The organism is Brevibacterium sp. H602, from assembly GCF_051172395.1.
Taxonomy (GTDB): Bacteria; Actinomycetota; Actinomycetes; order Actinomycetales; family Brevibacteriaceae; genus Brevibacterium.
Window position 1 is genome coordinate 1 of record NZ_JBPIZD010000022.1, and the last position, 57,671, is coordinate 57,671.

Below are 57,671 nucleotides of genomic sequence, written 5' to 3' on the forward strand. Positions count from 1 at the left end.
GATCTTGTGGGGCCTCAGCTCCAGTCCATGCCCTCGGGCGGCCACGGTTCGCCGTCCGCCTGAGCGTTGAGCTGGTAGGCGATCGCGCCGTCGATCGATTCGCGGATGATGTCAGCGTGGCCGGCGTGGCGGGCGATCTCGGTGCCCAGGTGCCACAGGATCCAGCGCACGGTCATAGTGAAATCGTTGGGCATCCACGGGTTGTACGGCATCGGAACTTCGGTGCCGAGGTCGGTCCCTGCGTCGTCGACTGCGGCCCTCGCCTCCTCGATCCCGTCGATGACCTTGTCGAAGATTGCGACCGCCTCGGTGATGTCGAGGTCGGGGAGAGCGGACCCGTCGAACATCGCCGTCAGCCCCAACTTCTCGTTGACCGTCCGGTAGTCGTCCTCGCCGACTTCTCGCGTCGGGTCCTTGACTTGGATGAGCCAGTTATTGACCACCTGGGCTCCGTGAACGATGAGGCCGGCGATACTCAAACCACTGGCAGTCGGCGTGCTGCGGGCCTGCTCATCGGTCAGACCCTGCGCCGTGAGCTTGAGCTGGGTGCACTGCTGGGTGAGGTAGGTGAACGCGGCGTCGGCTTCGCTCGTGACGGAAGGGGTGAAGAACGGCATGATCTCTCCTTTGCGATGTCCGCCGCGGCCGGATGGCTGAAGCGGTGAACCTATCGTCAGGTGTGATGCGGACATATACTGTCCGCATCAATAAGTCCGGCGAAAGTTTCTCATTCGGGGGTGGAATGCAGTCGGAGACGCGGCTCTTGAGTCTGCTCGGTCTGTTCGCGTCCGGCAGGAGCTGCACTGCCGTCGAGCTCGCCTCCCGCTTCGACGTCACCCCACGTACCATCCGTCGAGATATCGCCGCGTTGCGCGATCTCGGCTACATCATCTCCTCGGCACCGGGCCTGACCGGGGGCTATCGCGCCGAATCGCGGACGGTGCTGCCGCCGCTGCAGCTCGAGGCAGGCGAGGCGCTGGCCACGGCGGTCGGTCTGGCGCTCCTGCGTGGGGCCGGCCTGGACACCGAACACGCGGAATCGGCGACGACGAAGTTGCAGACGATGCTGCCGGCGGCCATGCGCGCGACCGTCGCCGATATCTCGACGGCTGTGTCCGTGTCCGAAGGTCACGCACCCGGAGTCGACATCAGCGCGGTCATCACGCTCGCCTCGGCGATCAATGCGTCGACGATCGCGACCTTCGACTACCGGAAGATGCAACGCCCTGACGTCGACGACCCCACTGTTACCGGCCCGACCGGCGACCCGACTGTCGACACATCCCGTACGGCGACTGCCGCTCCGACCGGCGACCACCCCTCGACACCCCGTCGCGTTGAACCGATCCGTCTCGTCGTCTTCGGTGCGCACTGGTACCTCTTCGCCTTCGACCTCGATCGCGACGACCATCGGGTCTTCCGCCTCGACCGCATGAACCGGGTTCACGCGACGACATTGAGCATCACCCCACGTGAGCACCCCGAGCCCGAGGCGGCTGTGTCCGCAGCCGTGACCACCACCGCGTATCCGCACACCGTCGTTCTGCGCACGGCCGCCTCGGCGCGGGAAGCGAAGGAATGGTTCCCCACCCGCAGTGCCACCATCACCGAGGCGGCCGATGGTGTGCGCATCACCTGCGGATTCTGGGACCTCAGGTGGGTCGCAGCCACCCTTGCGTCCATCCCTGCCGAGATCGAAGTGATCCACCCACCCGAGCTCATCGACGCCCTCCGCGACCACGCAGAGAGAGCGCAGGCGGTCGTCGAAGCATCAATTACTACCTGACGGCGGCCCAGCAACCTCGCGCGAGGTTGCTGGGCCGCCGTCAGGTAGTAATTGGGGCAATGGGGGTTGCGGGGTGCTGACCGAAACGTGATCCCGAAGTGAACGAACCATGGATGAGTCCATATACTGGGGGCCATGACGATTCTCATTGGCTACCTACCCGCTCCCGAGGGTGAGGCTGCTCTGCGCGCGGGATTCGCAGAGGCCAAACTGCGGTCGAGTGCTGCCGTCGTGATCAACTCACAGCGACGAGGTGCCAGTGGAGCTCCGACCGAGATCGGGGACGACGAGATCAAGCGGATCGTCGACCTCGGCAAGGAATCGGACGTCGACGTCGAGGTGCTCCAGCCCGATCACGAAGACGATCTGCCCGGCACGCTCAACGACCTGGCCGAGGAATACGAAGCCCAGCTCATCGTCATCGGCCTGCGCAAACGCTCAGCGATCGGGAAGTTCATCCTCGGCTCGCAGGCACAGCGCATCCTCCTCGAAGCCGAGGTCCCGGTGCTGACGGCCAAGGCCTGAAACCTCGCCGAGGCGGCCCTGACCTCGGCATCATCGCCGCGGTTGGAGCCCCCATCCCCAGGCGAGGAGCTCGGCCAACGACACGCCCTCGGTGTCGCTGAGATCCGTGATCTGCGTGCGGCATGAATACCCGTCGGCAAGAACGACCTGCAACCGGTCGTCCGCACCCGTATCCGTCGCCTGATTCGGCGACACATCTGTACCGGACTCAGTCGCACGATTCGGCGACGCACCTGTACCGGAGCTGGTCCGAGGCTCCGCGCCGGCGGCCCGTCCCCGCTTGCGCAGCGCCGGCAGCAGAGCCACCTCGGCGACGGCGACCGAGGTCTCGAAATGGCCGTCTTCGACGCCGAAGTTCCCGGCCAGACCGCAGCACCCGCCGAGGAACTCCGTGTCCGCTCCCGCCCTGGCCAGCAGCTCCTTATCGGCCGCGTTGCCGAAGATCGCCGACTGGTGACAATGCGGCTGCACGAGCGCCTCGACGCCGGACAGGTCCGGCAGCTCGGCGCCGATGCTCAGCAGATACTGGGCCAGCGTCTGCACCCGGTCGGCCACTCGGTGCGACGCCTCATCGGCGACGAGTTTGAGCGAATCGTCCTTGAGCGTCGCCAAGCACGAGGGTTCGACGCCGATGATCGGCACATCGTCGGTGGCGTCGAGAGCCGTGACCGTCTCCGAGAGATTCGCCTTCGCAGCATCGAGCTGACCGGTGGAGATGAGCGGCAGCCCGCAGCACACGGTCTGATCGATCACCCGCACACGCACACCGGCCTGCTCGAGCACCGCGACGGCCGCGGCGAGGATGCGCGGAGCGAAATGATTCGACCAGGAATCGGCGAACAGCACGACTTCTGCATTCGGCCGCAGCGAAGCCGCGGCCGGTGACTCGGCATTCGCACGCGACTTCGGTGCCGCCTCGGCGGTGGTGGTCCACCATTTCCTGAACGTCGTGGACGCGAACTGCGGGATCGAGCGACGGACGTCGATGCCGGCCATCTTCTTCGCCAGGGCGGTCAGCCCAGGCAGCCCCGACACCCGGTTGACGACAGGTGCGAGCGGAGTGACCAGGCGGGCGAGCTGCGGGAGGAACCCGAGCGAATAGTGCTTCATCGGCCGCAGCTTGCTCTTATACGACTGGTGCAGGACCTCGGCCTTGTAGGTGGACATGTCCGTGCCGGTCGGGCACTCGGTCCCGCAGGCCTTGCACGACAGGCACAGGTCGAGGGCTTCGTGCACCTCGGGGGAGTCCCAGCGCGGCTCGAGCAGATCCCCGGACACCATCTCCTGCAGCACGCGTGCGCGCCCTCGAGTCGAATGCCGCTCGTCCCGGGTGGCCTGATACGACGGGCACATGATGCCGCCGCCGGCCGCCGAATCCGCGCGGCACTTGCCGACTCCGGTGCACCGGTGCACCGCCGAGGCGAAACCGGCGGACTCTCCTTCATAGGCCATCGCCAGGGTGGCGGGCAGCTCCTGACGCAGAGGCAGCTGAGTCAGGCGGATCGATTCGTCGAGGGCGTCGGGGTCGACGATGACCCCCGGATTGAGCAGATGTTGAGGATCGAAGAGACGCTTGACCTGGGCAAACAGGTCGAGTGCCGCCGGAGTGTACATGAGGCGGAGCAGTTCGGAGCGGGCCCGACCGTCCCCGTGCTCCCCGGAGACCGACCCGCCGTAGCGGGCGACGAGCTTCGTGGCCGCGACCATGAAATCGCGCATCACCTGCCCGCCGTTCGGATCCTCGAGCGGGAAGTCCACGCGCATGTGCAGGCACCCATCACCGAAGTGCCCATAGGGAATGGCCCACAGCCCGTGCTCCTCGAGCAGCTCCATGAGATCGTGCAGATAGTCGCCGAGGTGGTCCACCGGAACCGCTGAATCCTCCCACCCAGCGTGGGCGTCGCGGCCATCGGGGGTGCGTGAGACCAGTCCGGCGCCATCGGCGCGGATGGCCCACACCTCGGCGGCCGCCCGGGCGTTCAGGACCGCGGAGTCGAGTGACTTCGACTCGGAGATGAGGCGCTGAGTCTCGGTCTTGAGCGCGGACTCGTCCTCACCGGTGAGTTCGACGACGAGCCAGCCCGCGCCCTCCGGTAGGGCGGGGACCGCCTCGGCGCCCTTGGTGTCGATGACCCGGTCGAGCATGCGCGAATCGAGGCCCTCGCAGGCGGCGACGGGGAAGTCCTTCAGCAACGGCGCATCGTGGGCGGCAGCGACCATGTCCGCATAGCCGAGGACGACCGCCGAGGTGAAGCTCGGATCCTTGACCAGGCGCATCTTCGCCGCAAGGATGACGCCCCAGGTGCCTTCGGTGCCGGCGAATGCCTGGCGGACGTCGAAGCCGTTCTCCGGGAGGAGGGACTCGAGCCCGTACCCGGAGACCTGGCGGGAGAATGTGCCGAAGTTCGTGCGGATGGTGCCGAGGTTCTGTGCCACGAGTTCATGCAGCCGCGGGAACGTCGTCGAGGCGTCCGAGTCATCGAGGGTGACGACGGTGCCGTCGATGAGCATGATCTTCAGCGCCAGGATGTTGTCGCCCGTGCGGCCGTAGCCCAAAGCCCGTGGTCCACAGGCATTGTTGCCGATCATCCCGCCGATCGTGCAGCGGGTGTGGGTGGACGGGTCCGGGCCGAAGCGCAGACCGTGTGGTTTGGCCTGCTTCTGCAGGTGGGCGTGGACGCAGCCGGACTGCACCCAGGCCGACTGCTCCTCCGGATCGAGATCGAGGACCGCATTCATATGGAGCGAGAAGTCGAGGACGATGCCACTGCCGATGGCATTGCCGGCGATCGATGTGCCGGCGCCACGGCTGGTGATCGGCACACCGAGGCGGCGAGCGACGGAGAGGACCCGCGCCACCTCGTCATCGTCGTGAGGGAAGACGATGGCGGCTGGGACGAGTCGGAAGAGCGAAGCGTCGGAGGAGTACGCGGCACGATCGGTGTCGTCGATGCTGAAATCGCGGATGCCTGCGGTGCGGAACTGTTCGGCGAGTGCGGTGGGAAGCGCTGTCCGGGACTCGTCTTCGTCGACGGTCGCCCGATTCGCTCCGGTGGGATGGGCCATAGTCGTCATGTCCGCATTGTGCCACTTGGGTTGCCGGAACATCGATACCTTCCACGGCGGGGAGTGGCGAGCGAGAGTCATCGTCCAGACCCGGGGAAAGTTATGCTTTCGTTATCATACGTGCTCAGAACGGTGCTACTCAGTAGCCTGAGTTCCTATATCCGGGAATTCTTGGCGTCTTGACATATTCGTGGTATCTAATGGGACTACACCAATTCGTGGCAACGGGCCACTACATGAATGCAAGGGAAGAAACCATGTCTCGTCGAGCTCGTGAATTGACAGTTGATCAGACTGCATTAGTCGGCGTCGTCCGAAAGGTCGCACGGCAGCGTTCGAAAATCAACACCGACTATGTGATGGCGATTCTGCGCGCCCGCGAAGAAGGCGCGACCTTCGGTGCCATCGCCGAGGCGGCCGGCACCTCCTCGCAGGCCGTTCAGGAGATCGTGCGCCGGCACGGGCCGGTCAAGCGCAGCGAGCCGAAGGCCGGAGTCGCGGACCCGGCCTGACCCCAGAGAACACAGGGGCAGAACGACATTTGCCGGTCCCCTCTGTGCTCGCACTTCCCTCGCAGATGCCAGGGCGGTGATCCATACTCGATATGGATCACCGCCCTTGTGCGATTCATGGACGTTTTCTGACGATTCCGTGACCGAATCTTCGCGGCACCGGAAGCAGAAATTCCTCGAACGGAGACAACTGGGCTGATGAGTGAAGAAAGCCGTCAGGAAAATTCCGCTCGGCGCGCGGAAATCGCTTCAGGATTCGATTGATCGACTGTTTGAGAAATGTGCGATGCTGAAGTGTCCTGTCGACAACCTCAGGTGCGTTTCCAGCTCCCAGGGAAAGCCTCGCAATCGGAGTTCCCGATCCCCGTGGGCGGCTTAGATACAAGAAGTACATATTTGCCGGTGTATTGCAGTCTTGTTACACGCGAGGCGGATCTGGGCGGTTCCCGGACGGTTGCGGACACTCGGGCGAGAAGCGCAGAGGGTTGTCTAGAGTGGCCGTATGAACTCCGAGCTCGAATCGCTGCCCGCTGAGATCGTCGACCACTCTCTGATCCGCATCGCCTCCGACCTCTCACTCATGGCGTGGGAGCAGATGCTCGCCTGGAGGCCGCTGCTCGGCGCGAGCCTCGACGCCAGTGTCGTCGACACGAAGACGTCGCCGAATGACCTCGTCACTCGCGCCGACGCGCAGATCGAGGCGCTTGTGCGCGGCTACCTCAACCGAGTCAGGCCTCATGACCTCATGGTCGGCGAAGAGGGTTCGGAAGCCCTCGACCCGGTCGAATTCTTCCCGGCGGACTTCCTGTTCAAGCTCAACACCTTCGATCCGGAGGCCGGCGCACTCAACGAGGTCGCTGACGACGGCCCGCGTCTGGAATGGCATGTCGACCCGATCGACGGCACCGTCAACTATGTCCGCAACATCGAACACCATGCGTTCTCTGTCGGAGTCTGCGCAGTCGCAGATGGGGCTGACGCCGGCCTCGGTCTCGGCGACTGGCAGATCGGACTCGTCGCCTCGCCGGGATTGGATGCCACCTGGTTGGCGGCTGCCGGTCGCGGCGCCTTTCGGATCGACGGGCGCTTGGCCGACCACCGCGAAAGCGACTCCGCCATTCCGGCGCGACGACTGCGCGGGACGCCGCCCGGACTGTCCGGCAGGCTCCTGGCCACCGGATTCGCCTATGCACTGAGGAACCGCGGCGCCCAGCTGGCCAAGCTCGAAGACCTCATGACCGGCTACGACGACATCCGCCGCTGCGGATCGGCGGCACTCGACCTGTGCATGGTCGCCGAAGGGCGGGTCAACGGCTACGCCGAACGCGGACTGGGCATCTACGACTACGCCGGCGGGGCGGTCATCGTCGAAGAGGCCGGACTGGGTGTCAGTCGCGGAGGATCCGGCGGACCGACTGCCGCTGCCGATACTCAGGAAGAGGTCGACCGCCTCATCGCCGCTATCTGATCCGGGGGTCCACCGCACGCCCACCCGACCGCAAGCCTCCCGACCTCACTTCAAATGTGATGCAGATAACGTCATATTTCTTTGACTTTATTTTCAAAGCATAGGCTAAGCTTACTTTCAGTGTGCGCACACGCTTTTCTTATACGTTCATTCCTGAAAGTGGGACCCCATGGTTTCGACTCGCCTTCAACTGAGCGCCCTGGCAGGCGTTGTCGCTCTCACTCTGGCCGGCTGCGGATCGGCAGACTCCGACTCGGCTCAGGCCGATGACTCCGGATCCACGATCGAGGTCGAGGACAACAACGGCAAGCAGACCGTCGCCTCCCCGCCGAAGTCGGTCGTCGCCACCGACAACCGCACATTCCAGACCCTCAGCGACTGGGGCATCGAACTCAGCGGCGGCGCCGTCTCCCTGATGAGCGAGGACCTGGACTACACCAAGGACGATTCGATCCTCGACCTCGGCAGCCACCGCGAACCCGACCTCGAAAAGGTCGTCGAGGCCAAGCCCGATCTCATCGTCAACGGTCAGCGATTCGCCCAGTTCCATGACGACCTGGCCAAGCTGGCCCCCGAAGCAACCGTGCTCGAGCTCGATCCCCGCGACGAAGAGGACTTCGACGCCGAGCTGCGCCGTCAGACCGAGGTCCTCGGCGAGGTCTTCGGAAAGCAGGATGAAGCGAAGAAGCTCGTCGACGACTTCGACGCCTCCATCGAACGCGCCAAGAACGCCTACGACGACAGCGACAAGGCCATGGGGCTGATCACCTCGGCCGGCGACATCGGCTACGCCGCACCAACGGTCGGCCGCACCGTCGGACCGGTCTTCGACATCCTCGACCTCGACCCGGCCCTCGAGGTCGAAGAAGGCAGCGAAGACCACCAGGGCGACGACGTCTCCGTCGAAGCCATCGCGAAGTCGAACCCCGACCTCATGATCGTCCTCGACCGCGACGCCTCCTTCGCCCCTGAAGAACGCGACGAAGGTTCGGCCCCGGCTGCCGAAGTCCTCGAAGACTCCGAAGCACTCAAGGATGTTCCTGCGATCAAGGACGACAAGATCGTCTACTTCCCTGAGGACACTTACCTCAACGAAGGCATCCAGACGTACACCGAGTTCTTCAACGACTTCGCCGACAAGCTCGAAGCTCAGAAGTGAAGACCCTCGCCGAGGCGGCCCGACGTCGGAACGAAGCCCGACGCAACCGGACGGCTGAGTCCCCGAACGGGACGTCGGAACCGTCCTCACGGGGGACCGCCTCGGCGAAGGCACCTCTTTTCGGATGGCCCCTGCTGTTGGGAATCGTCGGGGTCGTCATCCTCCTCGCGCTGTCGCTGCTCACCGGCGTCTATGACATCTTCGGCGGTGACGGCGGGGCCGAGATGTTCCAGATCACGCGGATCCCGCGCACGATCGCCCTCGTCCTGGCCGGCGCCGCCATGGCGATGTGCGGACTGGTCATGCAGCTGCTGACTCAGAACCGCTTCGTCGAGCCGACGACGACCGGCACCACCGAATGGGCCGGACTCGGCCTCATGCTCACCGTCATCGTCTACCCCGACGCCTCGATCGTCGCGCGGATGGTCGGCGCGATCATCGCCGCCTTCATCGGCACCCTCGTCTTCTTCGTCTTCCTGCGCCGCGTCTCTCTGAAATCCTCGCTCATCGTGCCCATCGTCGGCATCATGCTCGGCGCCGTCGTCGGCGCCGTCTCGACATTCATCGCCGTGCAGACGGACATGCTGCAGTCCCTGGGCATCTGGTTCGCCGGCAGCTTCACGTCGATCCTGCGCGGCCAGTACGAGACCCTGTGGATCGTCGCGGCCGTCGTCGTCGCCATCTTCGTCCTCGCCGACCGCTTCACCGTGGCAGGGCTCGGCAAGGAGATCGCCACCAACGTCGGCCTCAACTACAACCAGATCCTGCTGCTGGGCACCGTGTTCGTGGCGATTGCGACCGGAGTGGTCACCGTGGTCGTCGGCAACCTGCCGTTCCTCGGCCTCATCGTGCCGAACATCGTCTCCCTCATCCGCGGCGACGACCTGCGCTCGAACCTGCCCTGGGTGTGTCTGCTCGGCATCGCGATCGTCACCGTCTGCGACCTCATCGGCAGGATCATCGTCATGCCCTTCGAAGTGCCCGTCTCCCTCATCCTCGGCGTGGTCGGCGCGGCCGTGTTCGTCGCCCTGCTGCTGCGTCAGCGAAAGGTCGGGTGAACTCGGATGCGCGCAAACGATGAAACCGAATCGACCGGGACCGGCACCGAGGCGGCCCACCCGACCGCGGCCACCGTCGTGAACGGCGGGGATCGGTCCGGTGCGGGCGCACGGTACGGTCGGCCGCCTCGGCGAGGGTCCGCGACTGCTCAGCGGTCGTCGGGACCGCTTCCGACGAAACGGTCGCAGCGTCGCTACTGGGCGATGATCATCGTGCTGGCGGTCGCCTCGGCGGGGATCGCTCTGGGCATCCTGGCCTGGGACAATCCGATGCCGATCACCGACCCGGGGTTCTGGCTGATCGCGGAGCTGCGGCTGACGAACCTCGTCGTCATCGCGATGGTGGCGCTGTGCCAGTCGTTCGGCACGGTCGCCTTCCAGACGGTCACGAACAACCGGATCATCACCCCCTCGATCATGGGATTCGAATCCCTCTACGTGGCGATCCAGACCTCGGCGATGTACTTCTTCGGCGTCACGGCGATCGTCGAACTCAAGGGGCTCGTGCCCTTCGTCGTCCAGTTGGTGCTCATGGTCGGACTGTCCCTGGCGCTCTACGGATGGCTGCTGTCCGGACGGCATTCCTCGGTGGCGCTCATGCTGCTCATCGGCGTGGTCATCGGCGGCGGACTCGGATCGGTGGCGACATTCATGCAGCGGACGCTGACGCCGAGCGAGTTCGACGTCCTCTCCGCCCGACTGTTCGGGTCGATCTCGAATTCGGATTCGAGCTACCTGCCGGTGTCGATCCCGCTGTGCGTGTTGGCCTGCCTCGGGCTCTACCTCTGTTCCTCACGCCTGAATGTGATGGCGCTGGGCCGGGACATGACGAGCAACCTCGGGCTCAATTACAAAGGCGAGCTGCTCAAGGTCCTCTTCTTCGTCTCCATCCTCATGGCGGTGTCCGTATCGATGATCGGACCGATGGTCTTCCTCGGCTTCCTCGTCGCGATGCTCGCCTACCAGTTCGCCGACACCTATGACCACAAACGCCTCTTCCCGATGGCCGCGCTCCTCGGCTTCGTCGTCCTGGGTGGGGCGTACTTCGTCATGAAGAACATCTTCTACGCCGAGGGGGTCGTGTCGATCATCATCGAGATCGTCGGCGGCGGCGCCTTCCTGCTCGTCATCCTGAGAAAGGGGCGCCTGTGATCACGCTCGAATCGGTTCGCAAATCCTACGACGACGAAGTCTCGATCGGACCCGTCGATCTGCAGATCCCTGCCGGGGGAGTCACGGCCCTGGTCGGACCGAACGGCGCTGGGAAGTCGACGCTGCTGACGATGATCGGGCGGCTGCTCGGGATGGATTCCGGTGCGATCTCGGTGGCAGGTTTCGACGTCAGCTCGACGAAGTCGAAGGATCTCGCGAAGATCGTGTCCATCCTGCGGCAGGAGAACCACTTCATCACCCGGCTGACGATCCGGCAGCTCGTCGGCTTCGGACGGTTCCCCCATTCGAAAGGTCGACTGACGACCGCCGATGAGGAAGTGATCTCGCAGGCGATCGACTTCCTCGAGCTCGGTGAGCTGGAGAATCGGTTCATCGACGAGCTCTCCGGCGGGCAGCGGCAACGGGCCTATGTGGCGATGGTGCTGGCGCAGGACACCGACTACGTGCTGCTCGATGAGCCGCTGAACAACCTCGATATGAAGCGATCGGTGCAGATGATGCAGCACTTGCGTCGTGCCGCCGCCGAGATGGGACGGACCATCGTCATCGTCCTCCATGACATCAACTTCGCCGGTCACTACGCAGACCACATCTGTGCGGTCAAAGACGGTGCCGTCATCGAATTCGGTGCGCCCGAGGAGATCATGACCGGCGAGGTGCTCTCACGTGTCTTCGACACTCCAGTCGACGTCATCGACGGACCTCGTGGTCCGCTGGCGGTGTACTTCTGAGTCCGGTTGCGGCCACCTGGCCTCAGTCTGCGCGTGAGTTTTGCCTTTGCGCTGATTTCATGCCGCCGGCGGGGCCGGCGGAGGGTACGTTCCGGGAAGCATGGGGATGGTGAGGAGCCACTTGAGGCGACTCTCGGGCGCTCATCGCCTTTTGACCGAACCATCGGGTTCGAACCAGATGCATCGATCAGAAGGCGATGACAGATGCCCCGTAAGTCGATGACGGATGGTGCAAAAGCCGATCACCAGACTTGGGCTCCAGTGGACTGAGCGCTCACTTGCGCACCAGACACTGTGGAGTACCTTCTCATTCGGCACCTTTAGAGAATCCAGACAGTCGGCGCGTTCATAGGTTCAAATGGGCTAAACCGTCTCAGCGGTGCCCAGCATCTGCGAGTTCTCAGGGATTCGTGTGCAGAGACGTTCATCAGTGGCCTGTGGAGAATATCTCGACTCGACCGTCGTTGACTTGTGGACGACGAAACGTTGTCCACAACCTCAGCGCAAGGGGTACTAACGGCAGTTCGCTGATGCCGATACTCGCCAGATGAAGAATACGATCTATCGTGAAGAGTTCTCCGCCGCCGGCATCTCTTCCAAAACGATCAAGAGCGCGCTGGATTGTTGTCTGATTCGTCTCTGCCGCGGGGTGTACTCGGTGATCCGTGAGTGCGGAGTGAAAGACCACAGTCGGATTGCGGCATTTATCAGAGACGTCGACTGGATCAGTTTCCACGTCGGCAAAACTCCAGCCGACCTGAAGCGCGATTTCAGGTATCAGACCCAGCTCCGAGCGCTGCGCATTCAGAGTTACCGCTGGTACCGGCCAGAGGACGTGATCGTTGGCAAATCGGCGGCTGTCCTCCACGGAATACCTTTGTACAAGGACGCATCGCAAGCGATCACGGTCAGACACCCAAGGAGCAATTCGCACACTAAGGAGATTATCCGTGTGCGGGATGAGGTACCCGCAGAGGATCAGGTCCGATTCGGTCACCTTGCGGCCACCTCGGCGATCAGGACGGCCTTGGACCTCATTCGGATTTCGGGTCAACACGAAGCTTTTGCAGCACTGGAATGGGTACTGCGTCAGGCGACGGCCGATCATTTCCCTGGCTTCAATCCGAGGTCCGGGTATACAGAAAAGTTTCAGTCCGAGGCACGTCGGATCATCAAGACGGCGTTCTATCCTGCGGTTGCTCGCATGCGATCGGGCCAGGTCACCGCGCAGCGGATGGTTGATGCGATCGGGCCGTTCTCTGAGAGCCCCGCCGAGAGCAAATGCCGACTCAACCTCATCGCTTTGAACCTGACGGGGTTCGAACAGCAGATCGAAGTCCGAGACAGCCGAGGCTTCATTGCTCGAGTCGATTTTCTCAATGAACAGGCACGAACGATCCTCGCGGTCGACGGAAGTGAGAAATACGCTCTGGTGGGTCCCTCGCTGATCCGGAGGGAAGGCGAACAGCACAATCGGCTTCTCAGCTTGGGCTATAAGGTCATCCATCTGAGTTTCGACGACGTGCTCAGACTCAACGACTTTCGGGACAAGATCTTCACACAGGTGCCGGAGCTGAAGCAGATGGTCGGGAGCCCGGACGAATGATGTAAGGTTCGCGCATCGACTTTTGTGCCGGTAACCATCGGGTTTTGTACAGTCGGGTATCGAGTTTTGTGTGGCGCATCGAGTTTTATCCCGATGACCTGATCAGAAGGCGATTGTTCGCCGAAGAGGCCGCTGAGTTGCCATGGCTCGGTGCTCGGTGCTCGGTGCTCGGTGCTCGGTGCTCGGTGAAGGCGCGGCCCAGCACCAATCGCTGCGGCGGCCTCGAGTGGCACCTGGAGGAGAACGGCGCCGATGTCCGTGACCGTCGGATCCTCTTCTCAGCTTTCCTCGATCAGGTGAGGGCGCGGAAGGCGGCTGCGGTTTCGGTCTGAGCCGACCCAGCGGCCTCCTCTATCTGTCGTCTGCCGCGACGGCCGGGCGGATCAATACCCAACGGCGCACTGCCATCACGAGTGCGGCAACCAGCCCCACGATGAGCAGTCCGTCGGCGGCAATATAGAGCAGATGCAGGGACGACCCACCCTCGGCGACACCTGCGAGCACGGCATCCGTGCGCTGATTGAGCAGCGGCCGAATGACGACGACCTTGATGATGAGCACTCCGATGAGCCCGCATGCCACACTGCGGTAGACGCGATCGACACCCGACTTCAGCAGCGCCCACAGCAGGATCACGGCGATGACGAGCTCGACCCAGGTCATCACTCCGAACACCAGCCGACCGATGCCCAGCCCCAGCGGGATCGTGATGCCGGGGGCGGTGAACTTCAGCGGTGCCTCGATGAGCGAGATGCCGATGATGAGTCCGAGCCAGATGGCGGGCAGGATGATCCGAGCGCTCGCCGCCAGCCGCGAGTCATCGGTGCTGAAGAAGTGAGTCATGCCTTCGATTCTACTCCTCGTAGAAATTCGTCTGCCGCGCCCTCACCGTCCCCCACCAATTACTACCTGACGGCGGCGCAGCAACCTCGCGCGAGGTATCTGGGCCGCCGTCAGGTAGCAAGAAGGGGTGGTGGTCGGGACGCTCAGCGCCTTCGCCGGACCCGCTCTAGACTGGTGTCCATGCGTCTGTTCTCCAACGCCGTGGTGCGCACTTTCGCACCCCAAGCCGCCTCGAGTGCCCCCGACTCGAACACCCCTGCGTCGATCGCATCCGACCCGATCGGATCGAACGCAGAAACGGCCCCTGAAACGGCCCCCGATTCCGACCCCTCGCCCACCTCCGACCCCTCGCGGCCGGCTCCCGACGCGATCCTCGTCGATGGGGAGACCATCGTGGCCGTCGGCACCCGGGCCGAACTGCTCGACATCGCCGCCGCGCGGTCGTCGACGACGGCGGCGCTCGCCTCGGCGGGTGGGGTCGGTGCGACCACGGTCATCCCCGGACTCGAGATCGACGAAATCGACTGCGGCGGACAGGTCATCCTGCCCGGTTTCGTCGACGGCCACATCCATTCGATCATGTACGCCGACTCCCTGACCGACCTCGATCTGTCCCAGACGAAATCCCTCGCCGAGGCGGTCGCACTCATCCGCGAACGCGCCGATTCCCTCCCGGTGGGCACCTGGGTGGTCGGCTCCGGGTGGGACCTCAACAAGTGGGAGGACCCGAGCTACCCTGACCGTGAGCTCCTCGACGCCGAGGTCCCCGACCATCCAGTGGCGATGTGGTCACTCGATCTGCACACCTTGTGGGTCAACGCCCACGCTCTCGAGATCGCCGGCATCGACGAGGCGACCCCCGACCCTTCCGGCGGCAGCTTCGTCCGCGACGAGAACGGTCAGCTCACAGGTCTCGTACGTGAAGACGCCACCGATCTCGTCGCCCGCTTCATCCCCGAACCCAGCCGCGAGGACCAAGTCGAACGCCTCGCCACCACCCAGGAGCTCTTCCTGTCACAGGGCCTGACGGGGATCCATGACTTCGACGGCATCGCCTCGACCTTGGGCTGGAACGACCTGCACGCGGCCGGTCGCCAGGACATGCGCGTGACCTTGTTCCTGCGTTCACCCGAAGTGCCGTGGGCGATCGAAACCGCCTGGCACACCGGTGACGGCGATGATTGGCTGCAGTGCGGCGGGCTGAAGCTGTTCTCGGACGGGGCGCTCGGCTCGCATACCTCGCACATGTCCTCAGCGTTTCCCGCAGTCGACGGTGAGGACGAGAACTTCGGTGTCGTGCAGATGACCGAAGACGAGCTCTTCGACCAGGCACATATCGCCACCGAGGCGGGAATCTCCGTGGCCATCCACGCCATCGGCGATCAGGCGAACCATCATGTGCTCGCTGTCTACGACCGCTTGCAGGAGACGACGAAGGCCGCGGAGGAGAAGTTCGGCCGACCCATGCGTCACCGCGTCGAACATGCCCAGTTCATCCAACCCGCCGACGTCGCCCGGTTCGCCGAGCTCGAGGTGCTCGCGTCGATGCAGCCGCGCCACTGCATCTCCGACCTGCACCTGCTCCACCTCATCGACGAGTCCGCGCAGCTGGCCGCCTATGCCTGGCCGGACCTGCTCGATGCGGGGGCGCACGTGGTCTTCGGCTCCGACGGTCCTGTCGAGCATGCGAACCCGTTCGTTGCGATCTATGCGGCGATGACCAGGGCGAACATCTCCGGTGAGGCGTCGACGACCTTCCAGCCGCACCGTCGCCTGAGCGCCGTCGAGGCCATTCGCCTGCACACTCAGGGACCGGCCTTCGCCGCCGGGCTCGAGGACCGGCGCGGATATCTGGCGCCGGGCATGGACGCCGACTTCATCATCGTCGACACCGACCCGTGCGCAGCCGAAGGGCTCGATCCCGAGGTCGCCGCGGCAGAGCGCGACGGCCTCCTCGGCTACGATTCCGAAGAAGCCCTGTTCGCCCACGCCGAGGCGATCCGCGATACCCGAGTCGCGCTCACCGTCGTCGGCGGCGAGGTGAAATACCGCGCCTGACCACGCCGAGGCGGTCGACCACCTCGGCGATGGGCGGGACCCGCACTGCCCGCTCCCTCGACCAACTGCTCCCTCGACCAACTGCTCCCTCGACCAACCGACAAGGACGTCCCCGCATGCCCCGCTCGTTTCTGGCCCAGGCCCGCAAGGTCGATGAGGCGACCCCGGACTCTCGCAGTCGCGAGGTCGACTTCCTGCGCGCCGCGGCGATCACTGTGGTCGTGCTCGGCCATTGGACGATCATCGCCGTCAGCGCCACCGGCGGCATCGAACCGCATGGTCTGCTCGACCAGGCCAGGTGGACGCACCCGCTGACCTGGGTGTTCCAGGTGATGCCGATCTTCTTCCTCGTCGGCGGCTACTCCAACGCACTGTCCTGGCGTTCGGCCAGGCGGCGGCAGACCGGCTACGCCGAATGGCTGCGGGCACGCCTGCGCCGCCTCGGCCTCCCGCTCATTCCGCTGCTGCTCGTCTGGCTGGCCACCTGCGTCATCGCCCTGGCCGCCGGCGCCGAACCCGCCGCGGTCCAACTGGCCTCCCAGATGGCACTCGTGCCGACGTGGTTCCTCGCCGCGTATCTGCTCGTCGTCATCGTCGCACCGCCGTGTCTGATCCTGTGGGAGCGATGGGGCTGGTGGTCGATCATCGCCGGCATCGGCTTGGCCGGCATCATCGACCTCATCAGCATCGTCACCGAGAGCACGCTCGCCGGCTATCCGAACTACCTGCTCGTCTGGGCGAGCTTCCATCAGTTCGGCTATGCGTGGCTCGACGGCCGACTCTCCAGCATCAGACGCTGCCTGCTGCTCTTCGTCATCGGCGCCGTCGGGCTCGGGCTCCTCGTCGGCTTCGGCCCTTACCCGGTGTCGATGATCACCGCAGGCACCGACACAATCTCGAATTCTGCCCCGACCCGCGTGACGATGGCTTTCCTCGGCATGGCTCAGGCCGGAATCGTGCTCATGCTCCAGCGCCCGCTGGCCGCTCTCCTGCGCAGCCCCGGACTGTGGTTCCTCACAGTGCTCGTCAACCAGCGCATCATGACCTGGTTCCTCTGGCATCTGACCGCGCTGACTGCCCTGGCCAACGTCCTCATCGGCCTCGACGCCGATGCCCTGCTGCCGACTCCGCTGACCGGAATCTGGTGGCTCACCCGTCCGCTGTGGGCATTCGTTCTGCTGGCGATCACCGGGGTGCTCGTGGCGATCTTCGGCCGGTTCGAAACTCCGTCCCTCGACGACCGTCCCGCCCCTCCCATGTGGATGCCGATCGCGGCCTCGGCGGCCATCTGCGCGGGCCTGGCCATTATGGCCGACACCGGAATGGTCGACGGCAACGGCGTGACCTGGATCTGGCCGCTGCTGCCGCTCATCGGCATGGTCGCCTTCGGCGTCGTCCGCCTGCCCGGCAGGCGAACCGCGAAAAGCTGACTCTCGCCGAGGCGGCCCGACCGTCAGGCTGAAACGTCCCCGCGGGGACGCAGAAAGCCAGGTGAGACACCGAGCCCACCGAGCGACAACGGCCCGACGTCCCCGCGGGGACGTCGGGCCGTTTCTCACGGTGATCGGGTGATCCACCTCGGCAAAGGTGCGACGGGAACGTCGGGCCGCCTCGGCGAGGTTCTACACAGACGTCGCCCCTCCTCGGCGAGGGTGAACGCGAGCAGATGTTCCGACCTCCGGAGATCTCGGTGACGGTGCCGGTGAGGTAGCTCGACAGTCCGGAGGCGAGGAACAGCACGACGGAGGCGACTTCCTCGGGTTCGCCGGGACGGCCGAGCGGGATCTCGGCGAGCTTCGAATCGATCGCGTGCTGCGGCATGGCCGCGGTCATAGCGGTGTTGATGAAGCCGGGCTGGATCGCGTTGATGCGGATGTTCTTGAACGCGACCTCCTTGGCCACGGCCTTCGTCATGCCGACGATGCCCGCCTTCGCCGCGGAGTAGTTCGACTGTCCGGGGTTGCCGACCTTGCCGCTGATCGAAGACACGTTGATGATCGAGCCGCCGCGGTCCTGTTCGCGCATGAGTGCGGTGGCGACCTTGAGGCCGTTCCACGTGCCGCGCAGATGCACGGAGATGACGTCGTCGAACTGCTGCTCGGTCATCTTCCGGATCGTCGCATCGCGGGTGATGCCGGCGTTGTTGACCCAGATGTCGATGCCGCCGAATGCGGTCGTGGCCGCCTCGGCGAGCTTTTCGACGGCCTCGAGGTCGGACACATTGCACACCGCGCCCGTGGCGACGCCGTCGCCGCCGAGTTCGGTCACAGCAGCCTGCAGACTCTCTTCATTCATATCGGCGAGGACGACCTTCGCGCCGGAGTCGACGAGGCTGCGCGCCATCGCCAGGCCGAGGCCCTGTCCGCCGCCGGTGACGACGGCGACCTTGCCGCTCAGCAGGCCGGGGATGGCGGTGACTCCGCCGAGTTCGTTGATGGTGATGTCGGAGTTCGCGGGTGTGGATTCAGTCATGGGATGCCTTTCGTGCGGTGATGATCAGATGGAGCCGGACCTCGCCGAGGCGGCCCGCCGTTGTGATGATGCGTGGAGGATGCTGCCGCCGGGATCAGAGGTTGAACTGCGGTTTGTGTGCGCCACCCAGCAGCTGCTTGGCGACGACGACGCGCTGGACCTCGGAGGTGCCTTCGTAGATGCGGAAGAGGCGGGCGTGGCGGTAGAAGCGTTCGACCGCTGACTCGCGCATGTAGCCCATTCCACCCTGGATCTGCACGCCCTTGTCGGCGATGCGGGCGAGTGCTTCGGAGGCGAAGAGCTTCGCCGAGGAGGGGCCGAGCTTGCGATCGGTCTCGGCGTCCCAGCGCTGTGCGGCCGAGAGGACGAGGGCCTTGGCGGCGGCGACGTCGGTGTAGATATCGGCGAGCATCGCCTGGACGAGCTGGAACCGGGCGATCGGTTCCCCGCCCTGCTTCGCCTCGGCGGCGAAGCGCACGGATTCGTCGAGGATGCGGATCGACTGACCGACGCAGATCGCGGCGATGTGCAGGCGACCCTTGTTGAGTGAGGCCATCGCGGCGTAGAAGCCCTTCTCCTCCTCACCGCCGATGAGGTTGGCGGCAGGCACGCGCACGTCGTCGAAGAAGATCTCCGAGGTCCAGGCGCCGGCCTGACCCATCTTGTGATCGTGCGGGCCGACGGTCACACCTTCGGACTTCGTGGGCACGAGGAAGACAGAGATGCCCTTGGACCCCGTGGCATTCGGGTCGGTGCGGGCGAAGACCATGAGGACGTCGGAGGACTCGGCGTTGGTGATGAACCGCTTGGAGCCGTTGATGATGTAGTCATCGCCGTCGCGGGTGGCCTTCGTCCGCAGGCCCGAGGGGTCGGAACCGGCTTCGGATTCGGTGAGGGCGAAGGAGGCGACGACCTCTCCGGAGGTCAGACTGGGCAGCCATTCGGACTTCTGCTCATCGGTGCCGTAGTTGACGAGCACCTGTCCGGCGATGCCGTTGTTCGTGCCGAAGAGAGACCGGAACGACGGGGTGGTGTAGCCGAGCTCCATGGCGAGCAGTGCGTCCTGCTCGGCATTGAGGCCGAGACCGCCGTACTCCTCGGGCAGAGCCCAGCCGAAGAGTCCCATTTCTGTGGATTCCTTGATGATCGCCTCGGGGAAGGCGTCCTCGTCCTCGACCTGGGTCTCGAGGGGGACGACCTTCTCGCGGACGAATTCTCGGACGGCGGTGAGGATGTCGTCGAGTTCTGAGTTGTCCATTGCTGTGTCTCCTTCAGATGGATGCTGTGCAGAAGTCTGCGTGCAAGTGTCGGGATTGCGGTTCGGTCGGGATGAGTCCGAAACGGTACGATCTAGAGGCTGTCGAGCCAGGCGCGGACCTGATCGGAGTCGGCTCCGAGCTCCGGGGGAGCGAGGTCGTAGGAGACCTGCGACTTCGACAGGGTGATCGGATTGCGGACCGTCGGGATGACGCGGTCGCCGCTGCCGGTGTCCACGACCGGTTCCAGGCCGAGGCTCTTGGCGTGTTCGACGCCTTCGGCGATCGTGTTGATCGGGGCGCAGGGCAGGCCCGCCGCCGAGAGTTTGTCGAACCAAACTTGCGCGGTGTGAGCCTGCAGGGCCTCGAGAAGTTCGGGCTCAAGGGCGTCGCGGTTGGCGTTGCGGTTCTTCGCCTGGGCGAATCGTTCGTCGTCGCACCAATCGGGTCGGCCGACCACCTCGGCGAGGATCCGGAACTGGCCGTCATTGGCCGCGGCGACGATGATCTCACCGGACTTCGCGGCCATCGGCTGGTAAGGGTAGAGGCTCGGGTGGGCGTTGCCCATCCGCGTCGGATTCACCCCTGCGGCCGCGTAGGCACCGGACTGGTTGGCCAGGCCGGACATCGCCGAGGACATGAGGTTGGTTTCGACGAGCTGGCCCTCGCCGGTGAGCGTGCGGTGCTGGATCGCGGCGAGGACGCCGATCGTCGTGTGCAGACCCGTCATGACGTCGAAGACGGCGACACCGGCGCGGTACGGCGAGCCGTCGGGGCTGCCGGTGACCGACATGAAACCGGACAGCGCCTGCATGAGGAGGTCGTATCCGGGCAGTGGGTTCTGCGGCCCGAAGCCGGTCACCGAGGCATAGATGACCGTCGGGTTGGCAGCGGAGACGCTGTCGTAGTCGAGTCCGTACTTCGCCAGCCCGCCCGGTTTGAAGTTCTCGACGACGATATCGGCTTCGGCCGCGAGCTTCTGTGCGGTGGCGAGGTCATCGGGATCGGTGAAGTCGAGGACGATGTCGTACTTGTTTCGGTTGATCGACAGATAGTAGGTGGCATCCTCGTCGCGCACCGGCGGCGCCCAGTGCCGGGTGTCATCGCCTTTGGGTCCTTCGACCTTGATGACGGTGGCGCCGAGGTCGGCGAGCATCATCGTCGAGTACGGTCCGGCCAGCACGCGGGAGAAGTCGACGACGATCTGTCCCGACAGGGGACCCGAGCCGGCGCGGGGGAGGAACTCCTCGATGCGGTCGTGGGCAGGTGACCGATGGTGGTCGTGGGCAGAGCCGCTGTCGTGGGGCTCAGAAGTGGTCGACTGCTTCATCGTCGAATGTCTTCCTCTCGTCGGGCCGGCGGCGCTGCTGTGTGCTGACAGTGCTGTCAGTGGAGTCGAGCTCGGCATCCCGGGCCCGTGCTTGGGCAGTGGGCGCGTGGTCTGTCCCACTATATAGCAGGATCGGCAATAATGTACATGGATTATTATCGGAACAGGTATTGGCTGGGAAGTCGGTCGGGGTAACGGCACGGGCTCCAGCACGGATTCGGAAATGAGGCAGTCGATGGAGATTCAGCAGGTCAAAGCGTTCCTCGCCGTCGCCGAAGAGCTGCACTTCGGTCGTGCGGCCGAGCGGCTCGGAATGCTGCAGCCGCCGCTCAGCCGCACGATCCGCGCGCTCGAGGACCACCTCGGCGTCGATCTGTTCCGACGCACGACCCGCAATGTGGCGCTGACCGCAGCGGGGGAGGCGCTGGTGGAGCCGGCGCGGAAGATGATCGAGTATCGAACCTTGGCCACCGAGGCGGTGCGCCGGGCCGCCGACGGGCAGACCGGGCACATCGAATTCGGATTCGCCCACTCCTCATCGCGCAGACTGGCCGCGGCGCTCGTGACTGCATCCACCGCGCACAAGCCGGGGGTCAGCTTCGGGCTTCACTCCGACGTCTACGCCGAGGAGGGAATCACCCGCCTCGTCGACGGCTCGCTCGACCTCGCCCTCGTGAGGTGGGCGAAGCAGCCACCCGGAGTCACAGGTCGGCCGGTGATGGTCGAGCGTCTCTCGGCAGCCCTGCCGGTGGGCCATCGTCTGGCGGGACGCGCCTCGGTGCGGGTGGACGAGCTTGCCGACGAGGATTTCATCGCTCTTCCCGAGCATCCTTCCTCGACGTTGCGGGAAGCGACGCTGCGTCTGTGCCACGAAGCGGGATTCGCACCGCGCGTAGTTCAGAGCGCGCCGGATTCGCAGACGATCGGCGCCCTGGTCGCGGCCGGCCTCGGCATCTCGATCACCTTCGACTCGGTGTCCGCCGCCACCCGTGAGGCCGGCACCGTGGCCGTGCCCCTCGACATTCCCGAGGAGCCCACGAAGCTCTACCTCGCCCACCGCACCGACCACGGAAAAGCCTCCGTGGAAGCGGTGCTCACCCTCGCCGAGGTGGTCCTGCCGACCGTGGAATGAGAGCGGTGGCGGGGCGGCTCACAGCTGCGCGTTCCAGGTGTCGAGTCGGCGGCGGAGATCCTCGGCGGTCATGTCGGTGAGGCCGATCCCGTGATAGTTCGGCAGCCAGGTCTCGACGCGATCATGGGCACGTGCCGCAGCTTGGACGTCCCAGGCGCGGATGTCATGGATGCGGCGGCCGAGGAGTCGTTCGTACTCGTCGAGAAAGTCGGCGGCCGCCTCGGGGGAACCGAGCAGCACGAGATCCTGACGGCACCACGCGAGGTCGACTCCGCGAGGTCCGTGGCTCGCGCTCGACCAGTCGACGACTCCGGTGAGGCGCCCGCCTGCCCACAAAGCATTGCCTGCCCAGAAATCCGTGTGCGTGAGGACCTCTTCGTCGCGGTCGAGGTTCGCCCACTCCCGCTGGGCGCGAATCGCGATGGCAGAGTCTCCTGGCGGCGGAGACTGCGGAGTCAGAGGCAGACCGGTGCCGTCGAGTTCGTGGATGCGCATCAGCGCCGCGGCCATCTCGCGGGCGATGGTGGTCAGAGGCGTCGCCGGATCCGGTGCTGAGCCCGGGACGCGGGTCGTAACGATGACCGGGTCGTTGGTGTCGGTGCTGTGGGCGATGAGGCGGGGGACGAGATCGCCGATCGAGCTCAGCCGATCGAGCACCTCGGCTTCCCTGACAGCCGCATCGTGGCCCGTGGGAAATGCGCGGACGACGAGCTCCGCGTCTCCGTCGCGGGAGGACATGGTCAGCGCGTGCTGACCGCCGGCAAGGGTCTCGACGAATCTCAGCTCCCGGCCGATCAGCGCCGAAGCTGTCGCGAGGGCGCGTGCGCGGCGGCTTCGCTCGGCCGTCCTGAGCTGTCTCTTCAGCCCCTCGGCATAGCGCCTGGCCATCAACTCCTGGGCCGCCACGGTCACCGGAGCGCCCAAACGGAGGAGAGGATGTGCGGGGACGGAATCGGCGCTGATGGTCACGCCGAGGCGGCCGTCAGTGCCGATGGACACGAGGAAGGTCTCCTCTCCGTTCTCGAGGTGGCCCGGCAGGGTGCGATAGGTGAATCCGGCGCGATCCCTCTCATCGATCACCCGTGTGACGACGCACGAACCGACGGGCACGAGCAGATCGCGACCGCGCAGCCGCCTCGGCGAGGCTGGCCAAACGGGATTGAGTCCCAAGCTGACGATCCGACCTTCGGCCACTCGGCGAGCCGGGTGGACGACGACGCCGGCGAGGTCCTGCAGCATCCAGGAGAAGATCGCTTCCCGGGCGAGCGGGAACTGGTCGCCCGAGCCGAGATCGAGATGGAACTCGAGATGATTCATGACTCCATTCTCGTCTTATGCCCTCGCGTGATGATGTGTAGTCCTTGTCTTCTTCGAACGGCTATGCCTACGATGAGAAGCGAACGCTGAACGAACGCTCGCTTCACGGCGTTTCGCGAGGTCAGCGCCGAACGCTCACGTCACCGCACGAACACTGGAGTTCATCAATGTCAGACAGCACCTCAGCCACTCAGTCGGCAGCCACCTCGGCGGCTCCGCAATCCGGTCGTCGTTTCGAAGGCCAGGTCGCCGTCATCACGGGCGCCAGTCGCGGCATCGGCCTCGGAATCGCTCGGCGGCTCAACGCGGAGGGGGCCACCGTCGTGCTCACCGCGCGCAAGCCGGAAGCGCTCAATGAGGCGGTCGCCGAGTTCCCCGAAGGCACGGCGCTCGCCATCGCCGGCAAGGCCGACGACCCGGCGCACAGGGCAGAGGTATTCGACACGGTCGCTGAGAAGTTCGGTCGCCTCGATGTGCTCGTGGCCAACGCCGGAATCAACCCGGTCTACGGCCCGCTCGTCGATATGGAGCTCGATGCCGCGCGGAAGATCTTCGATGTCAACGTCCTCGGCACGCTGGCCTGGGTGCAGGACGCCGTCCACCACGAGGGCCTGAACTTCCGTGAGAACAAGGGGCGCGTCGTCACCCTGTCGTCGGTCGCCGGCCAGATCCCGAGCGAAGGCATCGGCTTCTACGGCATTTCGAAGGCCGCGGTCTCGCATCTGACGAAGACGCTCGCCGTGGAGCTCGGGCCGGACATCCGCGTCAATGCCGTCGCCCCGGCAGTGGTCAAGACGAAGTTCGCCACGGCGCTCTACGAAGGCAGGGAGGAAGAGGTCGCCTCTGCGTACCCGGTCAAGCGCCTCGGGACCCCTGAAGACATTGCCGGTGCCGTCGCCTATCTGGCCTCGGAGGACGCCGACTGGATCACCGCTCAGGTGCTCACCGTCGATGGGGGAGTCGTCACCGCCGGCGGCAGCGCCTGACACGGAGGCTGAGCCTGCGGCTGAACCTCGGTTGCCGATAAACGGCAGCCCGAAACATAGGTCGCCATCGGACATCTGCACCCGAATCCAGGTCGCCACCGGATACTTCTCTTGACGGAAAGTATCCGATGGCGACCTGGATTTTTCTGCGGTGCCATTCTGAGTGGCATTGTTGGGTCGATCCACGGTGTTTCAGGCGCTCAGAACGCCGTGGATCGACCAAACAATGCTGTGCTGGAGGTGTTTCCAGGCAGTAGGGCCCGAGGTGCCAGCCCTACTTCACCGGGAGGCCGGCGGCGTGCGCACAGATCTCGCCGTAGCGTTCGGCCACCCCAGCTGGGTCGAGTTCGCCGCCGGCCCGGTACCACTGCGAGACGCCCGTGCAGATCGTCGTGATCGCTCGTGAGGCATCCCGCGGGAACTCCGTGGTGAAGCTGCCGTCGGCAACGCACTCCTCGACCACCTCGTCGAGGAGTTTCTGCTGCCGGTCACGAGCGGCGATATGAGCATCCCGGTGCTGATCCTTCAGCGCTCGGATCTCGCTGAATGCGATGAAGGCGAGATCGGACTGGTGCGCGTGGAAGAGCAGCAGGCATTCGATGAGGCGGTCGAAGCGGGCGGTCGGCTCCTGCCCGCCGTCGGCGAGTGCCGCGACGCTGCGCTGCCACAGATCCTCCATCGCCAGGCGGTCGATCTCGGCGAGGATCGCATGCTTCGATGCGAAGTGGTGATAGAGGCCTGGCACTGACAGCCCGGCCGCGCCAGCCAGCTGGCGGATACTCGTGCCGTGGAATCCGCCCGTGACGAAGCTGTTGAGAGCGGACTGAAGGATCGGCGACAGCAGCGGGGCGTCGTAGTCCCGCCAGTTCGTCATGGTTGCATTGCTCACGAGTTGTCCCTGCCTGATCCGTCTCACTGTCTTCTCATCCCTAATCTACGGGCATTCGGACCCCGCGGTTCCATTCGACCCCCGAAGCGTCCCTCCATCTCTGAGTTCGATCGCTTTGCTGCCCGAGCGGTCGACAGTCATGCCGGGCCGCCCTTGCGCCCGGTCATCGTGTGACCTACGATACAGAACTAACCGAGCGAGCGCTCGGTCGGCCGAAGCTGAGGTGCTCCGGTCCCGACACGATGAAGGGCGACAGTCAGATGGCAGCCGACAGCACTTCCACCACCACGCGGCATGTGTGGACGCGGCTCTACCCCGCCGGAGTCGGTGAGACGCCGGAGATCCACGACGCATCCACGGCTCATGCGTGGAACGCCCGCGTCGAGGCGGCCCCCAGCCAGATCGCCGTGACCTACCGTGGCCGCAGGTTCACCACCGCCGACATCGACCGTGAAGCCGAGGCGCTCGCCGCCGGGTTCCTCTCCCGCGGCCTGCAGAAGTCGAACATCGTCGGCGTCTACCTCCAGAACGTCCCGCAGTTCGCCGTGGCGCTGCTCGCGGCCTGGAAGATCGGCGTCGTCCCCCTCGTCCTCAACCCCATGTACCGCGGCCGCGAACTGCGCGCGCTCATCGACGATTCGGCCGCCTCGGCGATCATCTGCGACGAAAGCGACCTCGCTCAGGTCCAGGAGACGCTCGCCGGCGGATCGGTGACTTGGGTGCTGACCACCGATGACGACGAATACGACCGGGACCCCTCAGCCCTCACCGGCGACGCCAAGACTGCAGCTTTCCCTGAGTCAGAAACCACCCCCGCCGAGGCGACCCCCGTCGAGTCCGGGATCGCCGTCGATTCGTGGGGTCCCTTCCTCGGCTCCCAGCGGACCAACGCGCCCGACCACCGAACCGAACTGCTGCCGGGCCTCGACGACGCCGCGCTGCTCACCTACACATCAGGCACGACCGGACCGGCCAAAGGCGCCGTCGGCACCCACCGCAATGTGCTCGCCGTGGCCCGGTCGTACGGAGAGTGGCTGAACCTCGGCGAAGGCGACGTCATGCTCGCTATCGCCCCGCTCTTCCACATCACCGGAGCCGTCGCCTGCGCGGCGACCTCGCTGATCTTCCCGATCACGCTCGACTTCATCGGCCGCGTCAACGCGGACAAGATCATCACCGCCATCCGAGATGACAAGGTCACCGTGACCATCGGCTCGATCACCGTCTACAACGCACTGCTCGAACACGAATCGGCCACGGCCGAGGACCTGCAGAGCATCCGCTACCTCTACTCCGGTGGAGCCCCCGTGCCGCCGGCCACGGTCGAGCGCTTCCGGAAGCGGTTCGGCCACTACATCCACAACATCTACGGAATGACCGAGACCGCCTCGGCGGTCATCGGAGTCCCGCCGAACACGGAGGCGCCCGTCGACCCGGCCACCGACACCCTGGCCATCGGCGTGCCGTTCCCCGGACTCGAAGCCCGCATCGTCGACATCGCCGACGGGACCGTCATCACCGATTCCAGTGCCGGCGAACTCGAGTTGCGCGGGCCTCAGATCACGCCCGGCTACCTCGGCAAGCCCGAAGCCAACGAGGCGGCATTCGACGAGGGCTGGTTGCGCACCGGCGATGTCGGAGTCATGGACGACGCCGGCTGGATCTACCTCGTCGACCGGATCAAGGACCAGATCAACGCCTCCGGCTACAAGGTGTGGCCGCGCGAGGTCGAAGACGTCCTCTATGAACACCCTGCCGTGCTCGAAGCCGCCGTCGTCGGCCAGCCCGACGACTACCGCGGCGAGACCGTCGTCGCCTACGTCTCCCTGCGCACCGGACAGAGCGCCAGCGCCGAGGAGCTCATCGCCTTCGCGAAGGAGCGCCTCGCAGCGTACAAGTACCCGCGCATCGTCCACGTCATGTCCGACCTGCCGAAGACGCACACCGGAAAGATCCAACGCAGGCTGCTGCGCGATTCGGCTAGAGAAGCAGCGTCGAACAAATAGGCACCACTGACAGACAACTAAGCAACACAGGAGAAGCAATGAGCGAATCATCGTTCGGACGCCGTTTCGAAGGGCAGGTCACCCTCGTGACGGGATCGAGCCGCGGCATCGGCCTCGGCATCGCCAAGCGGCTGCAGGCCGAAGGCGCGACCGTCGTCCTCACCGCTCGCAAGCCCGAGCCCTTGGCCGAGACGGTCGCCGAATTCCCCGAAGGCACCGCAATCGGCATCGCCGGCAAGGCCGATGACTCGGCTCACCGGGCCGAAGTATTCGACACAATCGAGAAGAAGTACGGCCGCCTCGACGTCCTCGTCACGAACGTCGGCATCAACCCGGTCTACGGCGAGACCGTCGACATCGAGCTCGATGCCGCCCGTAAGATCCTCGAGGTCAACGTGCTCGGAACCCTGGCCTGGATCCAGGGCGCGGTCAACCACGAGGGTCTGCACTTCCGTGAGAACAAGGGCCGGATCCTGTCCATCTCCTCGGTCGCCGGACAGAATCCCAGCGAGGGCATCGGCATGTACGGAGTCTCGAAGGCCGCCGTCGCCCACCTCGTGAAGACCCTTGCCGTCGAACTCGGACCCGACATCCGCGTCAACGGCATCGCTCCGGCCGTCGTCAAGACCCGCTTCGCCACCGCGCTCTACGAAGGCAGAGAAGCCGAAGTCACCGCCGCCTATCCGGCCGGCCGCCTCGGCACTCCCGACGACATCGGCGCAGCTGCGGCCTACCTTACGTCGTCCGACTCGGACTGGATCACCGCCCAGATCCTCACCGCCGACGGCGGACTCATCACAGCAGGAGGCACAGCATGAGCCGGATTCCCGCAGAGGTCGAGGAGCTGCGCCAGCGCACCCGCACCTTCATCCGCGAGGTCGTCATCCCCGCCGAACCCCACCCGGGTGACTACCTCGACGAAGCGGTCCTGACCGATCTCAAGGCCAAGGCCAAGGAAGCCGGCGTATTCGCCCCGCACGTGCCCACCGAGTGGGGCGGCCAGGGCGTGCCGATCGAATTCTGGTCCCCGGTGTTCCAGGAGGCAGGATACTCGCCGATCGGGCCCGCCGTTCTCAACTGCATGGCACCCGATGAGGGCAATATGCACATGCTCGCCCAGATCGCCACGCAGGAGCAGAAGGAGCGGTTCCTCGCCCCGCTGGCCGCCGGCGACGTCCGCTCGTCGTTCGCCATGACTGAACCACATCCGGGCACCGGCTCCGACCCGTCGGCGTTGTCCACCCGCGCCGTCAAGGACGGCGACGAGTGGGTCATCAACGGCGACAAGCGCTTCATCTCCGGTGCTGAACTGAGCAGCTTCTTCATCGTCATGGCCGCCACCGACGCCGAGGAGTCGGCCGCTGCGACCGAGGGGTCGGGCTCCGCGCAGGCTCGCAAGGGCCAGGCCGCCACGATGTTCCTCGTGCCCAAAGACACCCCGGGTGTCAGTGTCGGCCGGTCGATCCACACTGTCGATCGCACCATCGCCGGCGGCCATCCCTACGTCCACTTCGACGGTGTCCGCGTCCCCGCCTCGGCGATCCTCGGCGAACCGGGCAAGGGCTTCGCCTACGCCCAGGTGCGCCTGGCACCCGCCCGCCTCACGCACTGCATGCGGTGGCTGGGACTGGCCCGCCGGGCGCTGGACACGGCTCTCGACCGTGCCGAACATCGCGAGGCATTCGGCGACGTCCTCGCGCGTCAGGGCCTCGCACAGGAGCTCATCGCGCAGTCGGTCATTGATATCGAAACCTCTGACGCGATGATCACGAAGACCTCCGAGGTGCTCGCCACCGATGCGAAGGAAGCGAACTCCAGATCTTCGATCGCGAAGGTCTACTGCTCCGAAGCCGTCTACCGCGTCATCGACCGCGCCATTCAGATCACCGGTGGCGACGGAGTCTCCGACCAGCTGCCACTTGTCCAGTACCTCAACGACGTCCGTCCGTTCCGCATCTATGACGGCGCCACCGAGACGCACAAGTTCGCGATCTCCCGCCGTGCCTCATCGAAGCGCCGCAAGGAAGTCGCTGCGGGAGCTCCCCGCCTCGACATCGTGGGGGAGGCCCGGTGACCGAGAAGCTCGTCGACGTCGTCGACACCGCCGCCGAGGCGCAGGCACTGTCCGCACCGCCGTTGCTCATCGTCGACGTCCTCACCGACTACCTCGACACGCACGGCCTCGGGTCCGGTCGCGTCCGCTGGGATCGCATCGGCGAGGGCCAGTCGAACGTCACCTTCCGGATCCGGCGTGATGACCTCGATGTGGTGCTGCGCCGCGGACCGCGCCCGCCGATCCCGAAATCGACCCATGACATGGTCCGCGAAGCGAAGATCCAGAAGGTCCTCGGCGCTCAGGGAGTGGCCGTGCCCACGATCCTCCACGTCTGCGAGGACGAATCGGTCCTCGGCGCCCCGTTCTACATCATGGATTTCGTGGCAGGCACTGTTGTCACCGACACCCTGCCGGACTTCCTCGCCGAGGTGGCTGACCGTCGCGCACTGAGCGAAGCCCTCGTCGACCGCCTCGTCGACCTCCACTCGGTCGACGTCACCGTTCCCGAGGTGGCCGCGCTTGGTCGACCGAACGGGTACCTGGAGCGCCAGGTGAAGCTGTTCGCCTCCCTTTGGGAGAAGAACACTCAGCGGTCGCTGCCCCAGGTCAGCCGCCTCGGCGAGTGGTTGGCTGCGAACATCCCGACTACTCAGCGGCACGCGGTCGTCCATGGTGACTACCGTGCCGGCAACGCGATGATCGCGTCGTCGACGCCGGTCGAGGTCGCAGCGATCCTTGACTGGGAGATGTCGACTCTCGGCGATCCGCTCGCCGACCTCGGCTATTTCCTCGTCACCTACACCGACGACGAGCATCCGCGCACGGTCATGGACCTCACTCCCGTCACGGCGGGGGAGGGATTCCTCACCCGTTCCGAACTCGCCGATCGTTACCAGCAGAAGACGGGCCTCGATCTGTCCGACCTGCCCTGGTACCAGGCGTTCGCGCTGTGGAAGGCCGCGATCTTCAGTGAAGCCATCTACACCAGATGGCGCAACGGAGAGGCACCGGCGGCCGGTGACTTCACCGGCAGCCTCGACACCGGGGTCCCCGAACTCATCGCAGCCGCCGAAGCCATCGCCGCCACCGTCGTGTGACGGCGAGCGGCAGACAGGAAAATCCGCACCACCGAGCACCACCACCGAGATAGACAGCACCACCACATCCAATGAAGCAGTGGAAAGGAAGCCATGACCGATACGATCGCAGAGACAAAGGTGCCTCTGCAGCTGAAACGGCGATCCGTCGTCGCGAGCACCATCGGCAATATCCTCGAATGGTACGAGTGGAGCGCCTACGCGGTGTTCACACCATTCATCGCCGCCGCGATGTTCAACAGCGAGGACACGGTCTCCTCCGTCCTCGCGACCCTCGGCGTCTTCGCCGTCGGATTCCTCATGAGACCCCTGGGCGGCATCGTGTTCGGCAAGATCGCCGATGTGAAGGGGCGCAAGTTCGTCCTCATCGTCACGATGCTCATCATGGCCGGCGGTTCGTTCCTCATCGCCGTGCTGCCGACCTACGGTCAGATCGGCGTCTTCGCCTCACTGATCCTCCTCCTCATCCGAGTGGCACAGGGCTTCGCCCACGGAGGGGAGTCGGCGACGGCGAACTCCTATATCGCCGAGATCGCTCCGGCTCATCGCCGCGGATTCTGGGGCTCCATCGTCTTCGTCGCCATCTTCGGCGGTTCGGTCGTCGCCTACACGATCGGCGGCGTGATCACGAACGTCTTCTCCGAGGCCGCGGTCTCCGACTGGGCATGGAGGATCCCGTTCGCGCTCGGCGGTCTGCTCGCGCTCGTCGCGCTGTGGATGCGGCGCGGAATGGTCGAAAGCGATGTCTTCGAAGCCGACGAGGCCGAAGAGACCGTCGCCCCGACTCCTCTCGATCGCGGTCGCGTGGCCCGTGCGATCGTCCTCGTCGTGCTCATGACCTCGGGCATCACCGCGGCTCATTACACCTGGACGTCGTACGCGTCGACCCTGGCGATCACCGAGCGCGGTATGGATGCGCAGACCGCCTACTGGGCGACCGTCGGTGCGCAGATCATCGCACTCGCGTCGCTGCCCTTCTGGGGATTCCTCTCCGACCGGATCGGTCGTCGGCCGGTGCTCATCGGCTTCGGAGTGCTCATGGCGATCCTGCAGTATCCGCTCATGGGCATGATCACGGACACCGGCTGGACGTTGTTCGTCGCATCGACGCTGGCGCTGCTCGTGGTCTCGATGGCAGGAGCCCTGCTGTCGGCAGTTCTGTCCGAGGCGTTCCCTACGAAGGTCCGCACCCAGGGGATCGGCTTCGCCTACTCGGTCTCCGTGGCTGTGTTCGGCGGAACGGCACCGTATCTCAACGGACTGTTCAACTCCCTCGACCTCAGTTGGCTCTCCAGCGGCTGGGTGGTCCTGCTCTGCCTGGCCACGATCGTCGCCGTGGTCAAGCTGCCCGAGACCAAGGGCAAAGACCTCAACTCGATCTGAGCATCGCAGCGGGACCACAGCGCCGCCTCGGCGAATATAGGTCGCAATCGGAGACAGCAACCCTAAACATAGGTCGCTATCGGATACTTCTGAGCAAGGAAAGTATCCGATAGCGACCTATTTCCGCGTTGGAGGTGCGGGGGAGCTACCGTGGGGATCCGCATCTGCAGCGAGGGGGCCAGCCCGGGGTTTGTCGGGGGTGATTTCATTCACTAGAATCGGAGGCGCAGTCTCAGCCGGGGACTTCAGAGGTCCACCTGGTTCTGCACACAACTTCATACGCCGCTAAGACAAGACGTGGGAGAGCTGCCGCAGTCGGGCCGAATCGAGCCGGACAACCGAGCAGCGCCGTAGGTGCAATTCCCTCCCCGGGAAACTCTCAGGCCCAGTACCACCGATTGCAGGCATATCTGAAGGACCTGAAGTCCGACAGATCGGGGAGGACACTCAGTGATCGCTGCGTCCTCCCATCGGTGGACGCAACACCGACCCTAGGACGGCAATTGACCAGTTCACTCGCCCATACGACGCAGGCAACAGGGGACACCGCACGCCCCTTCTCCGACCGCCACATCGGCCCCCGCGCCGACGACGTTACGGCCATGCTCGCCGAACTCGGCTATGACTCCCTGGAAGCACTCTCGAATGCTGCCGTCCCGGAATCCATCCAGAACGACGAGCTCAACCTGCCCGCCGGGCGCTCCGAATTCGACGTTCTGAACGACCTGCGCGACCTCGCCGACCAGAACGTCATGCGCACCCAGCTCATCGGCCAGGGCTACTACGACACGATCACCCCGGCCGTCATCCGCCGCAACCTGGTCGAGAACCCTGCCTGGTACACCGCCTACACCCCGTACCAGCCCGAGATCTCCCAGGGCCGGCTCGAAGCGCTGCTGAACTTCCAGCAGGTCGTCCAGGACCTCACCGGTCTCGACATCGCCAATGCCTCCCTCCTCGATGAGGCCACCGCCGTCGCCGAGGCGGTCCTGCTCATGCGTCGAGCCGTGAAGAAGGGGACAACCGTCGTCCTCGACTCCGAACTCCACCCGCAGACCATCGCCGTCGTCCGCGCCCGCGCCAAGGCCATGGACTTCCGCGTCACTGTCGCCGACCTCGCCGAAGGCCTCGTCGGCGAAGACATCTTCGGCATCGTCTGCGCCCAGCCCGGCACCACCGGAGCCATCCGCGACTTCACCGAGGCCGTCGACGGTGCGCACGACCGCGGGGCGCTCGTCACCTTCGACGCCGACCTGCTGGCACTGACCCTGCTCAAGGACTGCGCCTCCCAGGGTGCGGACATCGCCGTCGGCTCGGCCCAGCGCTTCGGTGTGCCCCTGTTCTTCGGCGGCCCCCACGCCGGCTTCATGGCCGTGAAATCCGGACTCCAGCGCCAGCTGCCCGGCCGCCTCGTCGGAGTGTCCAAGGACGCCCAGGGCAAGCCCGGCTACCGCCTGGCCCTGCAGACCCGCGAACAGCACATCCGCCGCCAGAAGGCGACATCGAACATCTGCACCGCGCAGGCACTGCTCGCCAACGTCGCCTCCATGTACGCCGTCTACCACGGCCCGGTCGGCCTGACCCGCATCGCCTCCCGCGTCCACCGCCTCGCCCAGGCCTTCGCGAAGGCCGCGGACACCGCCCCCGGCGCCGAGGTTCTCACCTGGGAATTCTTCGACACCGTGGCCCTGCGCGTGGCCGACGCCGAAGCCGCCCGCTACGTCGCCGACCAGGTCGGATACAACATCCGCGTCATCGACGACACCACCGTCGGCGTCTCCTTCGGCGAACCCCACACCGTCGCCGATGCCAACGGCCTGCTCGAGGCTCTGGGCATCTATGCCCGGGTCGACGCGGACGAATTCGAAGCCGCCTCGGCGGGGACCTTCGGAGCCAACGCCGTGCCCGAACCCGCGTTCGACGCGAAGTTCCACCGGGACACCGAATTCCTCACTCACCCCGTCTTCAGCGCCCACGGCTCCGAGACCTCGATGATGCGCTACCTGCGCACTCTGGCCGACCGTGACCTCGCACTGGACCGGACGATGATTCCGCTGGGCTCGTGCACGATGAAGCTCAACGCCGCCGCCGAGATGGAACCCATCACCTGGCCGGAATTCGCCTCCATCCACCCCTTCGCCCCCGTCGAACAGACCAAGGGCTGGCGCGCACTCATCGGCCGCCTCGAGGACTCCCTCGTCGAGGTCACCGGCTACGACCGTGTGTCCCTGCAGCCCAACGCCGGCTCGCAGGGTGAACTGGCCGGACTGCTCGCCATCCGCGCTTACCATGTGGCGGGTGGCGACGATGCCCGCACCGTCGTGCTCATCCCGCAGTCCGCGCACGGCACGAACGCCGCCTCCGCGGTGCTCGCCGGACTCCAGGTGCAGGTCGTCGCGACTGCCGATGACGGCTCCGTGGACATGGACGACCTCGATGCCAAGATCACCAAGCACGAAGGCAAGATCGCCGGCATCATGATCACCTACCCGTCGACCCACGGTGTCTTCGAACCGCAGATCCGCGAGGTCTGCGACAAGGTCCACGCCGCCGGCGGTCAGGTCTACGTCGACGGTGCGAACCTCAACGCCATGGTCGGACTCGCCAAGCCCGGCGAATTCGGCGGCGACGTCTCCCACCTCAACCTGCACAAGACCTTCTGCATCCCCCACGGAGGCGGCGGCCCCGGAGTCGGCCCGGTGGCGGTGCGCGAACACCTCGCTCCGTACCTGCCCGGCGATGCCACGCTGCCGGAACTCGTCGCCGGTGACCCGGACGCCAAGGAGCTGCCGATCTCCGCATCGATGTTCGGCTCCGCCGGCGTCCTGCCCATCAGCTTCGCCTACCTCGAGCTCATGGGTGCCGAAGGACTGCGCGAAGCCTCACGCTCGGCTCTGCTCGGTGCGAACTACCTGGCGAAGAAGCTCGGCGACGTCTATCCGATCCTCTACTCGGGTGAGAACGGACTCGTCGGCCACGAAACGATCCTCGACCTCCGCGCGATCACCTCGGCGACGGGAGTCACCGCCGAAGATGTCTGCAAACGCCTCGTCGACTTCGGCTTCCACGCCCCGACCCTGGCCTTCCCGGTGCCCGGAACCCTCATGGTCGAACCCACCGAGTCCGAGGACAAGGACGAACTCGACCGCTTCATCGAGGCCATGCGCACCATCCGCGCCGAGATCGACGAGATCGGCAAGTCCTATACCTACGAGGAGTCGCCGCTGGCCCTCGCGCCGCACCCGGCGACCGCGGTGATGGACGACTGGGACGGCAAGTACAGCCGCGAGACCGCGGTGTTCCCCGTTCCCGGGCTGCGCCTCACGAAGTACTTCCCGCCGGTCAGCCGCATCGACGGAGCCTACGGCGACCGCAACCTGGTGTGCTCCTGCCCGCCGCCAGAGGCCTTCGAAGAGTTCGAGGAAGAGGACAAGTGATGACCGATACGACCGCGAACACACCCAAAGAGACCCCGCTGCACAGCATCCACGCCGAGCTCGGTGCCTCGTTCACCGACTTCGGCGGCTGGGACATGCCGCTGAAGTACGGTTCGGAACTCGCCGAACACCGTGCCGTGCGTGAGGCCGCAGGTCTCTTCGACCTCTCCCACATGGGTGAGGTGCGCATCGCCGGAACCGACGCCGCAGCCTTCCTCGACTACGCGCTCGTCGCGAAGTACTCGAAGATGAAGATCGGCAAGGCCAAGTACGGAGTCATCGTCAACGAGTCAGGCGGCCTCCTCGACGACCTCATCACCTACCGCATCGGCGACGAAGAGTTCCTCATCGTCCCCAACGCCTCGAACACGCCCACCGTGGTCGCCGCGCTGAAGGACCGCGTGCACCAGTTCGTCCAGACCGTCGCACCCGGCTCCGATGTGCACCTGACCGACGAATCCGACGCCACCGCGCTCATCGCCGTGCAGGGACCGAACTCCGAGGCGATCATCCTGCGCGCCCTCGACGAGTCCGGCCACGGCGAATTCGGACCCCGCAACGGCGCCGGTGACCAGGCGAAGGCCGAGGTCACCGACGATGCCAACGGGGGAGCCACCTCGGCGGGGGATGAGAAGATCACCATCGGCGAGGCGGTGCGCGAACTGGGGTACTACGCGTGGATGCCGCTGACGATCGCCGGGATCGACCTCATGCTCGCCCGCACCGGATACACCGGTGAGGACGGGTTCGAGCTCTACGTCCCCAACATCGGCGCCACCCGCCTGTGGAACACGCTCGTGACCTCGGGCGCGGACTACGGGCTCGTTCCCTGCGGTCTGGCCGCACGCGATTCGCTGCGCCTCGAAGCCGGAATGCCGCTCTACGGCAACGAACTCGATCAGAACACCACCCCGTTCGATGCGGGACTGGGCCGGATGATCGGGTTCAACACGAAGGACGACTTCTTCGCCCGCGAGGCGCTGGCGAAGCTCGGAGAGACCGAACCGCCGCGCGTGCTCGTCGGTCTGAGTTCGGAAGGACGCCGCGCCGCCCGCTCCGGAGCCGCCGTGTCGATCGACGGCTCCGAGGTCGGCACCGTCACCTCCGGTCAGCCCTCACCGACGCTCGGCCACCCGATCGCCCTGGCCTACATCGACCGGGACCGTGCCGAGGTCGGCACCGCCGTGACCGTGGACATCCGCGGCAAGGCGCACGATTTCACCGTCACGCAGCTGCCGTTCTACAAGCGTCAGGCTCACTGAAGCTCTCACCCATAATTCATCCCGGTGGGACCGGTGACTCGTAGACTGGTCCCACCTGGCACAACAACGTCGTGACCGCCCCTTCCGGCGGCAGTCACAGTAAGGAAGACATATGGCACAGCTGCCCCCGCTCCCGCAGAACTTCACCTACTCCGCCGAACACGAATGGGTCGACGGCGCTGCCGATGAGCTCGTCGGCAAGACCGTCAAGGTCGGCATCACCGCCGTCGCCGCCGATGCCCTCGGCGAGGTCGTCTACGTCGACCTGCCCGCGGTCGGCGACACCATCACCGCAGGTGAGACCTGCGGTGAGGTCGAATCCACGAAGTCCGTCTCCGACCTCTACACCCCGGTGACCGGCGAGGTCGTCACCATCAATGAGGCGGCCGTGGACTCACCCGGACTGCTCAACTCCGACCCCTACGGTGAGGGCTGGCTGTTCGAGGTCGCCGTGACCGAGGTCGGCGAAGTCATGGACGCCGCCGGCTACGCCGAGGCGAACTCCCTCTGAGCCTCAGCGCGAGACTCACCTGAGTCTCGCTCCTCCCTGTTAGGGGCGGAGGATATAAACCCTGAAACGGGGTCGGTCGAGGTCGGTGCCGACACATCGTCGGCATCGGCTCGCCATGCACGTGAGTGCACGGCTGTTCGGTCGGCCCCGTTGTCATCTCATCAGAAACGAAGTGATTGCCATGCCATTGAGTGTCTTCGACCTCTTCACGGTCGGCATCGGACCGTCGAGCTCCCACACCGTCGGACCGATGCGTGCCGGCGCGAGCTTCATCGACCTACTTAGCGATTCGCTGAGATCCGTGGCGGATCTGCGCGTCGACGTGTTCGGTTCCCTGGCCGCCACCGGCGCCGGTCACGGGACCTTCGACGCCATCCTCATCGGCCTCGAGGGCTGCCGCCCCGATCTCATCGAAGCCAACGAACTCACCGCCCGGCGGACACGGATGTCCGAGACCGGGACGATCATCCTCGGCGACTCGACCGGCAACGGCGTCGAACTCGAGTTCACCGAGGATGACATGGTCAAACGCCCGCTGACTGTCCTCCCTCGCCATACGAACGCCATGACCGTGACCGCCTACGACGCTGCGGGGGAGACCCTCGCCGAGGAGACCTATTACTCCGTCGGCGGCGGATTCGTGACCTCGGAGACCGAATTCCTCGAGAAGGAGAAGACCGCCGAGGATGGTGCGGGAAACGGTGATGCCGAGTTCGCGGTCGCGGACTCTGTCGTCGATGCCGAACTCGAGTCCTACGACGAAGAGCTGCCCTATCCTTTCCACTCCGGTGTCGAGCTGCTCCAACGCTGCCGCGAGAACGACCTGTCGATCGCCGAGATCATGCACGCCAACGAACTGTCGATGCGCGACGAGGACGAGATCCGGCACGGACTGCTCCACATCTACTCGGTGATGGAGGAATGCGCCTCGGCATCCCTGGACCGCTCGGGCTATCTGCCCGGAGGGCTCAAGGTTCGCCGCCGCGCACACGACTGGTACCTCAAGCTCAAGGCCGAGGACCCCGACCGTGATCCCGGCTACTACCTCGAATGGGTCAACCTCATCGCGATGGCCGTGAACGAGGAGAACGCCTCGGGAGGCCGCGTCGTCACCGCGCCGACGAATGGGGCTGCTGGCATCATCCCCGCCGTGCTGCACTATGCGCTCAACTACGTTCCCGCGGTGAGGGAAGGCGGCGAGTCCGCGAAGCACCGGGCCATCGTCGACTTCCTGCTCACCGCGGCGGCCATCGGAGTCCTCTATAAGGAACGTGCGTCGATCTCCGGCGCCGAGGTGGGCTGTCAGGGAGAGGTCGGATCCGCCTCATCGATGGCCGCCGGGGGACTGGCTGCCGTTATGGGCGGAACACCCGAGCAGGTGGAGAACGCCGCCGAGATCGCGATGGAGCACAACCTCGGACTGACCTGCGACCCGATCTCCGGGCTCGTGCAGGTGCCGTGCATCGAACGCAATGCGATCGCCGCCGGCAAGGCCATCAACGCCTCCCGCATGGCTCTGTGGGGCGATGGCCAGCACCGGGTCAGCCTCGACGAGGTGATCGAGACGATGCGCCAGACCGGCGCGGACATGTCCTCGAAGTACAAGGAGACAGCGATGGGCGGCCTCGCCGTCAACGTCGTCGAGTGCTGAGGTCAGTGCGTCTTTGGGCGTGGGGCTGGCAGCCCGCCGGCCGTCTGCCCTCTGAGAATAGGTCGCTATCGGATACTTTCAGCGCCGAAAAGTATCCGATAGCGACCTATATTCGGGTGCAGGCATCCGAAAGCGACAACATTTCGCACTGCCCATCGCGCTGCCCAGGCGACCTGATCTTCACAGCCGCCGCGAAGCCGCTCACAGAGCCGTTCGGACGCCTCCGCGGCAACAGGCCTCCTTGCTGTCCCAAATCGACCGAAGTGACATGGAACACGTGGAACCCTTGTTCCAACTCCAGTCAAATGTAACGAAACGATAACGAACCTATGGCGCGGTATGAGCGCGAAGGAGCGCCCCGTCACATCCCAGAGATGCCATGGGGAAAGCCAGGTCCGTTACATGTCGGTAGCTCGGGATGATCGTTGCGGAAGTACCCCGGAATCGGCACTTTCGAGGTTGACGCTCGATCTCAGCTCGTTAGGTTTGTTGGCGTGATTAACGCACTCGCTGAACCGAAGACGCAAATCGACGTCCGGACTCCAGAACTGGAGGACGGACAACATCTATGGCGGCTCGCGAAAGACACAGCCGTGCTCGACCTGAACTCTTCGTACTCGTACCTGCTGTGGTGCCGCGACTTCGCGGACACCTCGGTGATCGCACGAATCGACGGAGAACCCGCCGGCTTCATCACCGGGTACACCCGTCCGGAGAACCCGGACACCCTGATGATCTGGCAGGTGGCCGTCAACGAGAACTTCCGTGGACACGGACTCGCATCGACCATGCTCCATGAACTGGCCGACCGGACCGGCGCTCTCCGCATGGAGACGACGATCACCGAGGACAATGCGGCGTCCAACCGCCTGTTCCAGGCGTTCGCTGAGAAGCGTGGGGCCGGATTCAACCGTCGCCCGCTGTTCACCCCGGACCTCTACCCGGACGGCCACGACACCGAGTACCTCTACGAGATCGCACCCCTGTAACGAGCCCCACCCCGGTGCCGCGCGGCCCCCTGCCTCAAGGGAGCGAACGCGACAGGTGCCAGGAGGCGGAAGGAAGCGCCCGCAATGAGCGGCAGCGGCCACCGCCTCGGCGACTGCACACGATGTAGCCGCACAATCAAGAAGTCGAAAGGACTCCAAAGATGACCGAAACACCTTCTGACAAGCCCGACATCTTCGAAACTCGCGAGTCTGCCGTGCGCAGCTACTGCCGTTCCTGGCCCGCCACCTTCGCCCGTTCACAAGGTGCCAAGCAGTGGGACGAAGACGGCAACGAGTACCTCGACTTCTTCTCCGGCGCCGGCGCGCTCAATTACGGCCACAACAACCCGGCCGTGATGGGCCCGCTCATCGAATACCTGCAGTCGGGTGCCGTTCTGCACTCGATGGACATGAAGACCCCGGCCAAGCGTGAGTTCCTGCAGACCTTCCAGGACCTGATCCTCAAGCCGCGCGGACTCGACTATTCCGTCATGTTCCCCGGACCGACGGGAACCAACACCGTCGAGGCGGCGCTCAAGCTCGCTCGCAAGGTGACCGGTCGCCAGCACATGCTCTCGTTCACCAACGCGTTCCACGGTATGACGCTGGGATCGCTGTCGGTGACTGGCAACTCGATGAAGCGCGAAGGCGCAGGCATCCCGCTGACCAACAGCTCGAAGATCCCGTACGACGACTACTTCGACGGTGAGGTCCCGGACTTCCTGTGGCTGGAGAAGGTCCTCGAGGACTCCGGCTCGGGCGTCGATAAGCCCGCCGCTGTCATCGTCGAGACCGTGCAGGGCGAGGGCGGACTCCGTGCCGCTCGCGCCGAATGGTTGCGCGCCCTGTCCGATCTGTGCAAGAAGCACGAGATCCTCCTCATCGTCGATGACGTGCAGGCCGGCTGCGGCCGCACCGGCTCGTTCTTCAGCTTCGAAGAGGCTGGTATCGAGCCCGACATCGTCTGCCTGTCGAAGTCGATCTCCGGTTCGGGTCTGCCGCTGGCACTGACTCTGTTCCGTCCCGAGCTCGACGTCTGGGAGCCCGGCGAGCACAACGGCACCTTCCGCGGAAACAACCCCGCGTTCGTGACCGCGACCGCCGCCATCAAGACTTTCTGGGCCGACAACGAGTTCCAGAACCAGCTCGCCGACACCATTGCCGAGCTGCACCAGCGCCTCGACGGAATCGTCGAGAAGGCTGAAGGCGCTTCGATCCGTGGACGCGGCCTGCTGGCCGGCGTCTGCTTCGAGGACCTCGAGGTGGCTGAGAAGGTCGCCGCCTATGCTTTCGAGAACGGTCTCCTGCTCGAGACCTCGGGCGCCGATGACGAAGTCATCAAGATCATGCCGCCGCTGACGATCGACTCGCGCGATCTGCAGGCAGGCCTGGACATCATCGAGGCCGGAGTGCTCAAGTTCGCTCCCGCCGCCGCGAAGGCCGCACTGGCCTGACCCACCTCTGCCGGGCCGGCGTCGCAGCTGTGGCGCCGGCCCGAGCTTTGGGCGGATTCGAGCTCACCTGCTCGATCGCCTACCCGGGCCGACTGGAGCCGTTGAAGTCAGACGGAAGTCCGCGGCCCACCCCTGAACACTTTCACCGACCTTTTGCGAAAGGACCACTAATGTACGTAGTCAACCGCGATGACCTCAACGACACCGACCGCGATGTGAAGTCCGAAACCTGGCGCTCACGCCGCATGGTGCTCGGCAAGGAACGCGTCGGTTTCTCGTTCCACGACACCGTGATCTACGCCGGAACCACCTCGACGTTCCACTACCAGAACCACGTCGAAGCCGTGTACTGCGTGCAGGGCAAGGGCACGCTGACCGATCAGGAGACCGGCAAGGAATACCCGCTCCACGATGGCGTCATGTACCTGCTCGACGGACACGAGAAGCACACCGTTGTCGCCGAGGAAGAGCTGCGGATGGCGTGCGTGTTCAACCCGCCGGTCACCGGTCGTGAGGTCCACGACGAAAACGGCGTGTACCCCCTCATCCTCGAGGATGAGGCGGCACCCGCGAGCTGAATCAGTTCCCCTCGCCGAGGCGGCCCGAGCATTGCGCTCGGGCCGCCTTTTTCGTGTTGTTGAGTTGTGCGCTTGAACGGCAAGGTTGAGCCGAAGCCAGTCGCACTGCAGGTGTGATAATCTTCGGTCATACAACTTTCAAGTTTCGTGACTTCTCGTTGCCGACTGCACATTCGTTGACTCCGACTCAGGCATACCCTTCCATCCTTTCTTCAGTTGGAGTCTCCATGAAGTTCCTCAAGCGCGCCCTCGTGGCGTCAGTTGCTGCTCTTGCTCTTGCCATCGGTCCTGCTTTGTCTGCCGAAGCAGCGAAGATTTCTTTTGATGTCACCAAGCTGTCCGCAAACAGCATTGTTGTCTCGAGCGACAGTTGCCGGAACATCGTGGTGAATATGTCCCATAAGAGGTCCGGCAGTATCGACAGGTGGAAAGTTAGCTCTGGGATCAGCAGCAAAGGCAAACGAGTTTCTCGTGCGTACTTCTATGATGACGACGAGTCGAAGCGCACTCTTACTGACATCTGCCCCGATATGGATGGCCTTGGCAAGTACACGATTGGACCATCCGACGTGTGGGCGAATACTGCGGATTTAGTCGGAATCGTTGACGATGTTGATCCGACCAAGGGCTACTTCTACGTCCGCGGGAAGACCTACGCCTCTCTGTCCTCAAAACGCAGCGGCAGCACCGTCACGCTGACGTCTTCGACGAAGTACTACAACCCCGAATGGGACGAGAAACGGAACTACAACCCGAAGGTGAAGTTCCAGGTCAAGTCCGGCAGCAAATGGAAGACGCTGAAGACGGTCTCCGCGAAGAAGGGCAAGGCCACCTACAAGCTGAAGTCAAAGAGCAAGAAGACCTACCGCGTCACTTTCAGCCAGGTCAGCTGGGCAACCGGAGCGACCTCGAAGTCGGTCAAACGCTGACCGTCCAAAGAATGACCGGCACCTTTGGAGGCGATTCATCTCTGTTGGATCGCTTGAAAGTGCCGGTCTCTCTGTCCTGGCTCTGACCGGGGTACCGGGGACGATGTCTTCCTGTTACGGTGGCCGCACAACCCGTTCTGCGGGGCCGATGAGCAGTTACGCCACCGGCCGGGCAGACGGCACATAGCGAAGGAAGGAGAAATGATGACAGCAGTATCAGCTGCGACCGCAACCACAGATCTCTATCCGACTCGCTCCGGTGAGACCACAGAGGTTCTCCCGCGCACGGGTCCGATCGTCTTCGGCTCTCCCGAAGACGGGCCCCTCGAGGCGCCTGATCTCAAGCACTTCGAGGACACGGGCTATCTGACGATCGATCAGCTCATCACAAGCGAAGAGCTCACACTCTTCACCGACGAGCTTCAAAGGCTTTCGCGTGACCCGGAGGTGAAGGCCGATGAGCGTACCGTCGTCGAAGCCGAGTCCGACGAGGTCCGGTCGATATTCGACATCCATCGCACCAATGAGATCTTCAGAAAGATCGCGAACGATCCGCGCCTCGTCGACCGTGCACGTCAGATCCTCGGAACCGATGTCTATATCCATCAGAGCCGGATCAACTACAAGCCGGGATTCGTGGGCAAAGAGTTCTCCTGGCATTCGGACTTCGAGACCTGGCATGCTGAGGACGGAATGCCCACTCCGCGCGCGGTGAGTCTTTCGCTGTCGCTGACGGACAACTACTCATTCAACGGCCCGCTGATGATCATGCCCGGTTCGCACAAGCGCTACATCAGCTGCGTGGGAGGCACTCCCGAGGACAACTATCGGAAGTCACTTATCATGCAGGGTGCGGGCACCCCGGATCGTCAGACTCTCAGTGACTTCGCCGACGAATACGGCATCGACGTGCTCGAAGGAGCGGCCGGCGGAGCGATCATGTTCGACTCCAACTGCATGCATGCGTCGAACGGCAACGTCACTCCGTTCTCGCGCTCGAATATCTTCATCGTGTACAACTCGGTGGAGAACACGTGTGTGGAACCGTTCGCAGCGCCGAAACCGCGACCGGAGTTCGTCGGCAGCACTGACTTCACTCCAGCCGGTAGGTGACTCCACATACGCAATCGGGCCGGCCGCTGATGCCTCGCCCATGCCTGGAACTCCCCGTGGAGTGAGCGCATCTGCACAGAAGGGGTCCGGTGCCGCAGTCGCGGCGCCGGACCCCTTTGCCTTCCAACAGACCTCGATGAGTCGCGGCTACTCGATGATCCACAGGTCAGTCCCACGAATCACGCCACGGGATCCCTCGAATGGGCCTAGCGCTTCCATGAGGGGAAGCCACAAGGCACCTAGATCGGCAGTTCTCTTGCCTCCGTAACCCTGGGCACGGCGATTCTCGTTATACATCAGCTGACCGATCTCGGAATCGGTGACGGTCCAGATGACCACCTGTGGTGGATCATCATTGGTGAACGTCACTCGGTGTGAATCGGCCGTGACCGACCATCCGGTCGCCTCGGCGAGGGCAGTTGCCAACTCAGCGCGATCGATACTCAACGGGACCTCCTGAGGGTCGGGGGGCTGCTTGCGGGCCTTGGGGAATGAAAACACATCGGGCGCCCCTGAGAAGGGAGCGCCCGATGTGTCTGCGAAATCAGAATGATCGCAGCATCATTCGCCGTCGGAGCGAACCTTCTTGCCGCGATCGTGCCAGAACTTCGCGGTGGTCACCTCGTCGGTGCCGTCCCAGGCGTCGACCTCGGTGTTGATGCGCCGATAAGTCGGCAGATCCCCGCGGCGGAACACCGGTTCGAAGCCGGCCTTGCGCTGCTGCTGGTAGTTCTTCAGCAGAGAGAACACCAGCGGCGAGAGCATCAACAGGGCGAAGAGGTTGATGAGAGCCATGATCGCCATGAAGATATCTGCCGCGGTCCACACCAGATCGAGAGCCGCGATCGCACCGATGAACACCGAGACCATGACGATGACCTGATACACGCGCAGCGCGACGCGGTTCGTCGTCAGATGCTCGATATTCGCTTCGCCGTAGTAGTAGTTGCCGAGGATCGACGAGAACGCGAAGAGAAAGATCGCCAGCGTGAGGAAGTGGATCGCCCACTGCCCGAGCTGACCACTCAACGCCGTCTGCGTGAGCTGGATGCCCTCGGCGGAGCTGCCGTACTCCGGGTTCGACAGCAGGATGATGAACGCAGTGATCGAGCAGACGAGGATCGTATCGAAGTACACACCCAGCGCCTGCACGAAGCCCTGCTTGGCCGGGTGGGACGCCGAGGCGGTGGCCGCAGCGTTCGGCACCGAACCGATACCGGCCTCATTGGAGAACAGGCCGCGCTGAACTCCGATGAGCATGATCGATCCCAGCGTGCCGCCGGCGATCGAATCCATGCTGAACGCGTCGGTGACGATCGTGGCGATCATCGACGGCACGGCACCGATGTTCATCACCACGACGATGATGCCGACGATGAGGTAGAGGCCGGCCATGATCGGCACCAGATAAGCCGAGATGTTCGAGATGCGCTTGGCGCCGCCGGCGAAGATCGCGAAGGCGGCGACGGCGATGATCGCACCGGCCACGGCAGCGAAGACGCCGTCCGAACTCTCGACTCCGAAGGAGGCCCCGACAGCGTCAACGATGGAGTTCGACTGCACCGAGTTGAACACGATGCCGTAGGTGATGGCGACGATGACGGCGAAGACCAGTCCGAGCCACTTCATGTTCAGCCCGTGCTTGATGTAATAAGCGGGACCGCCGCGGAAGTTCGGACCGTCCTTGAGCTTGTACAGCTGGCCGAGTGCGGATTCAGCGAAGGCCGTGGCGCCGCCGACGATGGCCGTCACCCACATCCAGAACATCGCACCCGGTCCTCCGAGCGAGATCGCCAAAGCGACACCGGCGATGTTGGCCGTTCCCACGCGCGAGGCCGCGGAGATCGAGAAGGCGCGGAACGGTGAGATGTTGCGGTTGCCCTCGGAATCCCGTCCGCCGGGCTCGGTCAGGGTGCGGAACATCTCGGGCAGCAGGCGGACCTGCACCACTCCCGTGCGGATGGTGAAATACAGACCAGTGGGGATGAGAACAGCCACGAGGATGTACGACGATACGGTGCTGACACTGTCGAAAGCACTCTGGAGCATCTCCATCGAACTGCGCCTCCTTCGGCAATTATGCTGGAGAGGATCGGAGGCGCGGAACGCGAGAACTCCGTCCGTGTTTACTCCCAGTCTGCCACCCTTGCTCCCGAGGTTGTGGCAGTGGCCCCTGCCCGAAGTGCGACATTCCCTTTCGGCCGAGTCAGCGTCAGCCCAGGCGACGGCCAGTGCCGACACCGTCAGGATTCATGTTCCGTCCACTCGCGCATCATCCGGAACTTGCTCGGGACCCCTATTCTGGGCGGCCTAGTACTCATCGTTCGGCCACCGTGCAGCAGTTGGATCCGGAGCCCGAATGCCACCCGCAGTCTCCGTGGAGGAGTTCTGAAATGCCCATCACCCTCGCCACCCCCACCTCCGATCACTCGCCCCGCGACCTCAGCACCGGCGTCACCGATACCGTGATCGATCCCGCCCGCGTTCGGGTCCCGCCCCTGGTCATCGCACACCGAGGTGCGTCCGCCGACTGGCCGGAGAACACGATCCCCGCGTTCATCGCCGGCATCGACCAGGGCGCAGACATGATCGAGACCGACGTCCACATGAGCGCCGACGGTGAGCTCGTGATCATGCACGACACGACCGTCGATCGCACCACCGATGCCCGCACCCTGTACCCGAATCGTCAAGACCGCAGCATCGCCGGCATGAACGCCGCCCAGATCGCCACGCTCGATGCCGGAAGCTGGAAGGGCGAGGAATTCGCCGGTGTCCGCGTGCCCCGCCTCGCCGAGGTGCTCACCCTCGCCCACGACACCCGCACCGGCCTGCTGCTCGAGGTCAAGCATCCCGAGCTCTATCCCGGAATCGCCGAGGCGGTCCTGTCCGCCCTGCGCACCGTGCCGAACTATCTCGACCGGGCTTTGGCCGCCGGAATGCTCGTCGTCCAGTCCGCGAACTGGGCGTTCGTCGAAGAGTTCCACGCCCTCGCCCCGGAGATCCCGGTGGGTGTGCTCGGCCGCCCGTGCCCGGACGAACTCCAGGACTTCGCCGACTGGGTCGACCAGGTCAACCCCGAATTCTGCGCGGCCGACGAAGACTTCCTCTCCGCCATCCACGAACTCGGAATGACGAGCCTGGTGTGGACCGTCGACCATCTCGGTGAGATGGAACGGGCCATCGACGTCGGCGCCGACGGCATCATCACCAACGCTCCCGACCGTCTCGTCGAGGTCGTCGAAGCTCTCTGATGACCCGGCGCTGCCCCAGCGTTCGAGTTCGAATCACAATGCCCGAACGCGCCGCATCGGTCACTCGTGCGGAGCGCGTGCCACGTCGCTGAGAGCTGACTTCCACGTCGTCGGATCGGTCACGGGGAAGCTGCGGCCGGTGACCTCCTCGGCGAGGATCCGGACGAAGTGATTCTTCGTGCCGGGCTGCAGCGGGGAGACGTCGAGCGAGACGGTGCTGCGCAGGTCGTCGGGAGCGGTGATCTCCTTCGCATCGCCTTTGACGACGACGCTGAATGCGGTCTCCTCATCGACGCCGTCGATCTCGAAGGCGACGCGGGGATGACCGCGCAAGGCGTCGATCTTCGTGCCGTCCCCGGTGCGGATGACAAGAGCGGAATGCTCGACGGTGAAGTTGACCGGGAAGATCTCCGGGGCGTCATCGACGATGACCGCCAGTCGGCCGACTGTGGTCGACCGCAGGTGCTCCCAGCAGTCCTTGGCGTCGAGGGTCCAGGGTGATTCGGTGCTCATGGTCGTCCTCCTTGTCCGACAGCGGTGGTCACCGTGTTCGGTTCCCTCATCGCTGAGTTCTACATAGTGTAGAAGAAGCGCGGCTGAGGAGGAAGAGGTGTTTGCCCGTCGGATGATGTGGTCTCACCACGTGGGGCGGCTCAGCTGTGGGCGAGCAGTCTGCGGCAGTCGCGGGCCGGCTCAGCCGTGGGCGGGGCGACGGATCGCGCGGTCGCGGTCGTGGGACTTGTCGCTCTCCACGTCGCCGGATTGGGCCGACTCTTCGTCGTCGGTCTCGGTGTTGTCAGTCGGAGCGCAGTTGAGAGTGCGGACTGCAAGCACGAGGCTGCCGAGAACGAGGCCGAACATGGAGACGACCCAGCCCGGGTATCCCAGGGTGGAGACCGGTGGATATCCGACCGCCAGCAAGGTCGACTCCAGGCACAACAGCAGTCCGCAGGCGATGACGACGAAGGCCAGAGTGCGAGCCGATCGCGGTGTGGTGCCGGACGAAGCCGGGCCGACGGCCGGTTCATCGGCCGGCAGCGACCGAGACTCGGCGATGACCCGCAGGGCGGCGATGGCGGAGACGAGCCCGATCGCTGCGCCCAGAGCATTGACGGCATCACCGTACTCGAACAGGAACATGGCGTCGACGAACATGGTTCGCAGCAACCAGACGAGGAGCACGATCCCGGTCGCGGCGAACAACCCGATGGCGGCGGCACGGGAACGGCGCCGGAGGACTGCGGGGGCGGCCGCCTCGGCGACAGGGACGAGTTGGGCCGTGACCCCGGCCAAGGCAAGGGCCACGACGATCGGGAAAGTCACCGTGACGATGAGACTCAGGGCGCCCAGGGCCGTGGTGAGCGTGGGATTGCCGGCCAGACCCCCGGCGTCGGTGCCGAGCATGTCGATGGTGAAGATCGACTTGAGCGCTTCGACGGCGCAGAGGAACACGGTGACGACGATGAACACGCTGCGGGGGATCGGGCGAAGACCGCGGGCGATCGTGATCGCGGCGGCGCCGGAGACCGCGATGAGCGCGAGGCGCAGGAGGCTCGGACCCGGTGACGACACATAGGAGTCTTGAGCCTTGACCTCGAGGAGCCCTGCGCCGATCCACGTGACGAGGAAGACGAGCGCGGCAACGGCGGTGATGCCCATCTTGCGAGCGTCAAGGCCAATTCTCGGGTTGTGGGAGTCGGTGTTCGATGCGGTGGTCATGGCCTCATGCTCCCATAAAAACCAGTTCCCTTGTCGGCTGAATGGGGAAGATCTCGCACTGTCTTGAGCGTGATCTCGCACGAGACCGCGCGAAATGAGACGCTGGGGTCATGCCGAACGAACTCGCCGACTCGACCAGCCCCTACCTGCGCGCGCACGCCGACAATCCCGTGGACTGGCGGATGTGGACGAAGGACACCCTCGCCGAGGCGGCCCGCCGTGACGTCCCCATCCTCATCTCGATCGGCTACTCCACCTGCCACTGGTGCCATGTCATGGCCCACGAATCCTTCGAGGACGAAGCAGTCGCGGCGATGATGAACGACCGGTTCGTGCCCGTGAAGATCGACCGGGAAGAACTGCCGGACATCGACGCCTACTACATGAACGCCCTGCAGGCGATGACCGGCCAAGGCGGATGGCCGATGACGATCTTCGCCACACCTGCCGGCAGTCCCTTCTATGCCGGCACCTACTTCCCGCCCGCGCCGCGGGGCAATCTGCCTGCGTTCACGCAGGTGCTCTCCGCCGTATCGGCGACCTGGACGGACCGCCGCGACGAGGTCAACCAGATGACGGCCCGGATGGACCGCGGACTGGCCGAAATGGCCGATGCAGTGACGAGTGCTCTTCCCGCCGAGGCAACCGCGGAGTCATTGACCCCGGATGAACTCGATTCCGCCGCCGCGGCGCTCCTCGATTCCTACGATCCGGCGTGGGGCGGGTTCGGCGGTGCACCGAAGTTCCCGCCGATGATGAACGTCCTCCAGCTCCTCGCGGCGTTCGTGCGCTTGGGCGGGACCGCCTCGGCGGGTGAGGGACCCGACAGCGGTGATTCGGCGCGCCCGGGAACCGGTGGGACCGCCTCGGCGGACGGGGGAGCGGCCGCTGAACATCCGATGGATCGGGTCCGGGCCGAAGGACGGCTCGGCTGGCTCGGCGCCGACGGGCACCTGACCGGCGAACTCGTCCTCGACTGCCTCATCGCGGTGCGTTCGACGCTGGCTCGGATCGCCAGCGGCGGCATGCGCGACCAGGTGCGAGGTGGAATCGCCCGCTACAGCGTCGACCGGCAGTGGTTCGTGCCGCACTTCGAGAAGATGCTCTACGACAACGCCCTATACCTGCGCGCCGTCGTCGCCTGGGCGAAGGTCGAACGCACCCTGGACCCGGCGTCCAAATGGCTCGCATTGGCCGAACGCGAGATCGCCGACACCGCGAACTTCCTGATCAGCGACCTGTCGACCGACGACGGGTTCATCGCCGCACTCGACGCGGATTCGCTCAACTCGGCGGGAGACTCCGAAGAGGGCGCAGCCTACGTCTTCACCCCCGAGGAATTCGCGGAAGCCGGGCAGGCCGGTCTGCTCGGGCTTGTCGATTCCCCGGCCGGGGGCGAACTATCCGGCCAGGTGGTCGCGGCCGTGCGCATCATCGACTGGCTCGGCATGGAAGACGTGCCCTTCGACGCCGAGCACCCCGCGCCGTGGGACATTGACGCGACGCGGCATCAGCGCGAGGTGCTCGAGCAGCTGCGCGCTCGCCGGTCCCAGCCGGCCCGCGACGAGAAGATCATCACCGAATGGAATTCCCTGGCTGTCACCGCCCTCGCCGAGGCGGCCCTGTACTTCGGTGCGGGAGTTGCGACTGGCGGTGGTGCCGATTCGACAGGGAGTGCGGACCCGAATGGTGGTGCGAGCACGGGGAACACCGAATCTGCGGATTCGGCGCGATGGGCAGAAACTGCCGTGCGATTCTGGACGGCGACGCATGACCGACTCAAGCCGGGTGGTGCGTCCGAATCGGGGGACTCGTCCGACTCGGCTGCGCTCGATGTGCGGCGTTCTTTCACCGGCGGAGTCGCCGGCCCCGGGCGGGGCGGGCTCGCCGATTGGGCGCAACTCATCACCGCTGGGACCACGGTCCGGCAGCTCCCGGACGGGGCCGCCTCGGTGAGGGTGGAGGATCTGGTCGATCTCGGGTCGGCGATGCTTGACCTCTTCACCTCCGAACGTGGCGATGGGGTCCTCGAAGCGGTCGATTCGCTCGGTGACGGAATCATCGACGTGAAGTCGGTGGACCCCGTCGACAACACCGTGCCTTCGGGACGATCCGCGGCCGCCGAGGCGGTGCTGCTGCTCGCCGAAATCGGTGTCGAAGCTGCGACGTCTGGTGGGTTGGAATTCGGTGGCTGGGAGCCATCGGGCGATGCGGCGTTCCCGGGTGAAGGCGCCGAGCTGGATACGGGACGGCTTTTGGAGGTTCGGGATCGGCTGCTCGGGGTCTACCGGGCGCTGGCCGGGCAGGCTCCACGCGGGTGCGGGCATGCTCTGTGGCAGTCCGAGCGGGCCCTGTCTCCTGTGCGGGTCGTCACCGTCGACGAGGCACTGCGGAACATCGCGGCCAGGCATCCGTCGCTGACTCTGCTGACGGCCTCGACGGGGGTGCCGGGGCCGGACGGCCGAGAGGTCGACGTCCCCGCGGGGACGGCGATCGTGTGCCGAGGGACCTCGTGCTCACTGCCAGTGGGCACCGCCACGGAGCTGGTTGGGCTGTTGGACAGGTAGGGGCGAGGTTCAGTTCAACAATTGAAGGTCGGGCCTAGGCTCGAGGCTCCGCTCGGCGTTCGAGGCTCAAGCCGCGGTAGCGGTTGAGCGCGGCGGCGATCTCCTGACGTCGCGGCCTGGTCAGGTGGCCCGGATGGTCGCGGTGCCCCGTGATTCCGTCGATGCCTTCAGCATCGAGCATGCCTTCGACCTCGGCCAGCGCCTCAGTCAGGGAGGTGCGTCCGTCGAAGATCTCCGCGAGGTATTCGAGAACTTCGGCCACTCCAGACGCCTGCTGAGCGTCGACGAGCTGAGCGATGGCGATGAGGTCGATGAAGTCGCGGCCGAACTGGATCCGGTCGGATCCCTTCGCACGAGCGGTCTTCGTCTTCGACGCCGGACGCAGGGCTTTCGCTGTGGGCACGCGCGGTGCGGCGGTGAAAGCAGGGGCAGTGGGGGATTCCGGGGCAGCGTCCGAACCGGTGTCCGGGCCAAGGCCGGTTGGAGCCGTTTCGAAGTCGGCGGCGGTGACGCCGACGAGGTCGTGCGCTTGATCCGTGACTTCGCTGGGTACGTAGGCGTCGAGAGCGATGACGTGGTCGGCGACTTCGAAGAACGCACTCGATCCGCCGGCGACGAGCACCGTGGACACGCCCTGTCTGGTCAGCAGAGGTCGGACGCGGTCGACGAACGGGGTGATCGGTTCCCGCTCGGCGGGGATGAGCGCACGCATACGTTCGTCGCGGATCATGAAGTTCGTCGCCGAAGTGTCCTCGTCGATGAGCAGGGTGTTCGCGCCCGCCTCGATCGCTTCGACGAGATTGGCCGCCTGCGAGGTCGACCCGCTGGCGTTCGTCGTGGAGAAGAATCTCGTGTCAGAGCCCGAGGGTAGGTTGTTGATGAACGCCGAGATGTCGTCGCCGGTGACGGCGCGACCGTCCTCGGCTCGAATGGAGGTGGCAGTCGGGTCGCCGATGACCCATTCGCGCCCGTCGCCGGCGATATGCGGGTAGACGCCGCGTTCCAGCGCGCGCAGAATCGTCGACTTCCCGTGATAGCCGCCGCCGACGATGACGGTGACCCCGTGAGGGATGCCCATGCCGGTGACGGTGCGGCCGCTGGAGAGTTCGACCGTGTGCTCGAGTTCGGGAGGGGAGGTGAACGCTACCGCATCGGAGGATTTCATCGGCAGGTCCGAATCCCCGGACGTCCGCGGGAGAATCGCACCATTTCCGACGAACCCGATGAGTCCTGCTTCGCCGAGGTGGCTGCGCAGTTCCAGCTGATCCCGGTGCAGTTGGACGTGGTCGGCAAGCCCCTGGGCCGACGGAGCGTGAGTGTTCCCTCCGCTGCCTGCCGGGACGTCTGACCAACGGTCGAAGAGGAAGAGCCGTTCGGCGAATTCCGGGAGATCGCGGGTGAGGATGTCCGCTGCCTGATGGCCGAGGATGCGGCGGCCGCGTGCAGGCAGATTGACGAGCAGTCGTGCCTCGAACCCGGCATCGTCGATGAGGATGTTCGTCCGCTCGAGGATCTCCTGTCCGGGGTGGCCGAGGATGAGTGCGCGCTGATTGATGTTCGCGAGCACCTCATTGCCGGCGCGGAGCAGATAGTCGGTGGCGGCGATGCGGTCGGCGCGATCAGTGGTGAGGTCAAGCGGGAACCTCGCATCCGCACGGTCGACGCGGACCCGGACCTTCGACGGGGAAGCGAACGGGTCGGCCTGGACCCGGTCGATGAACACGGTGACCGGTCCGAAGGTGTAGCGGCCGCGGATCTGCTTGAGATTGCCGTAGCTGCGACCGTCGAGGTTGTGCAGAGTGGAGGCGAGACTCGACTGACGTGAACTCATTTCACTCATGCTACTGGGTGGAGATGATCGCCTACTCAGCGGTTTTGGACTCTAGGCCGTAGAACCGGGCCGCGTTCGACCAGAACACGGCGTCCGCTTCGGCGGGGGTGAGCACCTGACGAAGGAGCGTGAAATCGGCATCGGCGAAGGGGCGACGTGCTCGCGTCGACGGCAGGTCCGTCCCCACCATCAGAGCGGTCGGGTCGGTGTCGACGATGCGGCGGACCGCCTCGGCGGGAGCGAGCTCCACACGACCGAAACCGGTGGCCTTGACCTTGACTCCTGCCTCGACGAGGCGCAGCAGGGTGGACAGTCCGTCCTCGTGCATGCCCAGATGATCGATGCTCACCGCCGGAAGTGAGGCGATGCGTGCGGCGAGGTCGTCAGCGATCGTGCGGGCGTCGATATAGAGCTCGGCGTGCCATCCGACTAGGTCATGGACTCGTCGGGCAAAGCCGTCGAGGGCGTCGAGGGTGGCCGAGCCGCCGCGGGCGATATTAAATCGCAGTGCCTTGATGCCCGCCTCGTCGAGGCGTCGGATCTGATCATCGGTGGTCTCTTCCGGCAGCTGGGTGACGCCGACATAGTTGTCGCCGAGCTGGCGCAGCGCCTCGATGAGGTACCTCTGGTCGAAGCCCTGGAACGAACCGGACACGACGGCTCCTCCGGCGACCTCGACTCCCACATCGGCCAGGCTCTGCAGTCGCGCGCGATAATCAGTGACCGTGAACGGATCGGGCAGATAACCGTTGTTCTCGATCAGCGGATGGCTCGGATCGATGATGTGCAGGTGCGCGTCGAAGGCACGCTGGGGTTCGCTCATACCGTCAACCTACCTCGTCCTCGAACTGCTCGTTCAAGGCGTGGCGCGTCTGTCGGTCTGTGTACTGTTCGGTGGGCGCGCCACGCCTTGAACGACGGTCAGTCTGCCTTGAGTCCGACCGTCGGATCGGGCAGGTAGACCTCTCCTCCCGATGCGAGGAACTCGCGGCTCTTCCGCAGCATTCCGGCCAGGGCCTCCTGCGCCTCGGCGCTGCCGTAGGTGTCACGGATGTCCTGGGAGATGCGCATCGAGCAGAACTTCGGACCGCACATCGAACAGAAGTGCGCGGTCTTCGCCGGTTCCGCCGGCAGCGTCTCGTCGTGGAACGCCTCGGCGGTCTCCGGATCAAGGCCGAGGGCGAACTGGTCCCGCCACCGGAATTCGAACCGAGCCTTCGACAGCGCATTATCGCGGGCCGTCGCACCGGGGTGGCCCTTCGCGATATCGGCGGCATGCGCGGCGATCTTGTACGTGATCACTCCGGTCTTGACGTCGTCGCGGTCGGGCAGACCGAGATGCTCCTTCGGGGTGACGTAGCAGAGCATCGCCGTGCCGTAGCGGGCGATCTCCGTCGCCCCGATCGCCGAGGTGATGTGGTCGTATCCGGGCGCGATATCCGTGACCAGCGGACCCAAGGTGTAGAACGGCGCCCCGTGGCAGAGCTCCTGCTGACGTTCGACGTTCTCCCGCACGAGGTGGAGCGGAATGTGCCCGGGCCCTTCGACCATCACCTGGACGTCGTGGGCCCACGCGCGTTCGGTGAGCTCGGCGAGAGTGTCGAGCTCGGCGAACTGGGCAGCATCGTTGGCATCGGCGATAGAACCCGGCCGCAGTCCGTCGCCGAGCGAGAAGGCGACATCGTAGCGAGCGAAGATCTCACAGAGTTCATCGAAGTGGGTGTAGAGGAAGTTCTCCTCGTGGTGGGCAAGGCACCAGCTGGCCATGATGGACCCGCCGCGTGAGACCATCCCGGTCACCCGGTCGGCCGTGAGCGGAACGTAGCGCAGCAGCACACCGGCGTGCACGGTCATGTAGTCGACACCCTGCTCGCACTGCTCGATGACGGTGTCGCGATAGATCTCCCAGGTCAGCGCGTTCGCATCGCCGTCGACCTTCTCCAGCGCCTGATAGATCGGGACGGTGCCGATGGGGATCGGCGAATTGCGGATGATCCACTCCCGGGTGGTGTGGATGTCATTGCCGGTCGACAGATCCATGAGGGTGTCGGCACCCCACTTCGCGGCCCATCGCAGCTTCTGCACCTCCTCGGCGATGGAGCTGGTGACCGCGGAATTGCCGATGTTCGCGTTGATCTTGACGAGGAACGCTTTGCCGATGATCATCGGCTCTGATTCGGGGTGGTTGATGTTGTTCGGGATGATCGCGCGACCGGCGGCGAGCTCGGCACGGACGAGTTCGACATCGCACTGTTCGCGGAGCGCGACGAACCGCATCTCCGGGGTGATGATGCCCTGCCTTGCGTAGTGCATCTGGGTCACCGTGCGGCCGGACTTGGCCCGACGGGGGACCGGTTTGCGTCCCTTCCACTGCTGCGACGGGGCACCTCGGCGGACGGCGGCACGACCGTCGTCGGCGATGCGGTGGCCGCGGGCGTCGTAGGTCTCAGTGTCGAGGCGGTTCTCGATCCACGGGAATCGCAGAGCGGGCAGTCCCTCTTCCGGGATACTGCCCGGTCCGACGGTGCGGTAGACGTCGACGGGATCGTTCGCCCGGCCGTTCGAGTCCTCGAGTTCGATGCGGGTCACGGGAACGCGGATGCCGTGTTCCTCGTCATCAACCCATGCCGGCGAATGCGTCGGATACTGCTCGAGGGTGAATTCGTCGTGCGAAGGTGCGGAGGCCGAAGTCGTGGCAGGGGCAGGGGTTTCCGGGGTGAATGCAGTCATCTGCAGTCCTCACTTCCTACGCCGGTATCAACCGGATCAGGTTCTACGGTCTCGGACGATCCAGTCCGATCTCAGCCCTTGCAGTGGGCTCCCGTGGGGTCGTGCAATTCGTATCACGACTGACGCAGTGAGGACAACTGCGGCGCCTCGAGCGACAGGCTGAGGGTCAGCTGCCCTGGAGGAACGCCTTCGCAGCCGCGCCGAGGGCGACGACGTCGGAGACCGCGACCATTTCGCGGGCCGAGTGCATCGAGTACAGGGCCGGACCCACATCGACGGTCGTCATGCCCAGTCGGGTTGCGGTCAGCGGTCCGATCGTCGACCCGCAGGGCATCGCATTGTTCGACACGAAATCCTGGTACTCGACTCCTGCGGCCGCGCACGCCTGCGACCACACGGCGGTGCCCACCGCATCCGTGGCGTAGCGCTGCTGAGCGTTGAGCTTGAGCAGGGGACCGCCGCCGAGGCGGGGGCGGACATGCGGATCGTGCCGTTCTGGATAGTTCGGATGGGCAGCATGCCCGGCATCGGAGGAGACGCACACCGAGGTGGCCATCGACGCGAGATAATCGCTGCGCGTCGACTGCGGCAGCAAGGAGGCGACGATGCGCTCGGTGACATCGGCGAGGAACGGACCGCACGCGCCCGAGCGCGAATTCGACCCGATCTCCTCATGATCGAACGCCGCGAACAGGGGGATGCCGTCGAGCCTATCGGCATCGAGCTGGGTAAGAGCGGTGACGCCGGCGTGCACGGACAGAAGGTTGTCCAGCCTCGGCGAGGCGAAGAACTCCTCGGCGGCACCGAAGAGGGCCGGCTCCTGGACGGGAATGGTGTAGACATCGTGGCCGACGACGGACTCGGCATCGACCCCGGCCGACTCTGCGAGCAGTTCGATGATGTCTGCCTCGGTGAGGTCGGCCAGACCGATGACGGGAGTGGTGTGACGCTGCTTGTCCAGGGTCAGACCCTCGTTGACCTGCCGGTCGAGGTGGATCGCGAGCTGCGGGATGCGAGCGATCGGCCCGGTGCGGGCGAGTACGATGCTGCCGTCGGCGAGGCTGAGTCGACCCGCGAATGCGAGCTCACGGTCGAGCCACGAATTCAGCAGCGGCCCGCCGTAGATCTCCACCCCGACCTGGCGGGTGCCTTCGGCGGTGAACTCACCGCCGGGTTTGAGTTTGAACGCCGGGGAGTCGGTGTGGGAACCGAACACACGGAACCGGGGAGCCGCCTCGGTGACCGTGGGATTCATCCATGCGATGAGCGCGCCGTCGCGGATGACGTAGTTTCCGGTCCCTGGCGTCAGCGCCCAGGGGACGGACTCGTCGAGGCGGGAGAAACCGGCCCCTTCCAGGCGTTTCGCTGCCGTGTCCACCGCGTGGTACGAGCTGGGAGATGCGCTGACGAAGTCGCCGAGGTCGGCCGCTGTCGTCGCGGCCGCATCCGGTCTCGGGAGTGATTCATTCATTTCCCCAGCCTATCGTTTGCGGTAGTTTGGAGGTGAAGAAGATCAGGTCTCAGGCGACGGGTTGCCACCGCGTCCGAGAATCAGGCGGGGGCAGCGACCCTGCGACCGCACCAGCGACGGCAAGGAGTGTTCGACGTGAACCAGTTCGTGACGGAGTGGAACACCTGGCGCGACTCACGGAACTCAGCCCTTGCGAAACCGTTCGGCTGGCTCAGTGTCGTCGGACTTCACTGGCTCGACGCCGAGTCGACCTGGACCGACGCCCC

46 protein-coding genes and 2 riboswitches (1 of these 48 running past the window's edge) are annotated in these 57,671 nt (G+C 65.1%); of the genes, 30 read left to right on the top strand and 16 right to left on the bottom strand.

Translation table 11 applies throughout. From position 1 onward, the window contains the following. Positions 1-14: 14 nt before the first annotated feature. The gene (locus ACSBQT_RS14715; protein WP_410709689.1) at positions 15-617 is read right to left on the bottom strand and encodes a DUF664 domain-containing protein; all 603 of its coding nucleotides are present in this window, start codon (positions 615-617) and stop codon (positions 15-17) included. A gap of 146 nt (positions 618-763) precedes the next feature. Between ACSBQT_RS14715 and ACSBQT_RS14720 the strand changes: the two genes are divergently transcribed. Both ACSBQT_RS14720 and ACSBQT_RS14725 read left to right on the top strand, forming a co-directional pair. Continuing rightward, positions 764-1,786 carry a helix-turn-helix transcriptional regulator gene (locus tag ACSBQT_RS14720; protein WP_435001950.1) on the top strand — a complete coding sequence of 341 codons (1,023 nt, stop codon included), beginning with the start codon at positions 764-766 and terminating at the stop codon, positions 1,784-1,786. Positions 1,787-1,921: 135 nt separating this feature from the next. Continuing rightward, entirely contained in the window at positions 1,922-2,311 is a 390-nt protein-coding gene (locus tag ACSBQT_RS14725) for a universal stress protein (RefSeq protein WP_370036137.1), read from the top strand. Positions 2,312-2,341: 30 nt separating this feature from the next. On the opposite strand, the gene ACSBQT_RS14730 is transcribed toward ACSBQT_RS14725, so the two are convergent. Beyond that, positions 2,342-5,377, bottom strand: a complete 3,036-nt coding sequence (locus ACSBQT_RS14730; protein ID WP_435001983.1) for an FAD-binding and (Fe-S)-binding domain-containing protein — start codon at positions 5,375-5,377, stop codon at positions 2,342-2,344. 359 nt (positions 5,378-5,736) lie between these two features. Between ACSBQT_RS14730 and ACSBQT_RS14735 the strand changes: the two genes are divergently transcribed. From ACSBQT_RS14735 to ACSBQT_RS14765, 7 genes are all read left to right on the top strand, one after another. After that, positions 5,737-5,889, top strand: a complete 153-nt coding sequence (locus ACSBQT_RS14735) for a hypothetical protein (protein WP_164742748.1) — start codon at positions 5,737-5,739, stop codon at positions 5,887-5,889. 502 nt (positions 5,890-6,391) lie between these two features. Further along, on the top strand, positions 6,392-7,357 hold the full coding sequence (locus ACSBQT_RS14740) for an inositol monophosphatase family protein (RefSeq protein WP_435001951.1): 966 nt from the start codon (positions 6,392-6,394) through the stop codon (positions 7,355-7,357). 169 nt (positions 7,358-7,526) lie between these two features. Next, entirely contained in the window at positions 7,527-8,516 is a 990-nt protein-coding gene (locus ACSBQT_RS14745; RefSeq protein ID WP_435001952.1) for a siderophore ABC transporter substrate-binding protein, read from the top strand. 131 nt (positions 8,517-8,647) lie between these two features. Further along, complete coding sequence (locus tag ACSBQT_RS14750; RefSeq protein ID WP_435001984.1) at positions 8,648-9,574, top strand: ABC transporter permease; 927 nt, start codon at positions 8,648-8,650, stop codon at positions 9,572-9,574. A 6-nt stretch (positions 9,575-9,580) separates the two neighbouring features. Continuing rightward, entirely contained in the window at positions 9,581-10,726 is a 1,146-nt protein-coding gene (locus ACSBQT_RS14755; RefSeq protein WP_435001953.1) for an iron chelate uptake ABC transporter family permease subunit, read from the top strand. Beyond that, positions 10,723-11,478, top strand: coding sequence for an iron ABC transporter ATP-binding protein (locus tag ACSBQT_RS14760; RefSeq protein WP_410709695.1), 756 nt, complete (start codon positions 10,723-10,725; stop codon positions 11,476-11,478). The genes ACSBQT_RS14755 and ACSBQT_RS14760 overlap by 4 nt, the downstream gene beginning before the upstream one ends. A 547-nt stretch (positions 11,479-12,025) precedes the next feature. Further along, positions 12,026-13,084, top strand: coding sequence for an RAP domain-containing protein (locus ACSBQT_RS14765; protein ID WP_139470389.1), 1,059 nt, complete (start codon positions 12,026-12,028; stop codon positions 13,082-13,084). Positions 13,085-13,435: 351 nt separating this feature from the next. On the opposite strand, the gene ACSBQT_RS14770 is transcribed toward ACSBQT_RS14765, so the two are convergent. Next, positions 13,436-13,927 carry a hypothetical protein gene (locus ACSBQT_RS14770; RefSeq protein WP_435001954.1) on the bottom strand — a complete coding sequence of 164 codons (492 nt, stop codon included), beginning with the start codon at positions 13,925-13,927 and terminating at the stop codon, positions 13,436-13,438. A gap of 180 nt (positions 13,928-14,107) precedes the next feature. On the opposite strand from ACSBQT_RS14770, the gene ACSBQT_RS14775 reads away from it, so the two are divergent. Together ACSBQT_RS14775 and ACSBQT_RS14780 are read left to right on the top strand one after the other, a co-directional pair. Next, positions 14,108-15,985 (top strand): amidohydrolase, encoded by a 1,878-nt coding sequence (locus ACSBQT_RS14775; protein WP_435001955.1) that lies wholly within the window; start codon positions 14,108-14,110, stop codon positions 15,983-15,985. Between the two features lie 116 nt (positions 15,986-16,101). After that, entirely contained in the window at positions 16,102-17,415 is a 1,314-nt protein-coding gene (locus tag ACSBQT_RS14780; protein WP_435001956.1) for an acyltransferase family protein, read from the top strand. Here the strand turns inward: ACSBQT_RS14780 and fabG are convergent. From fabG to ACSBQT_RS14795, 3 genes are all read right to left on the bottom strand, one after another. Beyond that, positions 17,354-18,457 (bottom strand): 3-oxoacyl-ACP reductase FabG, encoded by a 1,104-nt coding sequence (gene fabG / locus ACSBQT_RS14785; protein ID WP_435001957.1) that lies wholly within the window; start codon positions 18,455-18,457, stop codon positions 17,354-17,356. The genes ACSBQT_RS14780 and fabG overlap by 62 nt on opposite strands. A 94-nt stretch (positions 18,458-18,551) precedes the next feature. After that, on the bottom strand, positions 18,552-19,715 hold the full coding sequence (locus ACSBQT_RS14790) for an acyl-CoA dehydrogenase family protein (protein WP_435001958.1): 1,164 nt from the start codon (positions 19,713-19,715) through the stop codon (positions 18,552-18,554). 92 nt (positions 19,716-19,807) lie between these two features. After that, on the bottom strand, positions 19,808-21,043 hold the full coding sequence (locus ACSBQT_RS14795) for a CaiB/BaiF CoA transferase family protein (protein ID WP_410709700.1): 1,236 nt from the start codon (positions 21,041-21,043) through the stop codon (positions 19,808-19,810). A 235-nt stretch (positions 21,044-21,278) separates the two neighbouring features. Between ACSBQT_RS14795 and ACSBQT_RS14800 the strand changes: the two genes are divergently transcribed. Beyond that, positions 21,279-22,175 (top strand): LysR substrate-binding domain-containing protein, encoded by an 897-nt coding sequence (locus ACSBQT_RS14800; RefSeq protein WP_435001959.1) that lies wholly within the window; start codon positions 21,279-21,281, stop codon positions 22,173-22,175. Between the two features lie 18 nt (positions 22,176-22,193). Here the strand turns inward: ACSBQT_RS14800 and ACSBQT_RS14805 are convergent, their stop codons facing one another. After that, positions 22,194-23,492: a DUF1990 family protein gene (locus ACSBQT_RS14805; RefSeq protein ID WP_435001960.1), complete on the bottom strand. Its 1,299-nt coding sequence runs from the start codon at positions 23,490-23,492 to the stop codon at positions 22,194-22,196. A gap of 167 nt (positions 23,493-23,659) precedes the next feature. Here ACSBQT_RS14805 and ACSBQT_RS14810 point away from each other — a divergent pair, with 167 nt between their 5' ends. Continuing rightward, a complete protein-coding gene (locus tag ACSBQT_RS14810; RefSeq protein WP_435001961.1) occupies positions 23,660-24,478 on the top strand; it encodes an SDR family oxidoreductase in 819 nt (272 codons plus the stop codon). 274 nt (positions 24,479-24,752) lie between these two features. On the opposite strand, the gene ACSBQT_RS14815 is transcribed toward ACSBQT_RS14810, so the two are convergent. Continuing rightward, positions 24,753-25,367: a TetR/AcrR family transcriptional regulator gene (locus ACSBQT_RS14815; RefSeq protein WP_410709704.1), complete on the bottom strand. Its 615-nt coding sequence runs from the start codon at positions 25,365-25,367 to the stop codon at positions 24,753-24,755. A gap of 260 nt (positions 25,368-25,627) precedes the next feature. On the opposite strand from ACSBQT_RS14815, the gene ACSBQT_RS14820 reads away from it, so the two are divergent. The 14 genes from ACSBQT_RS14820 to thpD all read left to right on the top strand — a co-directional run bounded on the left by ACSBQT_RS14820 (position 25,628) and on the right by thpD (position 43,833). Then, on the top strand, positions 25,628-27,373 hold the full coding sequence (locus tag ACSBQT_RS14820) for a class I adenylate-forming enzyme family protein (RefSeq protein WP_435001962.1): 1,746 nt from the start codon (positions 25,628-25,630) through the stop codon (positions 27,371-27,373). A 38-nt stretch (positions 27,374-27,411) separates the two neighbouring features. Further along, positions 27,412-28,191, top strand: coding sequence for an SDR family oxidoreductase (locus tag ACSBQT_RS14825; protein ID WP_435001963.1), 780 nt, complete (start codon positions 27,412-27,414; stop codon positions 28,189-28,191). Then, a complete protein-coding gene (locus ACSBQT_RS14830; protein ID WP_410709707.1) occupies positions 28,188-29,447 on the top strand; it encodes an acyl-CoA dehydrogenase family protein in 1,260 nt (419 codons plus the stop codon). Before ACSBQT_RS14825 ends, ACSBQT_RS14830 begins: the two co-directional genes overlap by 4 nt. Further along, positions 29,444-30,526, top strand: a complete 1,083-nt coding sequence (locus ACSBQT_RS14835) for a phosphotransferase family protein (RefSeq protein WP_435001964.1) — start codon at positions 29,444-29,446, stop codon at positions 30,524-30,526. Before ACSBQT_RS14830 ends, ACSBQT_RS14835 begins: the two co-directional genes overlap by 4 nt. A gap of 93 nt (positions 30,527-30,619) precedes the next feature. Beyond that, the gene (locus tag ACSBQT_RS14840) at positions 30,620-31,909 is read left to right on the top strand and encodes an MFS transporter (protein ID WP_435001965.1); all 1,290 of its coding nucleotides are present in this window, start codon (positions 30,620-30,622) and stop codon (positions 31,907-31,909) included. A gap of 288 nt (positions 31,910-32,197) precedes the next feature. After that, positions 32,198-32,313: riboswitch (glycine riboswitch) on the top strand. Between the two features lie 99 nt (positions 32,314-32,412). Continuing rightward, entirely contained in the window at positions 32,413-35,346 is a 2,934-nt protein-coding gene (gene gcvP / locus ACSBQT_RS14845; protein WP_435001966.1) for an aminomethyl-transferring glycine dehydrogenase, read from the top strand. Then, a complete protein-coding gene (locus tag ACSBQT_RS14850; RefSeq protein WP_435001967.1) occupies positions 35,346-36,608 on the top strand; it encodes a glycine cleavage system aminomethyltransferase GcvT in 1,263 nt (420 codons plus the stop codon). The genes gcvP and ACSBQT_RS14850 overlap by 1 nt, the downstream gene beginning before the upstream one ends. Positions 36,609-36,720: 112 nt before the next feature. Further along, entirely contained in the window at positions 36,721-37,119 is a 399-nt protein-coding gene (gene gcvH, locus ACSBQT_RS14855) for a glycine cleavage system protein GcvH (RefSeq protein ID WP_410709712.1), read from the top strand. 181 nt (positions 37,120-37,300) lie between these two features. Then, positions 37,301-38,770: an L-serine ammonia-lyase gene (locus ACSBQT_RS14860; RefSeq protein WP_435001968.1), complete on the top strand. Its 1,470-nt coding sequence runs from the start codon at positions 37,301-37,303 to the stop codon at positions 38,768-38,770. 593 nt (positions 38,771-39,363) lie between these two features. Continuing rightward, the gene (ectA, locus tag ACSBQT_RS14865; protein WP_435001969.1) at positions 39,364-39,759 is read left to right on the top strand and encodes a diaminobutyrate acetyltransferase; all 396 of its coding nucleotides are present in this window, start codon (positions 39,364-39,366) and stop codon (positions 39,757-39,759) included. A 161-nt stretch (positions 39,760-39,920) separates the two neighbouring features. Continuing rightward, positions 39,921-41,213: a diaminobutyrate--2-oxoglutarate transaminase gene (gene ectB / locus ACSBQT_RS14870; protein ID WP_435001970.1), complete on the top strand. Its 1,293-nt coding sequence runs from the start codon at positions 39,921-39,923 to the stop codon at positions 41,211-41,213. Positions 41,214-41,383: 170 nt separating this feature from the next. Beyond that, complete coding sequence (locus ACSBQT_RS14875) at positions 41,384-41,791, top strand: ectoine synthase (RefSeq protein WP_435001971.1); 408 nt, start codon at positions 41,384-41,386, stop codon at positions 41,789-41,791. Between the two features lie 227 nt (positions 41,792-42,018). Continuing rightward, entirely contained in the window at positions 42,019-42,720 is a 702-nt protein-coding gene (locus ACSBQT_RS14880; RefSeq protein ID WP_435001972.1) for a hypothetical protein, read from the top strand. Between the two features lie 204 nt (positions 42,721-42,924). Beyond that, complete coding sequence (thpD, locus tag ACSBQT_RS14885; protein ID WP_410709717.1) at positions 42,925-43,833, top strand: ectoine hydroxylase; 909 nt, start codon at positions 42,925-42,927, stop codon at positions 43,831-43,833. 147 nt (positions 43,834-43,980) lie between these two features. Here thpD and ACSBQT_RS14890 read toward each other — a convergent pair whose 3' ends face one another. Then, positions 43,981-44,280, bottom strand: coding sequence for a hypothetical protein (locus ACSBQT_RS14890; protein ID WP_410709718.1), 300 nt, complete (start codon positions 44,278-44,280; stop codon positions 43,981-43,983). A gap of 114 nt (positions 44,281-44,394) precedes the next feature. Continuing rightward, positions 44,395-45,888: an alanine/glycine:cation symporter family protein gene (locus ACSBQT_RS14895; protein WP_435001973.1), complete on the bottom strand. Its 1,494-nt coding sequence runs from the start codon at positions 45,886-45,888 to the stop codon at positions 44,395-44,397. A 338-nt stretch (positions 45,889-46,226) separates the two neighbouring features. On the opposite strand from ACSBQT_RS14895, the gene ACSBQT_RS14900 reads away from it, so the two are divergent. Next, positions 46,227-47,087 (top strand): glycerophosphodiester phosphodiesterase, encoded by an 861-nt coding sequence (locus ACSBQT_RS14900; protein WP_435001974.1) that lies wholly within the window; start codon positions 46,227-46,229, stop codon positions 47,085-47,087. A 60-nt stretch (positions 47,088-47,147) separates the two neighbouring features. Here the strand turns inward: ACSBQT_RS14900 and ACSBQT_RS14905 are convergent, their stop codons facing one another. Together ACSBQT_RS14905 and ACSBQT_RS14910 are read right to left on the bottom strand one after the other, a co-directional pair. After that, positions 47,148-47,600 (bottom strand): pyridoxamine 5'-phosphate oxidase family protein, encoded by a 453-nt coding sequence (locus tag ACSBQT_RS14905; RefSeq protein WP_435001975.1) that lies wholly within the window; start codon positions 47,598-47,600, stop codon positions 47,148-47,150. A gap of 180 nt (positions 47,601-47,780) precedes the next feature. Beyond that, positions 47,781-48,806, bottom strand: coding sequence for a hypothetical protein (locus tag ACSBQT_RS14910; protein WP_435001976.1), 1,026 nt, complete (start codon positions 48,804-48,806; stop codon positions 47,781-47,783). A gap of 110 nt (positions 48,807-48,916) precedes the next feature. Between ACSBQT_RS14910 and ACSBQT_RS14915 the strand changes: the two genes are divergently transcribed. Continuing rightward, positions 48,917-51,373: a thioredoxin domain-containing protein gene (locus ACSBQT_RS14915; RefSeq protein ID WP_435001977.1), complete on the top strand. Its 2,457-nt coding sequence runs from the start codon at positions 48,917-48,919 to the stop codon at positions 51,371-51,373. A 34-nt stretch (positions 51,374-51,407) separates the two neighbouring features. On the opposite strand, the gene ACSBQT_RS14920 is transcribed toward ACSBQT_RS14915, so the two are convergent. From ACSBQT_RS14920 to ACSBQT_RS14935, 4 genes are all read right to left on the bottom strand, one after another. Then, entirely contained in the window at positions 51,408-53,204 is a 1,797-nt protein-coding gene (locus tag ACSBQT_RS14920) for an ABC-ATPase domain-containing protein (RefSeq protein ID WP_435001978.1), read from the bottom strand. Between the two features lie 31 nt (positions 53,205-53,235). Next, the gene (locus ACSBQT_RS14925) at positions 53,236-54,027 is read right to left on the bottom strand and encodes an amidohydrolase family protein (protein WP_435001979.1); all 792 of its coding nucleotides are present in this window, start codon (positions 54,025-54,027) and stop codon (positions 53,236-53,238) included. Positions 54,028-54,125: 98 nt separating this feature from the next. Further along, the gene (gene thiC / locus ACSBQT_RS14930) at positions 54,126-55,934 is read right to left on the bottom strand and encodes a phosphomethylpyrimidine synthase ThiC (RefSeq protein ID WP_435001980.1); all 1,809 of its coding nucleotides are present in this window, start codon (positions 55,932-55,934) and stop codon (positions 54,126-54,128) included. Beyond that, positions 55,930-56,038, bottom strand: a riboswitch (TPP riboswitch). Its footprint overlaps the gene before it by 5 nt. Positions 56,039-56,100: 62 nt before the next feature. After that, a complete protein-coding gene (locus ACSBQT_RS14935; RefSeq protein ID WP_435001981.1) occupies positions 56,101-57,405 on the bottom strand; it encodes a M18 family aminopeptidase in 1,305 nt (434 codons plus the stop codon). Between the two features lie 135 nt (positions 57,406-57,540). Here ACSBQT_RS14935 and ACSBQT_RS14940 point away from each other — a divergent pair, with 135 nt between their 5' ends. Beyond that, positions 57,541-57,671: the 5' portion of a DUF1684 domain-containing protein gene (locus tag ACSBQT_RS14940; RefSeq protein ID WP_435001982.1), read on the top strand. 1,522 nt of this gene lie beyond the right edge of the window; the window shows 131 of its 1,653 coding nt (coding positions 1-131); its start codon is at positions 57,541-57,543; its stop codon lies beyond the right edge, outside the window.

Excerpts from the sequence above, each read along its gene's own strand:
- thiC (WP_435001980.1), bottom strand. The coding sequence starts at position 55,934 with ATGACTGCATTCACCCCGGAAACCCCTGCCCCTGCCACGACTTCGGCC.
- ACSBQT_RS14780 (WP_435001956.1), top strand. The coding sequence starts at position 16,102 with ATGCCCCGCTCGTTTCTGGCCCAGGCCCGCAAGGTCGATGAGGCGACC.
- ACSBQT_RS14910 (WP_435001976.1), bottom strand. The coding sequence starts at position 48,806 with ATGACCACCGCATCGAACACCGACTCCCACAACCCGAGAATTGGCCTT.
- ACSBQT_RS14920 (WP_435001978.1), bottom strand. The coding sequence starts at position 53,204 with ATGAGTTCACGTCAGTCGAGTCTCGCCTCCACTCTGCACAACCTCGAC.
- ACSBQT_RS14810 (WP_435001961.1), top strand. The coding sequence starts at position 23,660 with ATGTCAGACAGCACCTCAGCCACTCAGTCGGCAGCCACCTCGGCGGCT.
- ACSBQT_RS14725 (WP_370036137.1), top strand. The coding sequence starts at position 1,922 with ATGACGATTCTCATTGGCTACCTACCCGCTCCCGAGGGTGAGGCTGCT.
- ACSBQT_RS14895 (WP_435001973.1), bottom strand. The coding sequence starts at position 45,888 with ATGGAGATGCTCCAGAGTGCTTTCGACAGTGTCAGCACCGTATCGTCG.
- fabG (WP_435001957.1), bottom strand. The coding sequence starts at position 18,457 with ATGACTGAATCCACACCCGCGAACTCCGACATCACCATCAACGAACTC.
- thpD (WP_410709717.1), top strand. The coding sequence starts at position 42,925 with ATGACAGCAGTATCAGCTGCGACCGCAACCACAGATCTCTATCCGACT.
- ACSBQT_RS14805 (WP_435001960.1), bottom strand. The coding sequence starts at position 23,492 with ATGAATCATCTCGAGTTCCATCTCGATCTCGGCTCGGGCGACCAGTTC.
- ACSBQT_RS14850 (WP_435001967.1), top strand. The coding sequence starts at position 35,346 with ATGACCGATACGACCGCGAACACACCCAAAGAGACCCCGCTGCACAGC.
- gcvH (WP_410709712.1), top strand. The coding sequence starts at position 36,721 with ATGGCACAGCTGCCCCCGCTCCCGCAGAACTTCACCTACTCCGCCGAA.
- ACSBQT_RS14755 (WP_435001953.1), top strand. The coding sequence starts at position 9,581 with ATGCGCGCAAACGATGAAACCGAATCGACCGGGACCGGCACCGAGGCG.
- ACSBQT_RS14905 (WP_435001975.1), bottom strand. The coding sequence starts at position 47,600 with ATGAGCACCGAATCACCCTGGACCCTCGACGCCAAGGACTGCTGGGAG.
- ACSBQT_RS14770 (WP_435001954.1), bottom strand. The coding sequence starts at position 13,927 with ATGACTCACTTCTTCAGCACCGATGACTCGCGGCTGGCGGCGAGCGCT.
- ACSBQT_RS14790 (WP_435001958.1), bottom strand. The coding sequence starts at position 19,715 with ATGGACAACTCAGAACTCGACGACATCCTCACCGCCGTCCGAGAATTC.
- ACSBQT_RS14860 (WP_435001968.1), top strand. The coding sequence starts at position 37,301 with ATGCCATTGAGTGTCTTCGACCTCTTCACGGTCGGCATCGGACCGTCG.
- ACSBQT_RS14875 (WP_435001971.1), top strand. The coding sequence starts at position 41,384 with ATGTACGTAGTCAACCGCGATGACCTCAACGACACCGACCGCGATGTG.
- ACSBQT_RS14925 (WP_435001979.1), bottom strand. The coding sequence starts at position 54,027 with ATGAGCGAACCCCAGCGTGCCTTCGACGCGCACCTGCACATCATCGAT.
- ACSBQT_RS14935 (WP_435001981.1), bottom strand. The coding sequence starts at position 57,405 with ATGAATGAATCACTCCCGAGACCGGATGCGGCCGCGACGACAGCGGCC.
- ACSBQT_RS14775 (WP_435001955.1), top strand. The coding sequence starts at position 14,108 with ATGCGTCTGTTCTCCAACGCCGTGGTGCGCACTTTCGCACCCCAAGCC.
- ACSBQT_RS14915 (WP_435001977.1), top strand. The coding sequence starts at position 48,917 with ATGCCGAACGAACTCGCCGACTCGACCAGCCCCTACCTGCGCGCGCAC.
- ACSBQT_RS14795 (WP_410709700.1), bottom strand. The coding sequence starts at position 21,043 with ATGAAGCAGTCGACCACTTCTGAGCCCCACGACAGCGGCTCTGCCCAC.
- ACSBQT_RS14825 (WP_435001963.1), top strand. The coding sequence starts at position 27,412 with ATGAGCGAATCATCGTTCGGACGCCGTTTCGAAGGGCAGGTCACCCTC.
- ACSBQT_RS14830 (WP_410709707.1), top strand. The coding sequence starts at position 28,188 with ATGAGCCGGATTCCCGCAGAGGTCGAGGAGCTGCGCCAGCGCACCCGC.
- ACSBQT_RS14745 (WP_435001952.1), top strand. The coding sequence starts at position 7,527 with ATGGTTTCGACTCGCCTTCAACTGAGCGCCCTGGCAGGCGTTGTCGCT.
- ACSBQT_RS14800 (WP_435001959.1), top strand. The coding sequence starts at position 21,279 with ATGGAGATTCAGCAGGTCAAAGCGTTCCTCGCCGTCGCCGAAGAGCTG.
- ACSBQT_RS14730 (WP_435001983.1), bottom strand. The coding sequence starts at position 5,377 with ATGGCCCATCCCACCGGAGCGAATCGGGCGACCGTCGACGAAGACGAG.
- ACSBQT_RS14900 (WP_435001974.1), top strand. The coding sequence starts at position 46,227 with ATGCCCATCACCCTCGCCACCCCCACCTCCGATCACTCGCCCCGCGAC.
- ACSBQT_RS14715 (WP_410709689.1), bottom strand. The coding sequence starts at position 617 with ATGCCGTTCTTCACCCCTTCCGTCACGAGCGAAGCCGACGCCGCGTTC.
- ACSBQT_RS14880 (WP_435001972.1), top strand. The coding sequence starts at position 42,019 with ATGAAGTTCCTCAAGCGCGCCCTCGTGGCGTCAGTTGCTGCTCTTGCT.
- ACSBQT_RS14735 (WP_164742748.1), top strand. The coding sequence starts at position 5,737 with ATGGCGATTCTGCGCGCCCGCGAAGAAGGCGCGACCTTCGGTGCCATC.
- ACSBQT_RS14840 (WP_435001965.1), top strand. The coding sequence starts at position 30,620 with ATGACCGATACGATCGCAGAGACAAAGGTGCCTCTGCAGCTGAAACGG.
- ACSBQT_RS14820 (WP_435001962.1), top strand. The coding sequence starts at position 25,628 with ATGGCAGCCGACAGCACTTCCACCACCACGCGGCATGTGTGGACGCGG.
- ACSBQT_RS14765 (WP_139470389.1), top strand. The coding sequence starts at position 12,026 with ATGAAGAATACGATCTATCGTGAAGAGTTCTCCGCCGCCGGCATCTCT.
- ectB (WP_435001970.1), top strand. The coding sequence starts at position 39,921 with ATGACCGAAACACCTTCTGACAAGCCCGACATCTTCGAAACTCGCGAG.
- ACSBQT_RS14740 (WP_435001951.1), top strand. The coding sequence starts at position 6,392 with ATGAACTCCGAGCTCGAATCGCTGCCCGCTGAGATCGTCGACCACTCT.